54 protein-coding genes, 1 pseudogene and 1 riboswitch (2 of these 56 cut by a window edge) are annotated in these 57,671 nt (G+C 34.5%); of the genes and pseudogenes, 15 read left to right on the top strand and 40 right to left on the bottom strand.

The genetic code is table 11. The features are described 5' to 3' along the window. The 15 genes from CVU84_14165 to CVU84_14235 form a co-directional block, all read right to left on the bottom strand. Nucleotides 1–1,631, bottom strand: the 5' portion of a protein-coding gene (locus CVU84_14165; GenBank protein PKM93723.1) for a hypothetical protein. The gene continues 1,063 nt to the left of window position 1, outside the view; the window shows 1,631 of its 2,694 coding nt (coding positions 1–1,631); the start codon lies at nucleotides 1,629–1,631; its stop codon lies off the left edge, out of view. Nucleotides 1,632–1,743: 112 nt separating this feature from the next. Next, the gene (locus CVU84_14170; protein PKM93724.1) at nucleotides 1,744–2,751 is read right to left on the bottom strand and encodes a hypothetical protein; all 1,008 of its coding nucleotides are present in this window, start codon (nucleotides 2,749–2,751) and stop codon (nucleotides 1,744–1,746) included. A 47-nt stretch (nucleotides 2,752–2,798) separates the two neighbouring features. Beyond that, complete coding sequence (locus CVU84_14175) at nucleotides 2,799–4,064, bottom strand: glycosyl transferase family 1 (GenBank protein ID PKM93725.1); 1,266 nt, start codon at nucleotides 4,062–4,064, stop codon at nucleotides 2,799–2,801. Nucleotides 4,065–4,111: 47 nt separating this feature from the next. Beyond that, nucleotides 4,112–5,179, bottom strand: a complete 1,068-nt coding sequence (locus tag CVU84_14180) for a hypothetical protein (protein PKM93726.1) — start codon at nucleotides 5,177–5,179, stop codon at nucleotides 4,112–4,114. Nucleotides 5,180–5,201: 22 nt separating this feature from the next. Further along, the gene (locus CVU84_14185) at nucleotides 5,202–6,422 is read right to left on the bottom strand and encodes a hypothetical protein (GenBank protein PKM93727.1); all 1,221 of its coding nucleotides are present in this window, start codon (nucleotides 6,420–6,422) and stop codon (nucleotides 5,202–5,204) included. 17 nt (nucleotides 6,423–6,439) lie between these two features. Further along, nucleotides 6,440–7,366 (bottom strand): GDP-fucose synthetase, encoded by a 927-nt coding sequence (locus CVU84_14190; protein ID PKM93728.1) that lies wholly within the window; start codon nucleotides 7,364–7,366, stop codon nucleotides 6,440–6,442. 31 nt (nucleotides 7,367–7,397) lie between these two features. Further along, a complete protein-coding gene (gmd, locus tag CVU84_14195) occupies nucleotides 7,398–8,474 on the bottom strand; it encodes a GDP-mannose 4,6-dehydratase (protein ID PKM93729.1) in 1,077 nt (358 codons plus the stop codon). A gap of 36 nt (nucleotides 8,475–8,510) precedes the next feature. Beyond that, nucleotides 8,511–9,203 (bottom strand): capsular biosynthesis protein, encoded by a 693-nt coding sequence (locus CVU84_14200; GenBank protein ID PKM93730.1) that lies wholly within the window; start codon nucleotides 9,201–9,203, stop codon nucleotides 8,511–8,513. After that, nucleotides 9,200–9,895, bottom strand: a complete 696-nt coding sequence (locus CVU84_14205) for a hypothetical protein (protein ID PKM93731.1) — start codon at nucleotides 9,893–9,895, stop codon at nucleotides 9,200–9,202. The genes CVU84_14200 and CVU84_14205 overlap by 4 nt, the downstream gene beginning before the upstream one ends. Nucleotides 9,896–9,944: 49 nt before the next feature. Further along, nucleotides 9,945–10,997: a mannose-1-phosphate guanyltransferase gene (locus CVU84_14210; protein PKM93732.1), complete on the bottom strand. Its 1,053-nt coding sequence runs from the start codon at nucleotides 10,995–10,997 to the stop codon at nucleotides 9,945–9,947. A gap of 435 nt (nucleotides 10,998–11,432) precedes the next feature. Further along, nucleotides 11,433–12,806, bottom strand: a complete 1,374-nt coding sequence (locus tag CVU84_14215) for a stage V sporulation protein R (protein ID PKM93733.1) — start codon at nucleotides 12,804–12,806, stop codon at nucleotides 11,433–11,435. A 15-nt stretch (nucleotides 12,807–12,821) separates the two neighbouring features. Continuing rightward, nucleotides 12,822–13,991, bottom strand: a complete 1,170-nt coding sequence (locus CVU84_14220) for a sporulation protein YhbH (protein PKM93734.1) — start codon at nucleotides 13,989–13,991, stop codon at nucleotides 12,822–12,824. A 4-nt stretch (nucleotides 13,992–13,995) separates the two neighbouring features. Further along, nucleotides 13,996–15,918, bottom strand: a complete 1,923-nt coding sequence (locus CVU84_14225; GenBank protein PKM93735.1) for a serine protein kinase — start codon at nucleotides 15,916–15,918, stop codon at nucleotides 13,996–13,998. Nucleotides 15,919–16,000: 82 nt separating this feature from the next. Next, on the bottom strand, nucleotides 16,001–17,101 hold the full coding sequence (locus CVU84_14230; protein PKM93736.1) for a hypothetical protein: 1,101 nt from the start codon (nucleotides 17,099–17,101) through the stop codon (nucleotides 16,001–16,003). A 15-nt stretch (nucleotides 17,102–17,116) separates the two neighbouring features. Beyond that, nucleotides 17,117–17,338 (bottom strand): hypothetical protein, encoded by a 222-nt coding sequence (locus CVU84_14235; protein ID PKM93737.1) that lies wholly within the window; start codon nucleotides 17,336–17,338, stop codon nucleotides 17,117–17,119. Between the two features lie 382 nt (nucleotides 17,339–17,720). Between CVU84_14235 and CVU84_14240 the strand changes: the two genes are divergently transcribed. Beyond that, nucleotides 17,721–19,295, top strand: a complete 1,575-nt coding sequence (locus tag CVU84_14240) for a spore germination protein (protein PKM93738.1) — start codon at nucleotides 17,721–17,723, stop codon at nucleotides 19,293–19,295. Between the two features lie 43 nt (nucleotides 19,296–19,338). Further along, entirely contained in the window at nucleotides 19,339–20,511 is a 1,173-nt protein-coding gene (locus CVU84_14245) for a hypothetical protein (GenBank protein ID PKM93739.1), read from the top strand. A 74-nt stretch (nucleotides 20,512–20,585) separates the two neighbouring features. On the opposite strand, the gene CVU84_14250 is transcribed toward CVU84_14245, so the two are convergent. Beyond that, the gene (locus CVU84_14250) at nucleotides 20,586–22,046 is read right to left on the bottom strand and encodes a hypothetical protein (GenBank protein ID PKM93740.1); all 1,461 of its coding nucleotides are present in this window, start codon (nucleotides 22,044–22,046) and stop codon (nucleotides 20,586–20,588) included. A 162-nt stretch (nucleotides 22,047–22,208) separates the two neighbouring features. Here CVU84_14250 and CVU84_14255 point away from each other — a divergent pair, with 162 nt between their 5' ends. The 3 genes from CVU84_14255 to CVU84_14265 all read left to right on the top strand — a co-directional run bounded on the left by CVU84_14255 (nucleotide 22,209) and on the right by CVU84_14265 (nucleotide 24,888). After that, nucleotides 22,209–23,228 carry a hypothetical protein gene (locus CVU84_14255; protein PKM93741.1) on the top strand — a complete coding sequence of 340 codons (1,020 nt, stop codon included), beginning with the start codon at nucleotides 22,209–22,211 and terminating at the stop codon, nucleotides 23,226–23,228. Nucleotides 23,229–23,339: 111 nt separating this feature from the next. Then, the gene (locus tag CVU84_14260) at nucleotides 23,340–24,116 is read left to right on the top strand and encodes a spermidine/putrescine ABC transporter ATP-binding protein (protein PKM93787.1); all 777 of its coding nucleotides are present in this window, start codon (nucleotides 23,340–23,342) and stop codon (nucleotides 24,114–24,116) included. Beyond that, nucleotides 24,094–24,888 carry a sulfonate ABC transporter permease gene (locus CVU84_14265; GenBank protein ID PKM93742.1) on the top strand — a complete coding sequence of 265 codons (795 nt, stop codon included), beginning with the start codon at nucleotides 24,094–24,096 and terminating at the stop codon, nucleotides 24,886–24,888. The genes CVU84_14260 and CVU84_14265 overlap by 23 nt, the downstream gene beginning before the upstream one ends. 355 nt (nucleotides 24,889–25,243) lie before the next feature. On the opposite strand, the gene CVU84_14270 is transcribed toward CVU84_14265, so the two are convergent. From CVU84_14270 to CVU84_14305, 8 genes are all read right to left on the bottom strand, one after another. Then, nucleotides 25,244–26,161 carry an aldo/keto reductase gene (locus CVU84_14270; protein ID PKM93743.1) on the bottom strand — a complete coding sequence of 306 codons (918 nt, stop codon included), beginning with the start codon at nucleotides 26,159–26,161 and terminating at the stop codon, nucleotides 25,244–25,246. Between the two features lie 37 nt (nucleotides 26,162–26,198). Further along, a complete protein-coding gene (locus CVU84_14275; protein ID PKM93744.1) occupies nucleotides 26,199–27,146 on the bottom strand; it encodes an aldo/keto reductase in 948 nt (315 codons plus the stop codon). 227 nt (nucleotides 27,147–27,373) lie between these two features. After that, nucleotides 27,374–28,126 carry an exodeoxyribonuclease III gene (gene xth / locus CVU84_14280; GenBank protein ID PKM93745.1) on the bottom strand — a complete coding sequence of 251 codons (753 nt, stop codon included), beginning with the start codon at nucleotides 28,124–28,126 and terminating at the stop codon, nucleotides 27,374–27,376. A 116-nt stretch (nucleotides 28,127–28,242) separates the two neighbouring features. Next, a complete protein-coding gene (locus tag CVU84_14285; protein PKM93746.1) occupies nucleotides 28,243–31,158 on the bottom strand; it encodes a histidine kinase in 2,916 nt (971 codons plus the stop codon). 5 nt (nucleotides 31,159–31,163) lie between these two features. Continuing rightward, on the bottom strand, nucleotides 31,164–32,252 hold the full coding sequence (locus tag CVU84_14290) for a two-component system response regulator (GenBank protein PKM93747.1): 1,089 nt from the start codon (nucleotides 32,250–32,252) through the stop codon (nucleotides 31,164–31,166). A gap of 13 nt (nucleotides 32,253–32,265) precedes the next feature. Further along, a complete protein-coding gene (locus tag CVU84_14295) occupies nucleotides 32,266–33,597 on the bottom strand; it encodes a sugar ABC transporter substrate-binding protein (GenBank protein PKM93748.1) in 1,332 nt (443 codons plus the stop codon). 162 nt (nucleotides 33,598–33,759) lie between these two features. Continuing rightward, the gene (locus CVU84_14300; protein PKM93749.1) at nucleotides 33,760–34,941 is read right to left on the bottom strand and encodes an MFS transporter; all 1,182 of its coding nucleotides are present in this window, start codon (nucleotides 34,939–34,941) and stop codon (nucleotides 33,760–33,762) included. Between the two features lie 27 nt (nucleotides 34,942–34,968). After that, a complete protein-coding gene (locus CVU84_14305; protein ID PKM93750.1) occupies nucleotides 34,969–35,991 on the bottom strand; it encodes a transcriptional regulator in 1,023 nt (340 codons plus the stop codon). Between the two features lie 251 nt (nucleotides 35,992–36,242). Between CVU84_14305 and CVU84_14310 the strand changes: the two genes are divergently transcribed. Further along, nucleotides 36,243–36,686, top strand: a complete 444-nt coding sequence (locus CVU84_14310) for a glyoxalase (protein PKM93751.1) — start codon at nucleotides 36,243–36,245, stop codon at nucleotides 36,684–36,686. A 79-nt stretch (nucleotides 36,687–36,765) separates the two neighbouring features. On the opposite strand, the gene CVU84_14315 is transcribed toward CVU84_14310, so the two are convergent. Then, nucleotides 36,766–37,476 (bottom strand): hypothetical protein, encoded by a 711-nt coding sequence (locus tag CVU84_14315; GenBank protein PKM93752.1) that lies wholly within the window; start codon nucleotides 37,474–37,476, stop codon nucleotides 36,766–36,768. 138 nt (nucleotides 37,477–37,614) lie between these two features. Here CVU84_14315 and CVU84_14320 point away from each other — a divergent pair, with 138 nt between their 5' ends. The 4 genes from CVU84_14320 to CVU84_14335 all read left to right on the top strand — a co-directional run bounded on the left by CVU84_14320 (nucleotide 37,615) and on the right by CVU84_14335 (nucleotide 41,796). After that, nucleotides 37,615–37,902, top strand: a complete 288-nt coding sequence (locus CVU84_14320; protein ID PKM93753.1) for a hypothetical protein — start codon at nucleotides 37,615–37,617, stop codon at nucleotides 37,900–37,902. Between the two features lie 188 nt (nucleotides 37,903–38,090). Continuing rightward, the gene (locus CVU84_14325; protein ID PKM93754.1) at nucleotides 38,091–39,791 is read left to right on the top strand and encodes a molecular chaperone HscC; all 1,701 of its coding nucleotides are present in this window, start codon (nucleotides 38,091–38,093) and stop codon (nucleotides 39,789–39,791) included. Continuing rightward, complete coding sequence (locus CVU84_14330) at nucleotides 39,791–40,957, top strand: hypothetical protein (protein PKM93755.1); 1,167 nt, start codon at nucleotides 39,791–39,793, stop codon at nucleotides 40,955–40,957. Before CVU84_14325 ends, CVU84_14330 begins: the two co-directional genes overlap by 1 nt. A 119-nt stretch (nucleotides 40,958–41,076) precedes the next feature. After that, nucleotides 41,077–41,796, top strand: coding sequence for a prevent-host-death protein (locus CVU84_14335; protein PKM93756.1), 720 nt, complete (start codon nucleotides 41,077–41,079; stop codon nucleotides 41,794–41,796). Between the two features lie 634 nt (nucleotides 41,797–42,430). Here the strand turns inward: CVU84_14335 and CVU84_14340 are convergent. The 4 genes from CVU84_14340 to CVU84_14355 all read right to left on the bottom strand — a co-directional run bounded on the left by CVU84_14340 (nucleotide 42,431) and on the right by CVU84_14355 (nucleotide 45,958). Then, nucleotides 42,431–42,964 (bottom strand): hypothetical protein, encoded by a 534-nt coding sequence (locus CVU84_14340; GenBank protein ID PKM93757.1) that lies wholly within the window; start codon nucleotides 42,962–42,964, stop codon nucleotides 42,431–42,433. Then, nucleotides 42,955–43,554: a molecular chaperone DnaJ gene (locus CVU84_14345; GenBank protein PKM93758.1), complete on the bottom strand. Its 600-nt coding sequence runs from the start codon at nucleotides 43,552–43,554 to the stop codon at nucleotides 42,955–42,957. Before CVU84_14345 ends, CVU84_14340 begins: the two co-directional genes overlap by 10 nt. Next, nucleotides 43,551–44,393 carry a hypothetical protein gene (locus tag CVU84_14350; protein PKM93759.1) on the bottom strand — a complete coding sequence of 281 codons (843 nt, stop codon included), beginning with the start codon at nucleotides 44,391–44,393 and terminating at the stop codon, nucleotides 43,551–43,553. Before CVU84_14350 ends, CVU84_14345 begins: the two co-directional genes overlap by 4 nt. Before the next feature lie 134 nt (nucleotides 44,394–44,527). Continuing rightward, nucleotides 44,528–45,958, bottom strand: coding sequence for a hypothetical protein (locus CVU84_14355; protein PKM93760.1), 1,431 nt, complete (start codon nucleotides 45,956–45,958; stop codon nucleotides 44,528–44,530). A gap of 352 nt (nucleotides 45,959–46,310) precedes the next feature. Between CVU84_14355 and CVU84_14360 the strand changes: the two genes are divergently transcribed. The 3 genes from CVU84_14360 (at nucleotide 46,311) to CVU84_14370 (ending at nucleotide 48,152) form a co-directional block, all read left to right on the top strand. After that, nucleotides 46,311–46,967, top strand: a complete 657-nt coding sequence (locus CVU84_14360; protein PKM93761.1) for a hypothetical protein — start codon at nucleotides 46,311–46,313, stop codon at nucleotides 46,965–46,967. A gap of 11 nt (nucleotides 46,968–46,978) precedes the next feature. Then, nucleotides 46,979–47,380 carry a rhodanese-like domain-containing protein gene (locus CVU84_14365; protein PKM93762.1) on the top strand — a complete coding sequence of 134 codons (402 nt, stop codon included), beginning with the start codon at nucleotides 46,979–46,981 and terminating at the stop codon, nucleotides 47,378–47,380. A gap of 97 nt (nucleotides 47,381–47,477) precedes the next feature. Continuing rightward, nucleotides 47,478–48,152: a Crp/Fnr family transcriptional regulator gene (locus CVU84_14370; GenBank protein PKM93763.1), complete on the top strand. Its 675-nt coding sequence runs from the start codon at nucleotides 47,478–47,480 to the stop codon at nucleotides 48,150–48,152. A gap of 151 nt (nucleotides 48,153–48,303) precedes the next feature. On the opposite strand, the gene trxA is transcribed toward CVU84_14370, so the two are convergent. From trxA to CVU84_14395, 5 genes are all read right to left on the bottom strand, one after another. Further along, nucleotides 48,304–48,615, bottom strand: coding sequence for a thioredoxin (trxA, locus tag CVU84_14375; GenBank protein PKM93764.1), 312 nt, complete (start codon nucleotides 48,613–48,615; stop codon nucleotides 48,304–48,306). A 179-nt stretch (nucleotides 48,616–48,794) separates the two neighbouring features. After that, complete coding sequence (locus CVU84_14380; GenBank protein ID PKM93765.1) at nucleotides 48,795–49,109, bottom strand: nucleotide pyrophosphohydrolase; 315 nt, start codon at nucleotides 49,107–49,109, stop codon at nucleotides 48,795–48,797. Nucleotides 49,110–49,176: 67 nt separating this feature from the next. Beyond that, the gene (locus CVU84_14385) at nucleotides 49,177–49,884 is read right to left on the bottom strand and encodes a prevent-host-death protein (GenBank protein PKM93766.1); all 708 of its coding nucleotides are present in this window, start codon (nucleotides 49,882–49,884) and stop codon (nucleotides 49,177–49,179) included. A gap of 188 nt (nucleotides 49,885–50,072) precedes the next feature. Continuing rightward, entirely contained in the window at nucleotides 50,073–50,564 is a 492-nt protein-coding gene (locus CVU84_14390) for a hypothetical protein (protein PKM93767.1), read from the bottom strand. A 72-nt stretch (nucleotides 50,565–50,636) separates the two neighbouring features. Further along, nucleotides 50,637–51,410, bottom strand: a complete 774-nt coding sequence (locus CVU84_14395) for a flagellin (protein PKM93768.1) — start codon at nucleotides 51,408–51,410, stop codon at nucleotides 50,637–50,639. 129 nt (nucleotides 51,411–51,539) lie between these two features. Continuing rightward, nucleotides 51,540–51,621: riboswitch (cyclic di-GMP riboswitch) on the bottom strand. Nucleotides 51,622–51,889: 268 nt separating this feature from the next. Between CVU84_14395 and CVU84_14400 the strand changes: the two genes are divergently transcribed. Further along, complete coding sequence (locus tag CVU84_14400) at nucleotides 51,890–52,222, top strand: hypothetical protein (protein ID PKM93788.1); 333 nt, start codon at nucleotides 51,890–51,892, stop codon at nucleotides 52,220–52,222. 222 nt (nucleotides 52,223–52,444) lie between these two features. On the opposite strand, the gene CVU84_14405 is transcribed toward CVU84_14400, so the two are convergent. Both CVU84_14405 and CVU84_14410 read right to left on the bottom strand, forming a co-directional pair. Continuing rightward, a complete protein-coding gene (locus CVU84_14405) occupies nucleotides 52,445–53,170 on the bottom strand; it encodes a permease (protein ID PKM93769.1) in 726 nt (241 codons plus the stop codon). Beyond that, nucleotides 53,167–53,649: a permease gene (locus CVU84_14410; protein PKM93770.1), complete on the bottom strand. Its 483-nt coding sequence runs from the start codon at nucleotides 53,647–53,649 to the stop codon at nucleotides 53,167–53,169. The genes CVU84_14405 and CVU84_14410 overlap by 4 nt, the downstream gene beginning before the upstream one ends. Nucleotides 53,650–53,738: 89 nt before the next feature. Between CVU84_14410 and CVU84_14415 the strand changes: the two genes are divergently transcribed. Then, a complete protein-coding gene (locus CVU84_14415) occupies nucleotides 53,739–54,401 on the top strand; it encodes a Crp/Fnr family transcriptional regulator (protein ID PKM93771.1) in 663 nt (220 codons plus the stop codon). A gap of 56 nt (nucleotides 54,402–54,457) precedes the next feature. On the opposite strand, the gene CVU84_14420 is transcribed toward CVU84_14415, so the two are convergent. From CVU84_14420 to CVU84_14435, 4 genes and pseudogenes are all read right to left on the bottom strand, one after another. After that, nucleotides 54,458–55,195 carry a prevent-host-death protein gene (locus CVU84_14420; GenBank protein PKM93772.1) on the bottom strand — a complete coding sequence of 246 codons (738 nt, stop codon included), beginning with the start codon at nucleotides 55,193–55,195 and terminating at the stop codon, nucleotides 54,458–54,460. 176 nt (nucleotides 55,196–55,371) lie between these two features. Then, on the bottom strand, nucleotides 55,372–56,856 hold the full coding sequence (locus CVU84_14425; protein PKM93773.1) for an NAD(P)/FAD-dependent oxidoreductase: 1,485 nt from the start codon (nucleotides 56,854–56,856) through the stop codon (nucleotides 55,372–55,374). Nucleotides 56,857–56,858: 2 nt separating this feature from the next. Then, nucleotides 56,859–57,434, bottom strand: coding sequence for a TetR/AcrR family transcriptional regulator (locus CVU84_14430; protein ID PKM93774.1), 576 nt, complete (start codon nucleotides 57,432–57,434; stop codon nucleotides 56,859–56,861). 195 nt (nucleotides 57,435–57,629) lie between these two features. Next, a pseudogene (locus tag CVU84_14435) lies at nucleotides 57,630–57,671 on the bottom strand (hypothetical protein); it runs 174 nt beyond the window's last position.

Raw genomic sequence — 57,671 nt, forward strand, 5'->3', positions numbered from 1 at the left:
AAACTTAACGTTCGTATAGCACCTATGTCATAAATTTCATTACTATCTATAATACATTCCTTGAAAGATATTAATGAGAGTTGAAAGAATTCAATCGCAAAGCTTCCAGTATGATGTATTTTATTTCCTTGTATCGTAATTCTATTAAATTCAGATGTGCCACTTCCTCCCATCCATATTGCTGCCGGTCCATGGATATTGTACATTTCATTTCTTTTGATTCTAAGGTCAGATATTGTTTTACTTGTTATTTCAATTTTAATTGCACAACCATAGGTTGTATATGATGTCACATACTTGATGTCGCTAAACTTATTATCATAAATGTCTATATCACTACAGCTAGTATTCATGGTAATAAAGCCCGTAACATCTTTTGTCAGATTATAAAAAGTACACCCAATAATTTTAACATCCGAAGAGTTGTTAATTTCTAAGTAGAAAGCCTCTGTGTTAATTCCACTCATTTTGATATGGGAAGTGTTACTAATAAGGATTTTACCATTCTTCAATTTACCACCGCCAATAATTGTCATAGGTTTATTAATTATAAGTGTGCTTCCATTCAAATTGAAAGTACCATATGGTACATGTAAGGTAGCAAAAGGTGGCATTGCAGTAATTACAGAAGCTACCAATGCTGCTTCATTTGTATCATTTCCTAAACAACCAAATGCTTTTAAATCATAGGTGAGCCATTTTAATTGATTTTGTATAATGGTTAAATCCTGTGCCCCAGATGACAATGCTCCATACTCAAAACCGTCTTCAGTCCCATTTACAATAAGCGCTTTACCTGCATTCCCAGTCTTATTGGGTAGTATCTCCCCACCATCTAATCCACTATATTCATAGCCATCTTCTGTATGATTTACGATTAATGCAAGTCCTGCATGTGTAGCTTTATCTGGTAATGCATCTTGTTTTTGTGACCATACTGATTTCTCTATATCTGTGACAAATCTATTGTTAGAATCCTGTAGGATAATATCAGCTGTATGCTTCGTAGGATGTGTATAAGGCGTGGCAACGTTCATGACTCCACTACCATCTATGATGACGTTATTCCCTTGCTTTACTCCACCTAAAACAGCGCTTGTTGCCACTGGCAAAGTGTAATTTCCACTTGTACTTGCTACATTTGCTTCGACTTTACCTTCTGAAACCTTAATTACAGTTATTCCACCTCCAGTAAAATTAATCTCTGAAGCATTGTTTTCAACAGAAATACCGTCCTTTTTTATCGACATATTTATATCTTCATCATCTGCTAATTCTCTAGCAATTTTTTCTTGTGCTTTTTCCCATACATAGCCATTTACTGACAAGCTCCCTCCAGTAACTGCACCAATTCTGCATCTAAATTTTGCAAAGCCTGTTAAATCAACTTGCCATACTTCATTTTTACCTATTGTTTGACTAGCTGAGTTTCGTGTTGTAAGATTAACAGCACTTAACGGAACCCAATTACTTGAAACTTGTCCTTCAAAAATAACCAACGAGTACGTTGCAGTTCCACTTATTTCAATATTGATCATATTCGAAGTACCATCAATACTAAACTCAATACCATTTCCAATAGTTGTTGCTTCTGAATGAAAAGAAATATAATACATACCAGTATCATCCATTTTTATCATCTCCTAAAATCAATATATGAAAAAAGAGATACCCTTGTGTAGTGGATCTCACTTAAATTTTTCAATTAACGATTAAGAGTGAAGAACAATAGCATATGTGACTTTAATCATGTACTTCTCTTCGTTTCTTTGAGTGTTGATTTATAACCTCTTTGATTCTATTCATGAGTAAGTAAGATTGAAATGCTAGCTTAGACACTTTCAATTCTAACCAATTACTATTCAAATATTGCTTATAATAATGATATTGTGAATCGAACATCATCTTCATTTTGTTTGTATTATTGTGGCTCTTATTTGTACTTCCTCCTTCTTCATGAATGACCTTCATATTTTTATAAAATAGTGTTTTCTTATTTGCTTTAATTAGTTTTTCAGCTATGATTAATTCTTCACCATATAAAAATGTATACTCATCAAAGCAGTTAATATGATAGAAAGTACTTGTTTTAAAAATCATAAATGCCCCGATAACCCGATAACAATATTCTCCATTGAAATTCTTCATTAGATCATTCGTCATATTAAAATCAAAATACTTCATGAGTAAATGATTCAATGGATAGAATCCATAATAAAAAATAATTCTCTGCCAAATTGATAGTTTTTTATTAGGTGATTGTGTTTTTCCATCTAGTCCAACAACACTAGGCCCGATAAGACCGATATTAGGATCCTTCGCAAATTGACTGAGTACAATATCCAAATCTACTTTTTCTTCAAACAAGATATCATTGTTTGAAAAAATTAAGTATTCATCCTTAAACAACTCTTTAGAAATATCAGCACCGAGATTACAACCTTTTGCAAAACCTGAATTGTTCTTAGCCTCACAAAGGATGATTTTCATCGATGGTAACGTGTATAAATAACAATTCTCTATTTTTCTTAATCCATTAGTGATTCTAGATGCCTCAATGGCTTCAACTTTAGTAGCCAAATTGATTGCCTCAATCTCAGTATACATTTTATTAAAATTTTGATTATCTTTAGAATGATCCACTACAATTAAATTTATTGGCTTACTACAACAGATCATTTGCATTACATCCTGAATAAATTTTATAGTCCTTTCCGCTGAATAATAATCAATAACTATTAACGATACCATTTACTTTACCTCTCTTCTATCATTAGATAAATCCTTCTACATCAAATCTATCCATTACTTATAACTTTATACAATTCAATATATTTTTTTGCTATAACATCATAAGAATATTCTCGAATTACCTTTTTACGCGCATTCATTCCCAGTACATTGTTATTATTATTCGTTAAACACCAATAAATACCATTTGCTAAGTCATCAGAATCTAAAAACTTGGCCAAATACCCATTTTCTTTATGGTCAATAATATCGACAGGACCTTTTTGATTAAAGGCTACTGCACAGGTTCCGCAAGCCATACTTTCACTAAAGGTTTGGCCAAAGGACTCTTCCAGTGATGGACCAACAAAGACGTTTGCAGCATTGTAAACAATTGCTAAGGTATAATTGTCATGTAGTCTTCCCATAAACCTTATCACACCCTTTAAATCACTTGAATAATTACCATTGCTAGCTCCAAACACCAAAATTTCCAGCTTATTTCTTAGTTCCGGATAACTATTCACCAATATACTGATTGCTTCCTCCAAGTATTTGAAACCTTTGTATTTTGCATCGGTTCCATTAACCGCACCAAAACAAATGATGTATTTTTCAGGATCAATATTTAAAATTTCTCTACATAGGAGTTTGTCAATCGGTTTAAAAATATCTACATCTAATGTATTTGGTATTACTTCTATGTCCATGTTTGAAAGTAGAGAACTATTTTTGGCACACCCTGCCAACCATATACTAGGTGCAACCCATGATATATCTGATATTTTGAATATCTTTTGTTTTTTTGACCATATACGTCTTGAAAGGTCAGTATTTTTATTCGATTTAAGTGTCGGGCAATTACCACACTTATCAATATACTTATCACACTCATATCTAACATGACATCCTCCCGTAAAAGGCCAGCTATCATGTAAGGTCCATATTATTTTTTTATTTAGTTTTGATAGTTTTCTCAACGTTTTTAAAGAAACAAATCCCATGTTAATCCAATGTAAATTGATGATGTCCGCTTCTTTTATTAAAGGATGTTTTGAAATATCAAGACCGAAACCACCTGTTGAATACGGGATATTTTCTCTTTTTTTATATTTACTTCTTTGTAGTTGTTCACGTGCCGTTCTCAATTTAGAAAAGAAGAATCTATCCAATTTATTTTCAACTGCTCTTGTAACATTTGCATGATCACCTATTTTGTCTTGTACTAACATATATGATTCCACATTATTTCTCATTAACGCATCATGAAGCCGCAAGGCAGCTATTGACGCACCCCCCTGAGCATCAAATGTATTCACATGAACTACTTTCATCTTAAGTTTTTCTCCTCTCCACAACTCAATATATGCCCAATATTTACCTACTCCCCAGCAGACTTTACTCTTGACCCTAAAAATAATCTATTGGTAATTCTCGTTTTTTGTAATATCTTTATAGCAATTAAACTGATAATAATAATAACGATCGATATCACAGGAGTGAACACCATGTTATAAATAATCTGATTATCAGCAATAAAATCTGGTAGGACGTACAGTCTATAGGTAAGATAATATTGGATAATATAGATTCCTAAAGTATATTTCCCAATATAAGTTACCCCCTTAATAGTAAGATACTTAAGTGACGTTTTAACAACTTCCATAACAAAAACAACACCTACAAAGCCAGTTAAGTATCTATATAGGATAATGAATACTCTGTACCTAAAAACGCCTACATATAAACTCATTCCTGTAGTATATACATAGAAATCTTTTTTCCAAAAAAACAATAGAATTGGAAATGCAAGCATTGCTAATGGCTTGATATCTTTTATACAGCTTAGCTCCTTACCTTTGTTTTTATGGAATAAGTAGCCCGCAACAAAATAAGGATACATAAACTTGAGCAATAGCAAAATATAATTGTCTGGCAAAATCAATAAAATTGCAAAAATCGCAAAATACGCAATGAGTTTATCTTTAAAATACCTTTGAATAATGGATACAATGATCGTACAATAAAAAACTACCCATAGGTACCAGAATTCCTCAGGTAAATCCTTTAGATATCCAATCAGATACTCCATCACCTGTTGATATAAACTTATCCCGTTGCTTCTATAATAATTCACAACAAAATATAAGGTTTTATATACAAAACTCCAAGTTATAATCGGTATAATCAATTGAAAAAACTTGCTTTTAATAAGCGTTTTTATATCCCTGTTTTTTATCGAATACATAAATAAGTATCCACTTACAAACATAAACAAGGGCATGTGAAAAGAATAAATTACAATGAACACCGGATTCAAGAAAAAATCGATGCTACTATCTAGCGCAAATTGTATAGTATGCCCCCAAACAACTAAAAAAATCGCTAAGCCCTTAAGATAATCTATAAAAATATCTCTATTCTCAAGTTTTTTCACTATTTGTTCCATAACCTCACCCTCCAACTATTGATCAATTAGAAGACTTCAATGATAACCATTTAAGTAATTCTAGCCGAATAGACGGGCTCGTTGTATTTTTAATAAGAATACTCATTTTCTCTTGAAGCTTCATATCTTTTCTAAAAAAGAGATTATAAGCCATTCGATGAATCCATGCTATAGGTAATAAAAATGAATGCTGTGTTGCATACCAATATTTGTCCTTTAATTCATTTTTACTTGGGAAAAATATACTAAGTGCTTGTGCTTTGTTAGAATGATTTAATAATATATGCTGAGCAACTTGTTCACCATTCTTTTTACCAAATAGACCATCTTTGAATATCTCTTGTATAAAACAATCTAAATAGCATTCATATTCTTGCTCATCAACCATTAGATTTTCAGGTAATTGAAAATTCAATAGTTTATGTACTACATATAGTACCATTTTTGTAAAGCACTCTAGTTCATACACCTTAATCTCATTGATCAGTATATTAACATCTAATTCATTTTTTTCAATAATTAGAACCAAATCTGCTAATTGTCTTAACCCAAAACCTGTGTAAATAAAATGTTTTGCCATATGTAAGAGCATATAAACAGCATGATTTATTGGTTTAGGCAATTGTAAATCTGTTCCCTCAAAATTCATAGTCATACAATTGTTCCATAGTTTCTCTTCAAAACCTTCCGTATGAAATAATTGCTGATTTGAAAATAGTTGATGATGAATTTCAAGGGTAATATACTTATTATGCTTATAAACTTGTACACAAGAGGATGCCGAAGTGGGCTTCATATAGTACCCCACCGATCTAAGTAGTTGATCTATTTTTTCTTGGTCGCAGGGATTTATCAATAAATCGATATCACTCATGGTTCTCATTTGCGGTACTGGATAAAGATACTGCAAATACAAACCCTTTAATCCAATGAACTGGATTTTTTCCTTTGCAAACGCTTCAAAGAGCTTACCTAGGAATTTCCTATTAGACACTTGATATATGCAGGTTGCATGTATGATGCCCTTCCAAGAATCTAGCGGATTCGTTAAAAACCATTCCTCTGGTATCTGCCTTTGAATGAAAGGATAAATGATCGTGTGTACTCCCTGCTCTTTTGCTTCACTAAATACTTTGCACCAATAATCCTGCGTATATTTCTTATCATCAACAGACATGCTTAAGAACTGTCCTCTTATTGATAAGGCCAACAGTTTTGTTAGTTCCGCTTGTATGAAATCCATAAGAAAAGCCCCCTCTACTACTCTCTTCCTAAATACCACTCATATACAGTTTTAATACCCTCTTCTAGTTCTACTTGGTGCCTCCATCCAATCTTATGCAATAAATCTACATTTAATAGCTTTCTAGGTGTACCATCAGGTTTTGATAGATCGTTCACAATTACACCTTGATACCCAACCACTTTTTTAATGATCTGAGCCAGTTCTCCTATTTCGATATCTTCTCCAGTCCCGATATTAACATGCCCTTCTTCACTATAATGGTTCATCAGATGTAGCAACGCAGCTGCAAGATCTTCTACATAGAGAAATTCTCTTTTAGGTCTTCCTGTCCCCCACATTTCAACCTCCTTCGCTCCACTCAACTTAGCCTCATGAAACTTGCGTATAAGTGCAGGCATCACATGGGACGTTTCTAGATTGAAATTGTCGTTGATGCCATAAAGGTTTGTTGGCATTGCAGATATATAATTGCATCCATATTGTCTTCTATAGAATTTACAAAGCTCAATTCCACTAATTTTAGCAATAGCATACGCTTCATTCGTAGGTTCTAGACGTCCTGTGAGAAGATATTCTTCTTTTATAGGTTGTTCTGCTAATTTAGGATAAATACAGGAGCTACCTAAAAATAGCAACTTCTTAACTTTATTTAAATACGCACTATGGATGATATTGCATTCAATCATTAAATTCTCATAGATAAATTGGGCTGGATAGATATTATTAGCATGGATACCCCCTACCTTTGCTGCTGCAAGGAAAACATATTGCGGCCTCTCTTTCTCAAAGAATTTTTCTACTTCCCCTTGCCTAGTCAAATCTAATTCTTCGATTGTTCTATAGACGATATTGTAATATCCTTGTTGTTCTAAGGCTCTCATAATTGCTGATCCTACTAAGCCAGTATGACCTGCAACATAGATCTTTGCTTCTTTTTCCATGATTTACTCCTTATCTATATGTGCGTATGTATTAATCAAATTCCTTCCGTATATACTCTTCTTTTGCAACAACCTTCATGTCTGACCTAACCATGCGCTTAACCAATTCTTCAAAAGAAGTTTGCGTCGGATTCCAGCCTAAGAGTGTTTTGGCTTTGGTTGGATCTCCTAAAAGCTGTTCCACTTCAGCTGGTCTGAAGTACTTCGAATCAACTTCAACCAATACTTTTCCTGTTGTCGCATCAATCCCTTTTTCATTTATACCAGACCCTTGCCAGGTAATATGAATTCCTACTTCTTTGAATGCCAATGTACAAAACTCTCTTACTGTATGCATCTCACCTGTTGCAATCACAAAATCTTCTGGTGTATGATGCTGAAGAATCATCCACATACATTCCACATAATCCTTGGCATATCCCCAGTCTCTTAGGGCATCTAGATTCCCAAGATAGAGTTTTTCTTGTTTAAGTTGCACGATTCTTGACACTGCAAGTGTAATTTTCCTAGTTACAAAGGTTTCCCCTCGTCGTTCTGATTCGTGGTTAAATAAAATACCATTCACAGCAAACATATTGTAGGATTCCCTATAGTTCTTTACGATCCAGAATGCAAATTGCTTTGCAACCGCATATGGACTTCTAGGATAAAAAGGAGTTGTTTCTTTTTGAGGCACCTCTTGTACCTTTCCAAATAATTCGGATGTAGAAGCTTGATAGACCTTCGTATCAAAACCTAAGAACCGAATCGCTTCTAACAATCTAAGTGTACCTATACCGTCAGTATCTGCAGTATATTCGGGCACTTCAAATGAAACCTTAACATGAGATTGCGCAGCTAAATTATAAATCTCCGTTGGTCTAATTTCACGAATTAAACGAATGAGATTGGTAGAATCTGTCATATCTCCATAATGCAGTTGTACTTTTCTATGCATATGCATATCCAGTATCAATTCATCAATATACAAATGTTCAATTCTTCCTGTATTAAAGGAGGAACTCCTTCGGATAATCCCATGTACCTCATACTCTTTTCCCAGTAAGAATTCCGCTAGATAAGATCCATCTTGTCCTGTAATTCCTGTTATCAATGCTACCTTTGACATATTTCCCCTCATTTCCTTCCTTTTTCTTTTTTTTATTTAACTAGTTTTATTCTTCTTTTTATCAGGTTGATAATAATCATATGCTTTGTTCATCTTTCGTTCAGACTTTGTCATCAAGACACCTAATATATTGGCTTCAACCTTTTCTAAAACCTTCTTAGCTTGCTTAACGGCTTCTTTCTTCGTTTCTTTCATAGCAATGATCAATACCACCCCATCCGTTACTCTGCTAATAATGACTGTATCTGTTACACTTAATACAGGTGGAGCATCAATCAGTATAATGTCAAATTCTTGTTTCACCTGATCAATAAAGCTATCAAACGCATAGGAAGATAATATTTCTGTTGGATCAGCTATGAAATTGCCCGAAGTTAATATATGTAGATTTTTAATATCTTCTACGGTTTTCACAACTTCAGGTAATCGTTTTTTTCCTAACAATAAGTCGGATAACCCAGGTGCTACATTTAAGCCAAAGACTTCATGTATTCTTGCTTTGCGTAGGTCTCCTTCTATTAACAATACTTTCTTGCCAGCTTTCGCATAGGAAATCGCTGTATTTGCAACTGAGATTGTTTTTCCTTCCTCAGTAGTCGTACTGGTAAATAAAATAACATTATTCTCCTTCTTGCGATTCGTGTAATTTAAATTTGTACTAAACATCTTATAACTTTCAGAAACCATGGAATATGGCTCATTGAGTGCAACTAAATTTTGACTCATCATATGTGCTCTCCCCCCTTAAACTTTGGTATCATACCCAATACTGGTAGGCCAATTGTTTTTTCTATATCTTCTTCCTTTTGAACAGTACCAATCAACATAAACTTCAATACAACAATTAGTATCGCCCCAATAAATCCAAATACACCAGTAAGAATCATATTCAATATTAAATTAGGGCTGATTGGTATCTTGGGAAGCTTGGCGTAATCAACAACCTGGATATTTTTTACCCCTACGATTTTAATGGCTTTCTCAGTTAACGTTTCCGAGAGTTTGTTGACAATTTCGGCTGCCTCATCAGGATATGAGCTTTTATACTTAATGTGTATAAATCTTGATCCTTCAATGCTTTCAATACTTAAGACTTCTCTTAAATCATCCGGTGTTACTTGTAATTCTAATTCATAAATAACTTGTTCAGTAACAAGATCTGTGATGAGTAGCTGACTATAATCTAAAACTAGTTGATTATCTAGCTGTAAATCATCTAAACTAATATTTGTTATAATCCCATTACTCTCCTTTCCAATAAACAAAGTAGTTGAAGCTTCGTAAATTGGATCAATTTTTCCTGTTGTAACATAGTAGCAAATACCAACTGATATCATCGTTATCAGAAGTATCAACCAAAAACTTTTTAATAGATATCTAGTCAACTCTAGCATTTCTATTTTTTTATTTACTTCTTCCATTCTCTTTATCCCTCCTTAGTAGGATTGCTGTCTTATGCTTGTCCCTTACTTAACTAGATAATAATTTTTTAATATCATGAAGTTGATCTTTTTTACATATTAAAAGAACGTTTTCAGTTTGAATGATAACAACCCCTTCAATACCAATTGTTGCAATATATGTATTTGCTCCAATGATGATATTATTTTTCGAGTTAAGCTCATTAATTGTGGCGGTCTTAAATACCGTTCCATTTTCATTTGGTTCGAATACATCTTCAAGTGCTGTAAAACTACCAATATCATTCCAGCCAAAATCTGAAGGTATGACTTTAATTCGATTCGAATGTTCCATTATTCCATAATCGATGGAAACCTTTTCAAATACTTCAAAATTGAAAGCTACTTCCTTAGAAAGCTCTTCCCCCCATAAACCTGTTTCAATGATTGTTTTCAGCCTCATTAGATTTGAATAATGCTTTGGCAAATAGGCTTTAAACTCTTCAAATATGGTTTTTATACTAAAAACAAACATACCACTATTCCAAAAATAATTACCCGATTCAACATAACATCTAGCTAAATCATAGTTGGGTTTTTCACAAAAACGTTTTACTTGTGACACTTCTTCAAGTTTCGTATCTGGTTCTGTTTCAATGTATCCATATCCAATTTCTGTCTTACTTGGTTTGATCCCTAGCGTTACAATTGTACGATTTTCATGAGCTTCATTTACTGCTATTTTTAGTACATTTCTAAAATTAATTTCATCCTTGATCAGATGATCCGAGGCAAGTACTATTACTTCAGAGTCAGGATAACTCTGATTAATATATAGACTTCCATACCCAATTGCTGCAGCAGTGTCTTTAAATGCAGGTTCAATAATTATATTGTCAACTGGAATAAATGGTAACTCCTTTTGAATTGCCTTGTACTGCATAATATTCGTTGCTATAAATATTTTATCTGGTGGTACTAATGGAAGTACTCGATTGATCGTTTCCCTTATCATAGACTGATCTGAAAACAAGCTTAATAATTGCTTTGGTTTTTCAGGTGTCGATAAGGGCCAAAAGCGCTGACCACTACCTCCAGCTAATACAAGAACCGTAATATTCATTTAGTCTCTCCTCTCCATTACATATGCAGAACTGTATTCGTACACACTGACAAGCGCTTTGTTCTCCAGTAGGAAAGTTCTACTTTCCACGAAGCATAGAACAAAGCGTTAGATATCATAAATTATTATGTAACGCGCTGACAAGCGCTTTGTTCTATTATAGTTTACCTATTCAAACACATTTTGTCAATTATCAATTAATTATTTTTATATATTATGTTTATGAATATTATTTTTTAGTTATTTTTGTATTTATTTCCTATATTCATCAATGTTCGACAATATATTTTTACAAATACCAACTCAAATGTTACTATTCCCACATATGTTCCTAGGAAGTTCGCTTAAAACCGCAGTGCTAATCGACATAATATAACAAAGAAAACAACCAAGAAACTAATTCCCTGATTGTTCTCTTAAAATACCTCCTGCGTATTACATCCCAGTAATTGATATTTTTTTATTTTCATCACAAATCATTAATTTTTCAACTTTATCAAAAACAGTCTTAAGCATCACCTTACCTCCCCAGAGAGTTGTCAAATACTTTAAAGTCTCATTTGCATAACCTTGTTCTAACTCCCTACCATCATATACGTGTGACAATAAAAGAATATGATCACGTGATGAGATTTCTGATACTTTAATACAAGGAATATTGGCTACCCCAACAGATGCTACAAGCGTATTACGTATTTTTTCCCAACCCTCTTCATCCGCTACCTCTTCTATAATATAAGTATTATGCTTTTTACCATACTGAAACAAATTCATCTCATAGCACAACTCTTCTGTCAAATACTTAAGGATAAAAGATGCATCTCGCTCCAGCTTCCTTACTTCAAAAAGCTTATCTCTCCCTAATCTTTTTTCAATATCCTCTAATAGTTTAAAGCCCATGTAATAAGGATTAATACTTCCTAAAAAAGGTTTGATCACTTGATTATGCCGATTTAAAAATTCTATATGAAGGCTCTGTGACAGCTTAAGCTCCTTTAGTATTTGATAATGCCAAAAGCTCGCCCATCCTTCATTCATAATTTTTGTTTCCATTTGAGGCAAAAAGTACTGTGTTTCCTCCGAAACAATATGCAGAATATCCTTTTCCCAGTCATCTAATATCCCGTATTGAATTAATATGTCTATTAGATTCTCCGTAGGTTCTAACGGGTTTTTGCTTAAATTAGGATAAGGAATATCTTTTTTCTCATCTAAAACGCTTGTTCTTTTGATGCTATCATAATATTGATCTAAAATTCTTTTCTTGCTTTGTTCATTTGTACTTTTCTTTTCTCCAATTACTTTTGAGGTTTGATATCTTATGGCATGAGCTGCGTCTATGATTCGTTCAACTCTGTTGTATCCAATTGTTGGATCTTGAATATAGCTTCTAATACGATTTGCATGATTTTTAAACATCTCTACTGTCGTATCAGCGTTAGTACCCTCAACAAACAATCGATTATTCTTAAAAAAATCATTATGTCCGTACACATGCGCCATGGTTAGTATCTGCAACAATTGGGAATTGTCTCTCATTAAATAGGCAATACACGGATTAGAGTTGATAACCATTTCATATGGCAATCCTGCTAAATTGTACTTATACAAGGTTTTTTGTTTGTCATAGGTTTTTCCAAAACTCCAATGAGGATAATGGGATGGCATACCTACATACGCTTCATAACATAACATATCTTCATAACTACAAATTTCAAATTCTTGGGGATAGCATTCTAAACCCGCTTGCTTCACCAAGAACTCTATTTTATCATTCCATTCTTCTAATTCTCTTAATGAATACTCCATCTCTCATTACTATTCTCAATACTTCTCTTCCTTTTCAAGAAGCTTTCGAAGTGCTGGAATAACATCCTCCTTTTTTGACATCGTTACTACGGAAAAATTCGGATTTTTAAGTTGTGCTGTATAGAGTTGCCATATATTACTCAATCGTGGAAAACTAGGATGAAAAATTTCACCGTATCCAAAAAGATTACAGGTGTCACATAATTTCTTAGCTAGTGCCAACGCTTTTTCATTGTCCTCAGACCAATTATCCCCATCACTACAGTGAAAGGCATATACATTCCATATTGACGGATTATATCTCGCCTCAATAATTTCCAATGCCTTCTCATAACCACTACTAATGTAAGTTCCTCCCGACTCTCCTTTGTGAAAAAAATCATCTTCATTTACTTCTTTACCGATAGTGGTGTGGGCTACAAAAGCGATCTCAACATTCACGTACTTGAGACGAATAAATTGATATAGAAGAAAATAAAAACTCCGAGCGAGGTACTTCTTCGTAACATCCATTGAACCAGATGTATCCATAATACAAATAATTACAGCATTGGATTCCTTCCGAATGTCTTCCCTTAATCTATAATATCTAAGATCATCCTCCTTAAAAGGAAATCGTGGTTTTTCTTCGGTTTTATCAACTTCATCCTTCTTTCCTCTTTGATATGCTTTTTGTCTCTTGATTTTTTCAATTACTGAACGTTTTTTTGCTAATTTTGGTGGGATACCTTTTCGTTTGATACCCAGCTTCCTATAGTTTTTTTCAGTTTCTAGCTGGTTGAATTTTTTTCTTTCTAAAAAAGGCAGATTCAAATCTTCAAATAAATACTGAATGAGTTCTTCAATCGTTACTTCTGTTTCATAAATATCTTCACCTTCATTATTTCCTGCTTCACCATGCCCTTCTTTCATGTCATCGGCATTCCCTATTTTATCTCCTCGTTTTTCTTCACCATTACCAGAACCTGTTCCATATTGATTTTTACCAAATACAAATTGGTATTCTTTGATGCCTTTTATAGGAATTTTAATTTTTTTATTGGTACTTTGACCTATAATACTTTCTTCTGCTATGATGTTTCCAATGTTTTTTTTGATTGCATCGTCAACTAATTCCCGATGTCTTCTTCTATCTTCTGCAGATCGATCTCTTCCCCTACTGTCAAATTCTCGAAAAATAGCCATAATTTTAATCCTTCCACAAATTATTAGCTGCATATTTCAAAACAACGTTACAGCAGTGGTCACAATAACCATTCCTTTTCATCTCTTCAACCATCAAATCATATTTTTCATTTTGTTCTTTATCACGTACCTTGCTTCGTGTAATGACTCTACTTAGTTCTCTTACGGATGTTGTTAACTTGTTTTCTATTGCCTCTTTTAAAGGCTCATAACAGGAATAATCCATTTTTCCGCCATTTCTAATAACATAAAACATGTAGGCTGTGACATCCTGTCTAAATCCCCCTGCGGCAGACGCGGAAATACCTATTTGTTCTTCAATGGAGCGCAAAAACTTTTCATCTGGCTCCAATTCCTCACCAGTATTTCTATCCTTGAGCTTTTTCTTATTGACTGCTGCTTCTGCATGGTCTAAATAATTGTTAAATAAATCTTCAGCTTGCTCCTTATAACCATGGATAAAAGCCTTTGTTACTTCTTTTTCAAGAATCTTATGGTATTCTTTTTTAATAGTATCTTGGATAAAGTTTAAATATCTCTTTTTTTCATCTTCGCTAATTGGTACATCTTTTACTGCTTTTACTAGCGTTTCCATTACCATGATAGGGTTAATACAATCATGCTCAGACTCACTCATGGTGTTATCTAAAACCTTCATAATAAATCTTGTAGAGATACCTGTCATACCCTCTCTATTGGCTTCCTCACGAATTTCAATAATATCTACTTTTTTAGTCGTTCCTTTTTCAACGATTTCCTCACCATTATAAATTTTAAGTTTTGTAAGTGGATCCACTTTTGTAGAAGGTGCCAGCCTTGATAATATAGCAAACATGGAAACAATTTCAATCGTATGAGGTGCTATATGTGTTTTGAACTTGCTGATTTTTTTTATTTTATTATAGATTTTAATTTCCTCATCAAGCTGTAAACAATAGGGTACTTCTATCTTAACAATTCTATCTAGAATTGCTTCATTCGTATGGTCGGATTTAAATTTATTCCATTCAGCTTCATTGGAGTGGGCTAAAATAATACCGTCAAAATAAATCATTGACCCCTTACCAGGAGATGGTATACTTTTTTCTTGGGTTGCAGTGATCATAGTATGCAAATATTCAACTTCATTTTTAAAGACCTCAATAAACTCTACAATGCCTCTGTTGCCTACATTAAAGGCACCATTTAGAGACAAGACTCTTGGATCATCTTCTGGATACAGGTCAATTTTAGAAATATCCACTGAACCAATTAGCACCGAAGTATCTTGATTATTAGGATCTACTGGTGGCACAACACCAATACCTTTACGAGATCGTATGCTAAAATCAACTGTTTCAACTTTAAATTCTTCAAATTTTCCTTCGTATTCATTCTTTAGTCGATACCTACAAACTGGGCATAAATCTCCTTCAATTTGTATACCATAATTCTCTTCAAATTGTTTGCGCAAATGTTTAGGGACTAAGTGTAGAGGTTCCTCACGAATTGGACATCCTTTAAGTGCATAAATGGGGGGGTTCGTTTCTAATGCTTTTTTTAATACTTCCATTATTGAAGATTTCCCAGCTCCAACTGGCCCAACAAGATAAATGACTTGCCTGGATTCCTCTCCCTTCATAGAAGCAGCATGAAAATATCTTACAATTTGCATCAGCACTTTATCGATGCCAAAAAAATCCTCCTTAAAAAAGTTATAGGTTTTGATGACATCATTGCCGTATATCCTTCGGAGTCTTGGATGCTCCTCTGTTTTTACTACTTCAACTCCCTTATTTATAATCAATTCATACATTCGCTGATGTGCTAATATTGATAATGACGGATTCTCCTTAAGCAGTTCAAGATAATCCAAAAAATTGCCATCAAAATCATGTTTGATTCTTGTCTTTCTATCACTCTGAATTATCTCTAAAAAATCTTTCATAATCTTTTAAAGACCTCCTTTTGGCACAATTAAAAATAGGTACTCAAAATATAATATGATAATGACAAGAGAATTACCACTTTTAATCAGAGCTATTATTCCTAATCCCTTTTTTTAATATAAATGCCATAGCGAATAAAAACATCTCCAATCCCGTTTGTACAAACACAGCAATCATTGGATAAACATAAAAGAGATAGTTTAACATCTCTATACTGCTATCAAAAGATATAACACTAAGAACAGTTGCAATCAAAGTGGCTGGAAATACAAGTGGCTTAAAACTACTTAAGCCAAAAATTTGAGAAACCCCCACACTAAAAGCCCAAATAAGGTTAACGGAAGTCATCACTCCCGCTCCTAAAGCAACCATAAGCCAAACAAGTTCTAAACGTTCAAAAATCCCAATTTGTATTTCTCTGGTAAGAGATACTCCTGGATTAATCATACTTCCAGCTTGTTCGGCACCAAATGCCCCTATAACAAAAAAAATGAGTGTACTAATCATAGTTGCACCCATACTTACAGCAATGAATTTTGCTTTAAATCCATTTTCTGGGCGATTACAAACTGGAATATACATAGCCATCATAATACAAATACCAATGAAAGATAAAATCAAGATGGACCCTGAAAGAAATGGATAAGAACCCTCCATCAACATAGGTTGAATGCGGCCGATTTTGATATCAGGAATAGCCATTAAAAACAACGCAATTAAACTGATTAAATAGATAGGACCAAAAATCTCACAGACTCGAGCAATGACCTCTATCCCCTTTCTTGCTCCGTAAGCTACCATAAAGCAACCCATAGAATAAATGATCACCTTTGACATATCAGGCAGGAGATTTTCTATCAATGTGCTAATGGCCCTCATTAAGAGTGCTGTAACCATTAAAAAGAAAATCGGAAAAATAATTCCAACAATTTTTCCGGCAATTTTTCCTAAAATAGTCATGCTGTACTGTACAAAATTTTGACCTGGAAAACGAAGTCCCATATAAGCATATACTAAGGCGAGAAGTACATCTAAAACCCACGCAACGATTACAGATAACCAAGCATCTCTACCTGCGTGTGAAATAAGCATCCCTGGTATTTGTAAGACCGTAAAAGAGGTTATGATACCAAAAAGTAACCAGACAAACTGTTTTGTACTTATTATTTCTTTATTGGACAAAATGATGAACCTCCTTTATTTCTTGTTATCAAAAACAAATTTTCCTATGGGACCAAACATCTTTTCTAAGACATCAAAGGGTGTGGATATCCCAAAATACTTTGCTAGAGCAAATATTATAGCAATGAATAATAACAAAAAGACTACATAGAATTCCTTCCACAGCTTTTTTCGAGCTAATGGTATACCTTCTATGAGACCTATAGATATTGCAATGAGTATAAGTGCTGGAAACAATTTCCATCCTCCTTCTTATTTATTACCATAATAAATAACCATGTATACTATATAGCATTCCTGTCGATAAAAGCATTTTTTCTGATAGGTGTATACATTATTGGCAGTAAGTGTTCATTTTTCTGGCCTTACCCTTCGGCCGGTCTAGCGAAAAATGAACACTTACTGCCTTTCATATTAAAATGCTTTTATCTCTGTTTCGTAAAATAATAATTAATTGTCAACAACCTGTATACTATATAGTATTTTCCTTTTTTGTTGGTAAGTATGTATTTTATATTTTTATTTGACCTGGCTACTTGTATTAGTAGCTATTTTAGAATAAATTGCTATGCTTATCCAAATAATAAAAAACATATAATGATTAGACTACTACTTAAGGATGATTCAAATGCCCTCAATTATTTATAAATTTTTTAAACAGTGGATACCAAAAGGTAGTACTGAAGAAAAAAAAGACCCACTACCCATTACCTCAAGTATTGATATCAATGTTGATAAAATAAAAGCCCTCTTTGATAATACCTATGATCTTGTTTTTAGAAATTTTATGATTGGTGGCGAACTCAATCTAAATGCTGCTCTTTTCTTTATCAATGGCTTAACAGATAAAATTTCAGTAGAAAATCATATTTTAGATCCACTTACCCATCAAAATCGTTTTGATGTATATCACAATGATTATGATCTCTTTTTTAGAGACTTAAAAAGTTCGATCCTAACACTATTAGATATTAGTGACTGCTTTGATTTAAATGAAGCTATTGACGGAATTCTTCTTGGAAAGACCGTATTATTTATTGATAGAATGCCCTATGGAATTGTGATTGATAATCGAAAATGGAAGGACCGGGCAATTGAACAACCGTTTACAGAAGTCGTCATCAAAGGTTCTCACGAAGGCTTTAATGAAACCTTAGTAACCTCTACTTCTTTGATTCGACGTAGGTTAAAAACCCCTTTATTAACCTTCGAGCAATTTAATATAGGTTCACTAACGAAAACAGACGTTGTAATCGCTTATATTCGTGGCATTGCCAATGAAAAAGTTTTAGATGAAATCAAATCACGTCTTTCAAGAATTCAGGTTGATGGCATTTTAGATTCTGGTTATATTGAACAGTACATTGAAGATGCGCCAATATCTATTTTCCCAACAATTGGGAATACGGAAAAACCTGATGTGGTTGTTTCTAAACTTCTAGATGGCAGATTTGCAATTATTGTAGATGGCTCACCTACTGTTTTAACAGTACCGTTCTTATTTGTAGAAGCACTACGGGCGAGTGAGGATTACTATATGTCACCTGTAATCGCCTCTTTCCTACGGTTAACACGCATTCTTGCTTTATTTCTTGTTGTTTATCTTCCGGGGCTCTATATAGCGATTTCTAGTTATCATCAAGATATTATCCCGACCCACCTCATGCTCACCATGGCGGCTTCTACTGAGGGTGTACCTTTCTCTCCCTTTATTGAAGTACTTATGATGTCGACTTTATTTATTATTCTAAAAGAGGCAGGTATTAGAATGCCTAGAGCTATTGGACAAGCTGTGAGTATCGTAGGTGCTCTCATCCTCGGACAAGCTGCAGTAGAAGCAGGTTTCGTCAGTAACCCCGTTGTTATGATTACAGCACTAGCCGGTATCGGTGGTTTTGTGATTTATCCCCTTAATTCTGCTACTACTATATTATGGTTTGCTTTTTCAGTACTTGGTAGCATTGCTGGATTTTTTGGAATTCTTTATGGAACTATTTTCCTATTAATTCATTTGGTTAGCTTAAGATCCTTTGGAAGTCCATATTTCTCTCCTATTGCACCAAGAACAACTGAGGAACTTGTAAAAGATGTTTTTCTTAGAGCCCCTTTATGGACTTTAAATACTGGACCAAGAGCTATTAATTGGAAGAAGGTTGATAAAGGAAATGTAGATAAACTCAAATTCAAAAAGTAAAGCCTAGTATAACAATTGTTATAGGATGTAAAGGAGATTATTAATGAAATGTAAAATTTTTTTATTTTTTCTACTTCTATTCGCAATGCTACTTTTATCCAGTTGTACTGATGTAGTGGAATTAGATCATTTGGCTATTTTTTCAGGGGTCGGTTTTGATCAAGGAACCGATATGAAATTAGTTGCTACTGTACAACTTATTCTTCACCGACAATTAAAAGTTCAAAGTCAAGGTGGTAATAGTGGTTATGTTACAACAAATGTTATTGTAAATGGTGAAAATCTATTGGATATAAGTCGTAATTTCTCACTTCAATCTGGAAGAAAAAGCGTCTGGTCACATGCTAAGGTTTTTATTATTGGTGAAGAATTGGCAAAATCCGGAATTGGAGAAATTATAGATATCCTTGAAAGAGATAACGATATTCGTAGAAAGACGTATCTTTGTATTGCAAAAGGGAATGCTGGTGAAGTCTTGTCAGCTGAGACCACTAGATTAGAAACCATTCAAGCATATAATATAAGTGATATGATTGAACTTTATACACGTCATGGCAAGGCTGTTCTTGTTGATATTAATAGATACGCAATTACAACCTCTCCAAATAACGATAATGCTTTTATTACAGGTATCAGCCTTATACCTAAAACCGCGATAACCCCCAATGCAACAAATGAACTACAGTTAGAAGGTACCGCAATCCTAAAAAAGGATCAGTTGGTCGGATGGTTTGATGAAACAGAGACCAAAGGCTTATTATGGATATTAGGTGAAACAAAAAGTTGCATTGAAAATATAGAATATCCCAAAAAAGGAGCGCCCATTTCGATTGAAATACTAAGCGCTGGGAGTAAAATTATTCCTATTTTTGAACATCAAACAATTAAGAAAATTAAAGTTGAAGTAAAATGCACCGGTCGTATTGCACAAGCTAATCCAAATGTTCAACTAATGAAAATCGGTGAGCTTGATAAAATTGTTGAGAAGGTAGAAGAGCAAATAGAAAAAGAAATAACCCTATCTATAGAAAAAGGACAAGAATATCATGCTGATATTTTTGGATTTAATGAGGTCGTAAATAATAAGGATCCAAAATTATTTAAATCACTTAAAAATAATTGGGATGAAATTTTTGCTGCTCTTGAAGTAGAAGTAGATATCGACTTGACCCTCAGATCAGCAGGATTATTAATTGATAGAGAAGAAGAAAAATAAAAACTCCTTTCTGGTTATTCGTAATGACTACCAGTAAGGAGTTTTTTCTGTCTCATCCCATGCTTATTCTATTTTCACTTATATAACTCATAAATCCGTATAACCAATGCTATCCCTTGCTCCCTTGTTGCTTTTCCTTTTGGATTGATATTATCATTACCCACACCTCTAATTATATCTAGCTTATTTAATAATTGTATTGATCTCTTAGCCCATGATGAAATTTCTTTTTCGTCTCTAAAATATACGTAATCCATTGTGGTATTCGTCTTAATTTCTAGAACACCTAGTAAATTATAAAACATTAGTGACATTTCTTCTCTAGTAACATAGTTATTGGGTTTAAATTTGTCTTCACTAACTCCATTCACTATACCTAAATGATTTGCTTTTAATATTTCAGTGTTGCTAGTGTCCGTAAATTTATTATTCTTAGGTAATTCTGCTTTCTTACCTGATAATGCTTCATATAATTTTATAACTAGCTCACAAAATTCTTCTCTTGAAATGTTTTGTTTATAATTACTTGATAATTTTTCAGTAAGTAAATTATATTCTTTTGCTTTTTCTAATTCTGATTTTACCACAGGAATCGGTTTATCACTTCCTCCGCCTATTATATAAGGACTTTTTGATGAGCCTGAACCAGATTCTAATGCAACAGTTTTCATATTCAAAGACAAAGCGGGACGAACACCATCTTCAGAAAAAGATGCATTGTTAAAAATTACAAGACCCGTATCACTGATACTACGCCCTTTTTCGGTGAAAACAGAAGGTGTACGCAGATAATATTTCCAGTATATACCAGTAGTTATATAACTGAAATAATCATAACTCTGTATTGATTTGACTGCTTTAGGTGTAAGTTTTGCTTTATAAATCCATCCTCTGTCATATACATATTCTTTAATCTCTTTTACAGATAAGAAAAAAACTTTGTCGGTTACATTTTTGTAATATGCTTGATCATAGTTTTGTACCACATCTGATATGTCATAACTATGGCCATGTCTTTCAATTCCACCATCACGTTTTTCTTTATCAATATCTGTAAGAAGTACTTTATGGGTAATTGGTTTGATTATATTTCTTTCTTCTTCTGTAAAGTTCCCATCAGCTAAAAAACCTTTTTCTTTGTCATAGGGAAGTAATTTATTACAAACATTATCCGCTGAAGGTGGATTTTGTGTCCAATTAATAATTTCATCACTGCTATTAAGCCATTGACTAATATTAGAGTTTTCCCATTCATTACTACCTTCTTTTTTCCTTATATGATGTTGATGATAACTTCCTTTCGCATCAAATGCTTTTAAGCACAAAATAAATTCTGAAAACAGTAATGGATCACCATCTTCATCTATATTGATAATACGCCATAGTATTGGTTCATCATAGTAAGATCCAAATTGGATGTAATCACCTATTTTAATAGCTTGTGCTGCATTTGCTTCTTTTTTCATAATTGTAAAGGTACTTACCACCATTACTAGTATCATTAGAAATGATAAAATTCTTCTTTTGTTTTTCATTATTGTTTTCTCCTCCTGGAAATATATATTTCATTAAGGACTAATTATAACAATATTTGATAAATTTTTAAATACAAAATTTTTTTTATTCTTTAATGTACAAATTTCCATTAACGATTACAGCACATATACTATACTAAAAAGTTATGCTTGAGGTATTTTATGAATAAGAAGATATTCTTTTCCCTTCTACTTATACTGTTTATTATGGTTTCTCTGTTTTCAGGATGTAAGAAGGAAGAAACACTTAAGGTAGTAAAGCTTAACGAAGTTGTACATTCCATTTTTTATGCTCCTCAATATGTAGCAATAGAAAATAACTTTTTCGAAGAAGAAGGTTTAAAAATAGACTTGAGTTTAGGGAATGGTGCTGATAAATCCATGACTGCACTGCTATCAGGAAATGCAGATATTGCACTTATGGGTGCAGAAGCTTCCGTATATGTCTTTAACGAGGGTAAGGAGAATTATGCTATAAACTTTGCTCAATTGACACAACGAGCGGGAAATTTCTTAGTTGCTAGGGAACCATTTCCAGATTTTAGTTGGGATATGGTAAAAGGAAAAACGATTGTAGGTGGTAGACTTGGCGGTATGCCTGAAATGGTACTCGAGTACATTTTAAAAGAAAAAGGCATTGAACCTTTTGTAGATACGACCATTATTAATAACTTAGATTTCTCAGCAACCGCTGGTGCCTTTTCAGGTGGAATGGGTGATTTCACCGTAGAATTCGAACCCACAGCCTCTACACTTGAACAAACAGGAGATTACTATGTTGTAACTTCCCTTGGTGTAGATAGTGGCTTGCTACCTTATACAACTTATATGGTACTTGGTAGCTACATGGATGAAAATCCTGAAACAGTTCAAAAGTTTACAAATGCCATTTACAAAGGCCAGCTTTGGGTAGACCAACATACGCCTGAAGAAATCGCAAAGGTGATTGCACCTTACTTTGAAGGAACAGATTTAGAACTATTGACCACGATCGTCAAAAGATACAAAGATCAAGACACTTGGAAGGTAGAACCTCTTTTGGATGAAACTGCATTTGTACTTCTTCAGGATGTATTAGATTCTTCCGGTCAACTCGAAAAACGTGTCAACTATGATGACCTTGTTAACACTACGTTTGCTAAAAAAGCTGTTGAACAAGTTGATGCTAGTAAAGTTAAATAATAGAGCTCTATTGTATGAAAGGATCAAACTCTTGTATTGATCCTTTCTTTTATTCACCCACTGCCAACAGGTCTAATATATTATACTATACGAACTTATGGGGTGATGAATATAACGAATTTACTTAGTATCCAACAATTATCTTATGTATATCACACGATGCAAGGTGAAACATTAGCAATAGAGAATATCAGTTTCTCAGTCTCAAAAGGTCAATTTATAAGTATTGTTGGCCCAAGTGGTTGTGGTAAATCTACGTTACTTTCATTAATCTCTGGCTTACTAGCACCCTCACTTGGACAAATCGTCATCGATCAAGGCGTATTAGATAATCCAAAGCATGCAATTGGTTATATGTTACAAAAGGACCATCTCTTTGAATGGAGAACTGTATATGAAAATGTTTTACTGGGCCTTGAAATTGCACATGTAAAAACCCAAGAAAATCTTGATTATGTAAATGAATTGCTTGAAAAATATGAACTTAAGGATTTCAAAAAATATCGTCCATCCCAACTTTCAGGTGGCATGCGTCAAAGAGTTGCATTGATTAGAACCCTCGCTTTAAAGCCAGATCTTCTATTACTTGATGAACCCTTTTCAGCACTTGATTATCAAACACGTCTAAACGTAGCCGACGATATGTATGCTATCATAAAAAAAGAAGGCAAAACTGCCCTTCTTGTTACTCATGATATTGCTGAAGCTATCAGTATGGCAGATGAAGTTATGGTTTTAAGCAAACGTCCTGCTAGTATTAAGGCTCGTTTATCAGTTGCGTTCAATATTGAAGATAGATCACCGTTAAAATCACGAGCTGATCATGAATTTAGCAGTTATTTTAATCAGATTTGGAGGGAATTAAATGACATCCCAAGCACAATATGATTTTATTAAGATGCAACACCAACAAAAAATATGGATTAAAGTGTATCAGTTCTTTATATTAATTGGTTTTCTTGGATTATGGGAGTTAGCTGCAGATTTAAGGTGGATTGATCCTTTTATTTTCAGCTCACCTATGCGTGTAATAACAACGTTCCTGAACATGTTGTTAAAAGGTTCCTTACTTAAACATATCGGAATTACATTGTATGAGACTTTGGTCAGCTTCATTCTTGGTGGGACCTTTGGAATTCTCATTGCAGTCATCTTATGGTGGTGTGAAAGAGTTGCAAAAACACTCGAGCCCTATCTTATTGTTTTAAATAGTTTACCCAAAACAGCCTTAGCTCCAATTATTATTGTTTGGTTAGGTAATACAACGAAATCTATTATTTTCACTGCTATCAGTGTTTCTATCATTGTTACAATTATTAATGTTTATTATGGTTTTTTACAAGTAGATGTTGAAAAAATCAAGCTTATTCGTACCTTTGGTGGCCATAAACGAGATATTCTATCCAAGGTGGTTATTCCTGCTAATTATGCAAATATTATCAGTACCATGAAGGTCAATATTGGTCTTTCACTGATTGGTGTTATTATTGGTGAGTTTTTAGTAGCTAGAGAAGGATTGGGTTATTTGATTGTGTACGGAAGTCAAGTTTTCAAACTTGATTGGGTAATGATGAGCTTAATTATTTTAGGGATTTTGGCAACTATCCTTTATGAAGTTATTCTTATTATTGAACGGAAGGTTCAGAAAATCGGAGGTTAATCAACTTTGCACATACCTTATGCTTAATGAAAGGACATCTTTATAAATTAATTGATTTAATAATATTTTATATAAAAACCCAGTACGCAAGCTCTGCCCAGGTTGTTAACAAATTAATTCATTATCAATTAATGATACAGAGATAAAAGCATTTTTTCTTCAAGATTAATACAAAAGGCAGTAAGTATTCATTTTTCGCCAGACCGGCCGAAGGGTAAGGCCAGAAAAATGAATACTGACTGCCAATAATGCATACACCTATCAGAAAAAATACTTTTGTCGACAGTCTAACCAGTACGCAAACACCGGCTTTATTATTATTTACGTCTATCCTCATTCCTATGAATGGCTTCGGTTATGGAAGTATATTGCCAGCTGCTCTATATATTTCATACCATTCCTGTCTTGAAAGCGTAATATCTGACGCTTTACAAATATCTTTCAAGCGTGCTACATTTGTCGTTCCTACAATTGGTTGTATCTTTGCTGGGTGTCTTAATATCCAAGCTACTGCAATTGCTGTATTAGGAACTCCTTTTTGCTCTGCAATTTCATCAATCTTTTTGTTAAGTTCAGGGAACTTATCATTATTTAAGAATACCCCTTCAAAAAAACCATATTGAAAAGGTGACCATGCTTGAATAGTAATATCCTTCAATCTGCAATAATCTAAAATACTTCCGTCTCTGTCAATGGAGGGGTCAATCTCCATGTTCACATTGAGACCTGCATCAATCATACCTGTATTTGTTATACTTAGCTGTAATTGATTAATGATAATGTTTTGATCCACGTATTTTTTGAGTAGTTCAATTTGCATAGGCTTTTGATTGCTCACCCCAAAATGTCTTACTTTTCCACTACTCCAAAGTTTTGAAAAAGCTTGGGCTACTTCTTCTGGCTCTACTAGTGCATCTGGACGATGTAATAATAATACGTCTAGATAATCTGTTTTTAATTTTTTCAAACTACCGTCGACAGCTTCTAAAATGTGTTCCTGTGAAAAGTCAAAATAGCCTTTACGTATTCCACACTTTGTTTGAAGAAACATGCTTTCTCGAATACTAGAACTCAAATCTATTGCTTGGCCAAAGGCCTCTTCCGCTCTACCACCACCATAAATATCTGCATGATCAAAAAAATCTATTCCTTCTTCTAATGCAGTATGAATAAGTGTAGTTAAATCTTTATTCGACATATCTGCAATCCTAAAACACCCCAGAGATATCTCTGATGCACTTAAGGCTCCATTACCAATATTCATTTTCTTCATTTGGCACCTCTTATTGTCAATTTGTTTTGCGCTACTCCTATACTAGGATTTCCTCTATCTTTTGAATAACCTCAGTTGATAACTTTATTCCCGAAGCGCTTACATTTTCTTCTACTTGGCTTGGTCTACTCGCTCCAATAAGTGCACTAGCTACATTAGACTGTCTCAAAATCCATGCAATCGCTAATTGAGGCATCGTAATGTTTAATTCCTTTGCAACATTGTCCAAGTTCGTAACCTTTGCTAGGTTGTTTTCATTTAAAAACCTTCCAATAAAGTAATTTGAATTTGGATCAGTAGCACGGCTTCCTGCTGGTAACTGTTGTAGATCCTTGTACTTTCCAGTTAATACACCTTGTGCCAAAGGAGAAAACACAACCTGACTGATGCCATTCTTTTCACTCATTGGTATTATTTCAGATTCAATCGTCCTATTTAGCATATTATATAGTGGCTGATTTACTACGATTCTATCAAGCAAATATTTATCAGCAACTTGAAGGGCTTCCTGTATTTGCGCCGCTGTCCACTCACTAACACCCGCATATAATATTTTCCCTTGACGAATTAAATCTTCAATTGTTCGTAGTGTTTCTTCTACTGGTGTTTCAGGATCATAACGATGACAATAGTATATGTCTAAATAATCAACACCAAGGCGTTTAAGGCTTGCATGTGCTTGCTCAAATACATGTTTTCTTGAAAGACCTTTATCATTTGGTCCATCACCCATGGGCCAAAAAACCTTAGTCGCCAGTACATAAGATTCTCTCGGATGCTTTCTAAGTGCTTCTCCGACAACAATCTCTGCTTGGCCTGTTGCATAAACATTTGCTGTATCAAAAAAATTGATTCCAAGCTCATAAGCCTTGTCAATTGTATGAATTGCAGTTTCCTTTTCGGTTGAGTTGCCATATGTTAGCCAACTGCCTAGACTGATTTCACTTACCTTCATTCCAGTTTTGCCTAATCTTCTATATTGCATTGTTAGTCCTCCTGTTTATAGTCAATGTTACAAAACATCCGCATTCGCTAGGGTTTCGCAAGCGAATGCAAGCTTCTTCCATTTGGTTAAATTGTTCGTAATTGTTGTTTACTCTATCTTCAAGTCTATACCTTAGAGTATACTCTAAGTCAATGATAATTTGCATTTTTTCTCGTATTAATTTTTGCAAACCTTTTTAATTGTAATCAATCTACTATTTTGCCTCTTTAATTGATTTCAAGCCCTACTGGGCAATGGTCTGATCCTAACACCTCAGTATAGATTTTCGCATCTTTTAATCTATCCTTTAATCGCATAGAAATGCAAAAATAATCGATACGCCAACCAGCATTTGTTGATCTTGCATTCATCATGTATGACCACCAGGTGTATGCTCCAACCTTGTCGGGATAGAAATATCTATAGGTATCAATAAAACCGCTCTCAAAAACTGTGCTGATTTTTTCACGTTCCTCTTCTGTGAAACCAGCATTGTTTTTATTTGTTTTCGGGTTCTTTAAATCAATCTCTTTATGTGCTACATTTAAGTCTCCACAAAATATAACAGGCTTTTTCATATCTAGTTCTTTAAGGTACTTAAGAAATTCATCTTCCCATTCCATTCGGTAATCCAATCTAGTTAAATTTCTTTGGGTATTTGGCGTATATACCGTCACTATATAAAAATCCTTAAATTCTAAAGTAATCACTCTACCCTCTGTGTCATGTTTGGCTTGTCCAATGTCATAAAAAACCTCCATGGGTTTTTCCTTTGAAAAGATTGCTGTACCAGAATAACCTTTTTTATCCGCATAGTTCCAATATTGATGATAACCTTCAAGTGCTAAATCGATTTGACCAGCTTGAAGCTTTGTCTCCTGTAAGCAAAAAACATCTGCATTTTCTGACTGAAAGAACTCTAAAAAGCCCTTCTGAACACAAGCTCTAATACCGTTTACATTCCATGATATGAATTTCATTTGATTTGTTCCTTTCTTTATATTATGTCAATGTTGTAAAACCTCTGGCTACAAGTCAATCTTCAAATATCCATTATCCCATTCAAAAATTTACCAACCATCACGTTTGTCGTCTCTTAAATCTTTTGTTCTATTTCTCTTAAAAGTTGATTTAATACGTAAACGAAAGTTTTATGCAACCTCTCTACTTCATTTTGCTCACCATTTTCAAGGGCTCTTTGAAGTTCTGAAGCTATTTTTTGCAATTTTTTTGCTCCAATATTTCCTGAACCGCCTTTATTCTTGTGCACAATCTGAATGGCTTCACTATAATTATGGTTTTGTATCGCCTTCGTGAGTTCTTCTTCGATATCTTTATTCTCATCCAAATATTCTGCTAAAACCATCAGATATAACTCCAATTTATTCCCCATCCGGCGTAAGCCGTCTACTTCATCCAAAATATTGGCCACATTACCCTTTTCTACCACCACCCTTTTGGCTTCATGGACTTCACTTTTAACTTCATTTTGCAACCTCAAGATATTGACCAAGGTTTCCACAAACTTATCAGGATCAAAGGGCTTGCTGATATAATAATTAATGCCCACACGCTTACATTCCTCTTCAACACCTGCAATGGCATCTGCAGTCATCGCCACTATCGGAATACTTATATCAAACCTTCTAATTTGAGCTGATGCCTCGTATCCGTTCAATATAGGCATATGCAAATCCATAAGGATTAAATCAATTCCCTTTTGGTGTTCTATAAAATACGCAACACCTTCTTCTCCATGATCTGCCAATGTCACTTCAATTCCAACTTGTTCTAAAATGGATTTAGCAATAAACTGGTTCTTTTTATTATCTTCAACCACCAACACTCGATATACTCTATCTAATTTCTGATTCTTATTGAAAGGCATAAGTGCATAGACTTCTTTTGACTCTAATGCCTTGACTTTAAAGATCTCAAGAATACCATTATAGAGAACAGAGGGTATAATAGGTTTCGTAATGCCAATTTCAATATCAAAATTTTCAATTTTTTCAAATAGATCCTCTCTCATGAGAGGAATCATCATCATCACTTTAGGTTTACTCGTTATTTGAGAATTGTTTCTAATTTTTGCTATAAACTCAAGACCTCCCTCGAAAGGCGTATCATAATCCAAAATGAGCAAATCATATGGCTTTGAGTTTTCAGTTTCACATGCTTCAAGTAATTCTATAACCTGGGTCTGGGAAGTGACCATTTCTGCTTTCATACCAAATGAACCAAGATAGCCTTCTATAAGATGTAGATTTGCAACTCCTTTTTCAAGTACAATCGCCTTGACATCGTGCATATACACAGCTGCTATCTTTTGTTTATCTTCAAATTCTTTTTCTTGATCAACTTCCAAAACCAACACTATAATAAAAGTAGAACCTTCTCCTTCAACACTTGAAGCCTTAATTTCCCCACCCATCATTTCAACTAAACTTTTTACTATAGACAATCCAAGTCCTGTACCACCAAAACGTCTGTTAATACTTGAATCTCCTTGGGAAAAAGGCGTAAAAAGTTGATCTACTTGTTCACTAGACATACCAATTCCCGTATCCTTAATGCTAAATTCTAATTGTAAAAAGGGGGCTTCCCTGGTCAATATACGTATCGCCAAAGAAACTTCTCCTATACTCGTAAATTTTACCGCATTATTAATGACATTGAGTAAAATTTGCTCCAGCCTTTTTGGGTCTCCCCAAAAATTACTTGGTATCTTTGGATCCTTATTCAAGTTAAATTCAATCTTCTGCTCTTCAATCTTAAAAGCCACAATGCTCACAACCTGTTGTAAAACTTTGTCCAAGTTGAAGGAAACTCTTTCAATCTCGACCTTACCTGCCTCAATTTTAGAAAAATCTAATATGTCATTGATGATCCCTAACATATTATGTGAAGCTTGGGTGATCTTTTCTAAGTATATCTTTTGAGTTTGGTTTACGTCCGTTTTCTTAATCAAATAAGCCATACCTGTTATGGCATTAAGGGGTGTTCTTATTTCATGGGACATACGCGCTAAAAAACTAGATTTAATATTGTTGGCAATATCAGCTTCTTCTTTTGCCTGCATTAAATCTTCTTCTATTTGGATGCGCTTAGCAACCTCTTTTTTCAATTGAACTATCCAATAAACTGAAACAAATAAAACGAGTAAGAACACTAAGCCAACAACTGCAACAATGCGAATAAAAGGTCCATAATCGATCCCATTCTCAAGACCAATCCATCTATTATTGATTTCAATTTTCTCTTCTTCAGTTATGCTTACTAATCCCTTATTGATGATACTGACTAATTCGGGCCAATCATTTCTAACTGCAAAATATAGTTCTTGGTTTTCATTTGAATCTATTTCAATGAATTTTAAATGAGTAAAACCGTTTGCCTTTATGAGATAACTAGACGTTGCTAAATTACCAATAAAAGCAGTCTCTTGACCATTTGTTACCGCAGCTAACGCAGCCTCACCTGTTGAATAAAGGCTTACCTCTATACTTGGGTAATTTTTTAAAAAACTGTGATGAGAGCTATTGGACTGCACTGCCACTTTTGTTTGCAAAATATCCTCAAGGCCATTTATTGTATTGTTCGACTCATTAACAACAATAACTCTCTGAAAAGAATAGTAAGGTTCAGAAAAAAGAAAGTACTGCTCTCTCTCTGTGGTTTTAGACACACATGGTAAAACATCTATTCGCTTTTCCACGGCTAACTCATAGGCTTCTTCCCAAGTCAAATCTCTTTCAATAACCATTCCAATCCCAATTTTCTCGCTCAACAACTTAATATAATCAGATGCTATTCCTTTATAGGAACCATCAGAATCTATAAACTCAAAAGGAACAAACTGAGGGTCAATTCCTAAATGAATCAAAGGGTGTTCTTTAATAAAGGTCTTTTCGTCCTCTGTCAATTCAAGCTCGGTGGTTTTTGCAATACAATTTGTATTTACACTCAGAAGTAAAAGAAAACATACAACTAAAAGTCTAAGGCTTTTCAAGACCCTCACTCCTCTTCTGGTATATTTTGAATAAATTGATGAGATATATTGAGAATATCCCTTTCTATTTCAATAAAAGCTATTACGATTTCTGGATCGAATTTTTTCCCACTTTCACTTCTGATAAAATCTAAAGCATAATCATGATCAAAGGCAGGCTTGTATACCCTTTGACTCGTTATCGCATCATATACATCTACAATTGTCATGAGTCGGCCTGGGAGCGGAATTTCTTTTCCCTTTAATCCTGATGGATATCCAGATCCATCAAAACACTCGTGATGTGTTCCTGCAACCTCTATAGCTGTTTGAATAAATATAGGCACATCCCCACTATGTAATTCATGACTTAAGGCTTCAACCCCATATGTTGTATGTTTCTTCATAATCTCAAACTCTTCTTTATCTAGCTTTCCTGGTTTTAAGAGAATATTATCAGGAATGCCTACTTTTCCAATATCATGTAAGGGTGCTGTTTTGAAGAGTTCTGTAATATAGTCATCTGTTAAGCTCTCTATATATGGATGCTTCTTTTTTAATTGTTCACAAAGCTCTTTCATCATCCATTGTGTTCTTTTTGTATGATTACTTGACTCAATATTTCTTACTTCCAATAATCCAATCAAAGCATGGATAGTTATATCTCTAGTTATAACCAATTCTCTCGTTCTATTTGAAACGGTTTCTTCTAGAACCTGGTTTTGCTGCTCAATACTTTTTCGTGCGCTTCTTAAATTTAAATGAACTTCTATCCTTTTCCTCAAAGATTCTATATTTAAGGGTTTTCGAATATAGTCCACTGCCCCAAGATCTAAACCTCTAATTTCGTTTTCCGTTTCATCATAATTGGTCAAAATAATTGTAACCATTTTGCTGTAAATGGGGTCATGGTTTATGGCTTCTAAAACTTCAAAGCCATTCATCCTCGGCATATTTAAATCTAAAATAATAATATCTAAATCAAGATTGGCGTTAATAAGCTCCATAGCTTCCACTCCATCACAAGCACAAATCAATTCGCAGTCACTCAGTATATTACTAATAATCATCCTATCTGTCTTCGAATCATCAACAATCAGAATTTTTGCATTCATAAATTACCTCCTATTATTTTTCCCCCATTAATATCTTATCTCCTTGATCTTGTATCTCTTGCAGAAAATCATCTATAGACATTTTATTTTCCATTACGAGATGTAGGCCTGGGGCATAGTACTCATCCTTTATTAATTGCCATTGTGGAACAGGAACATCAATACTTGGCTCGCTAAATCCCGTTAAAAACATCGAAAATTCAGGATACTTCTCAAATACAATGCTATCAGTAATATCCTTTCTAACCGGTAAACGAAATGGATAATATGCGTCGTGTTCAGGGCTATACTCACCATCCATAATCATTTCTTGTGCCTTTATTGAAATGAGATACTGAATAAATTGAATGGCAGCTGTTTTCTTTTCTTCATTTAAATGTGGCTGTAAGGCTAGCATCATAGGTCCTACCTCTGCGTACAATCCTATATTTTCTAATGGAATAACGCCTGTTTCAAAAGGTCTACCATTTTTCCAGATATCCGTAATACCCCACAAGCCTTGGATCTCAAAGGCAATTTGTTGCTCCCTAAAATAATCCATGACCTCAACTCCTGAATCTATCAACCAAGTATCTTGAGCATATGCGCCCAAATCATTCTTGTAGAATTCTATCGCAGCTTTTGCATTACTAGAATTAATAGTAACCTTCATTCCCTGAGAATTAACCAGTGTACCACCAAATCCATAAATAAATTGATTTACCATCCAAGAAATATCATTGTGTTCAGCGCCAACCAAGCCTATGCCATGTGCATCTGTATTTTCTTCTACTTGTTTACAAGCAGCTACAAGCTTGTCTAGACTATTGATATTTGAAGGCTCTACTCCTGCTTTTCTGAGAAGATTTTTATTATAAATTAAGCCCATAGAGTGTCCTAACCAAGGGATTCCATATACCTTTTGTTCAACAACACCTAGTTCCCAAAGTTTTTCATAAAATAGACTTTCTTCATTTGCAAAACTACTGGTTAAATCTTGCAGCTTATTATTATATCCAAGATATTGGACATATCGATATGGCAATACATATAGATCCACAGCGTCATTGCTTTCTAAGAGGCTTTCTATGCTTTCAAGATCTTCATCCCCGTCAATTACTGAAATTTCATAATTTGTTTGATTGATGGCATTATATGAATCTACAATTTTTCTAATTGCTACACCACGTCCAGAGTAGGTTTTCCAGGTGATTCGTAAGGTTAAGCTCTCCTTTTTTTCTTGCAAGCTAGACTGCTCTTCGCTTTTTAGGGAAGTTTTGGTATTATTTTGAATTCCACAGCTTGATAACAAGGTTATGAGAACAATAAAGAGTATATACTTCCATATTGGTGTTTTATAACTCATAATGACTCTCTCCTTTTACAAATAACAATTTCTTATTCGTCTTTGGTAATGCTTTCTAATTATTATACACTACCCACTATATTTAGACAATTTCTATCGAAAAATAACAGATAATTTACTTTTTGGCTATGACCAGTCACCCAGTTGAAAACACACAAAACCTCAACCTATGACCTCCTTGTGATAGTGGGCAATCTTTTCTGAACTGAAATACATTCCAATAATATATACAATTAAAAAAAACGGGAAAATTTTGATATCTGATATCGAAGTTGCTAACCCCAACAATGGCGGCAATAATGTACTACCAATATAGGCAAATGCCATTTGCAAACCCATAATTTTTTGTGACAGTGCAGACCCAAATCGATTAGGTGTCTCGTGAAGCATACAAGGAAAAATAGGTGCACAACCCAGTCCAATTAGAATCAAACCAATCAATGATAAATCTACAGCAAAAGGCAGTAGAAGGAGCAATACACCGCTAAGTGCTATGACTTGTCCGCCTTGAATTAATCGTCTACAGCTAACTCTTAAGGTTAGAAATCCCGTAATAAGCCTTCCAACAGTTATTCCCGCATAATACATTGAAATCCAACGTGCAGCGGTTACTGGTGCCATGCCTTTAGCTAGAACCAAATAACTGCTTCCCCACAGGCCCACGGTCAGTTCCGTACCACAATAGAATAAAAATGCTATCAAGGATAACTTCACTCCCTTTATTGAAAGTACCGAAACTTTTGTATTTTGTTCAGGCGTATCTATGTATGCTGTTTTGTCTATATTCTCTCGATTTGGAATCTTGTTCCACAGTGGTAGTGTAAAAAACAATATTACAATTAGACTTAATTGGATTATAGCTATTGTAAAATATCCACCACTCCAGTTGTTCGACTTAAGTATGTTTTGGGCCATTATGATAGGTCCTAACGTTGCTCCAATTCCCCAAAAGCAATGCAACCAGCTCATATGATGGGGTTTATAATGCATCGCTACGTAATTATTGATTCCAGCATCCACAGATCCTGCTCCAAGCCCCAAAGGAATTGCACAGACAATTAACCATAGAAACGAGGGCGCAAAAGAAAAACCCAATAAAGCAAGAGCTGTTGCCGATACACTAAAAAAGGTAACCTTGCCAGTGCCAAAACGTTTGATCATTCTTTCACTCATTAAACTTGATAAAATGGTACCTCCACTAATTGTCATGGAAATGATACCCGCCCAACCCAAAGGTACATTTAAATCTAATCTCATCACTGACCACGCTGATCCCAACAACGAGTCTGGTAATCCAAGACTGATAAATACCAAGTAAATAATCAACAGAAAAAATGTTGCCATATGTTCAATCTCCTATCTTTTTATATGTTATAACTTAGCTTTAAAAGAACCTGATAGATTATTCATTGATATCGTCATTAGGCCTTTTAAATAGAATTTGTGAATACTCTCCTTAAAAATAATATGTGGCATATGTTCTTTAGCAATTACTTCCTCAACCTGCCTTTGTATTTCATCTAGCATATTCTCAGTTATAAGTGTCCCTGTGAGAATGATTGTTTCGGGATTTATTATGGCTATCATAGAAGAAATCGATTTAACGATTAAAGGGAGCGTGGTGCTGCTTTCACTAAGCATTTCTTCCATCTGTTGACGTGTCCTATCGTAGGGGAGAAAAGCAATTTCACCAGCGAAATTGGTATATCCGCGGAGAATATGACCATTCACTATGATACCTGATCCAGGAAAGTTGTCTTTTATAAAAGTCATTACAGCAATTGATGCCTCTTCTTCATAATCCTGTTCTTGGTAAATACCAATAGCTGTAGCATTCATATCATTTTCTAATAAGGTCTTGATACCAAAACGTTTTTCTAAATGATTAGCCATAGGACAATCACTCAGCGACTGTACATCACAGGTATGAATGAATCGTTGCTTCAAAATAACACCAGGTATTCCTATACCAATCGCTTTTATTACAGGATGCTTTTGTAACACCTGCGCTATGACATCATCAATTGATTGATAGTCCATATGCTCTTTGTAAAATGCTTCTTCTTCTAAAATTTCACCTATAAGATTGAAAACGGCATATCGAAGGGCTGTCTTTTTGCTGTCATTATCGATATATAGGCTTAAAATATTAAAAAAATTACTATTGTACTCATACCGTTGAGATGGTCGTCCACCACTCTTATTTTCCTTATCCAGTTCTAAGACTTCTCCAGCTACAACCATCTCATTTAACAAATTATTGCAAGTGGCATGACTCAGCCCTGTCACAGCAGCAATACCTGCTTTTGTATTACCGGGCATTGTCTTGATCACTACTCGTATAAGTTCCATATTCATTTTTTTGACATTTGAAGTATTGTATGTGATTTGCATGGGATCATCTCCTTTATATATTATACCACTTATTATAAGTGTTATAATAACAGCTGTCAAGTATGGGTCCGATGAATTTAGTAAATGTTTACGCTATATATAAACCATAGATTAGTAATAGATTCTATGATAGAATATATAAATACCATCTTTACCTACCTAGAAATAGCAAGAAGCAAATATCCATGCCTCAAAGAATAGGTCTTCTTTAATCGTTAAACTAAAATAAATTCATATAGGAGGATTAAATTATGGAATTAAATTGTATTCGTTTATTAGTGAATGATTTTGATGGCTGTTTTAAGTTTTATAAAGAAAATTTAAAACTCACATCAACTTGGGGTGAAATAGGTGGTGACTATGCGAGTTTTGACATTGGTTTATCATCTGGTTTATCCCTGTTTAAATCAGATTTAATGGCATCTGCTATTGGTGATACCGATAAAGAGTATCCCGTTGGTTATAGAGATAAAATTGCCATCATTATTAAAGTTGATGATGTTGATAGAATTTATAATGAGTTAAAATCTAATGGAGTTCATTTTGTTAACGAGCCAAGTGATATGACCGGCTGGGGAATGAGGGCCGTACATCTAAGAGACCCTGAGAACAATTTGTTAGAACTTTTTTCAGAACTAGATAAATCTAAATGGGACCATGAGTTAGTTGAAGACGATACAAAATATAATAACTAATATATAAAACGAATTTTAAAAAATAAATATCAGTTCATAAATCAAGCCCCTGCAATTATTTTGCAAGGGCTTTGTTATCCTATTTGCTGAAAATATCCGATAGATTTAGACTTAAACCTTCAAAGATGTTTGAAATAAACACCTCTTCCTGAGTGAGTGTGTTCATTTGTTCAATTTCAAAATGTTCAAAACCCCAGTGGTGTAGCTTTTTGTTTTTCGGGTCTATTACTACATATTCCTTCACTCCAGAGGTCAAATATAAATTCAATTTCCTGACCAAATCATTGTTTCTGGTAGAAGATGAAAGGATTTCAACAATGAAAGCAGGCACTCCATAATAGCGTTCCTCACGTACATTTTCCTCATCACACATAACAAACAAATCAGGTTGGATGACATCCTTTGTTTTAGACTTCTCAAAGAAGATATCATATGGTGCAACATAAGGTTTGCATTTTTTATCCTTGAAATATGTGTATAGCACACCAAATATGTTCATCAATATGTGTTGGTGTGTATGGTTAGGAGAGGACAACGCATAAACAATACCATCCAAATATTCAAACCGTGCATCTGAATGCTCATATAAATCCATATATTCCTCAAAGGTCATTTCCTTATTATGGTAAGTATAATCGGGTGCACCCTCTCTAATGACATCTTCATAACGATAATAACGCATCAACTTGGCTACAGGCTTTCCGTTCCTGGTTACAATAATATCCTCCTCCTGTACCAAATCCAAATACTTCCCGAAATTTGTTTTTAGTTCTGTTGAATTTATATCCATAAAAATACCTCCGAATCAACTAATTGATAACATTATAGCACGCAAATGATTAATATGCGAAACTATATTAATCATTTTATACCGTTTATTAATTATTTAATTTGAATAGTCGATCATTTAAAGGAGTATTGATAACTAATGCTTTCTCGGCTGTCCTGGATTCGATTCTCTACAGACTTTGATTTAAGTCAGACCGTTGAAATCATTTTGCTGACTATGGAAGTGATAGCCTATAAAAAAAATCTTCAGCTAGACTATATTGTCGAACCAGGCTTGAGAATCAATGGTAATAAAGAACAAATCGCTCAGGGCCTTGATTTATCAATTGCAAAAGAAATCGTGGAACAACATGGTGGAAATATATCAGTGGCAGGTAGTATTGGTCAAAGTACGACGTTTAAGGTCAAGCTTACCTGTATTTCTTAGCTAATCACGGCAAATTAAATTTTAGTAACACGCATTTGCTTCAAGCTCCAAAACTTCCTAAGCGATAAATTCTCAGCAATAATTCAATTCTTTAATGCAATTTTGTTTCGTATTATTTCCAATTATGCTAAAATAATAATATGAACTTCGGTATTTAAGTTATAAAACTTTTGTGGGGTAAAAAAAACATGGTAACTATAGGCATTGATCTAGGCACAACAAATAGCCTTGTATCTTATTGGAGTGAAAAGGGTCCAGTAATTATTCCAAATGTACTAGGCTCAAATCTGACACCTTCAGTGGTCAGCATCAATGACCAGAACGAAATACTGGTAGGTGAAGTTGCACAGCAACGGCTCATTACGCATCCTAATTTGACTGCTTCAACTTTCAAAAGATATATGGGAACAAAAAAGAGATACCAATTAGGTAAATATACCTTTTCACCTGAAGAACTCACCTCATTTTTGTTAAGCGTCCTAAAAGCAGATGCAGAAGCTTATTTAAGTCAAGAGGTACATAACGCTGTCATTAGTATTCCTGCTTATTTTAATGATTCGCAAAGAAGGGCTACCAAGCAAGCCGCTGAACTCGCTGGGTTAAAGGTTGAACGATTAATCAGTGAGCCCACAGCTGCTGCAATTTGTTATGGTCTTCACCAGCAAGCCTCGGAGACTAAATTTATGATATTTGACTTAGGTGGTGGAACTTTTGATGTTTCAATTTTAGAATTGTTTGAAGGAGTTATGGAAGTAAGGTCCATTTCAGGTGATAGTTTTCTTGGAGGAGAGGATTTTACCAATTTACTTATTTCAGATTTTGCGGAAGTCAATCAAATTAATCTGCAGACCCTTGATTCGAAAACAAAGGCTGCTCTTTACAAACAAGCTGAACTTTGCAAACGTCAACTTAGCGAAAAGATCTGCGCGATAATAAATCTAACAATAAAAGAAAAACACTTTGAATATGTTATAAACCGCTCTGACTTTGATAAGCTTGCAACTAATCTTATGTTACGAATGCGTCAACCTATGAATCGTGCTCTTAATGATTCGAGTCTTGTACCAGAAGAATTAAATGCTGTTATCCTAATTGGCGGCGCTACTCGTATGCCAATTATTAAATCTATCATAACCAAAATGTTTCATAGATTGCCTTATTCTAATATCAACCCTGATGAGGCTGTAGCTTTAGGTGCAGCCATTCAGATAGCACTAAAAGAAAGAAATGAAGCTTTAAATGAGATTATTCTAACAGATGTTTGCCCATTTACACTCGGTACTTCGGTTGCAAAACAGGTAGGTAACGGAAAAATGATAGGAGGTTGTTTTTTCCCGATCATTGAAAGAAATACAATCATACCTGTTAGTCGTGTTGAGCGACTTACTACTTGTCATGATTATCAAGATATTATCGTAATTGATATATTTCAGGGTGAGAACCATAACGTTGATGAAAATGTTAAACTTGGGAAATTACAAATCTCTGTGCCTGCAGCACCAGCTGGAATGGAATCTGTAGATGTGCGTTACACTTACGATATTAACGGCATTTTAGAAGTTGAATTGACGACAATCAGTACAGGAGAAGTGAAAAGGATAGTTATTGAAAACAGCCCCGGAAACATGTCAAAAAAAGAAATAGATGCAATACTACGAAACTTAAAAGGCTTAAAGATTAACCCTAGAGATAAAACAGAAAATCGATTACTCATTGCAAAGGGTGAAAGATTATTCGAAGAAACTTTAGGAGATAGACGCCGTTATATTGGAGAACTATTAGCAAAGTTTGAGTATACTCTTTCTCTCCAGGATGAAAGAACTATTCAAAAAACTGCAAAGGAACTGAGAGAAGTTTTCGGACAAATTGAAGGGAGCGGTGATTACTAATGGATTGTTGGGATATTCTAGAAATCAAGCCTACTGTTGATCTCTCCTTGATAAAGAAAGCTTATGCCATAAAATTAAAATATCATCATCCCGAAGAAGATCCAAAAGGCTTCCAAGCCGTCAGGGAAGCTTATGTACTTGCTCAAAAGCTTGCAAAAACGTTATCTCTTGAAAACGAAGAAAATACTGCTTCAATTAATGTCCTTGATAAAAATTTATCGCATTTTCCTGACAATTCCCAGCTCCTTAATCAACGCCTTGAAGCTTTCAATCAAAAACTGCAGTCAATATATGATAACTTTTTCATTCGCATTGATGTGAAAAGTTGGGAAAAACTCTTAAATGATGATTTGATGTGGGACATCCATACCCGTACACTAATGAATCAACAAATAATTAATTTTTTAATGGATCATTATCACATTCCAAAATCTGTTTGGTATTTATTAAATTCTACCTTTAATTGGCATAATAATAAAGAACACCTCTATTCCACTTTTCCACAGCATTTTATAAATTATATTTTCTGGCAGCTCAAGCATGTTGAAAAGCTTAGATATTGTTATTTTCAAAATGATCAACAAATAGATTTTGATAAATATTTAGAACATAGAGAAAATGCCTATATTTCCTTACAAGAAAAAGATTTTAAAAACGCAATTTATTACATTGAATGTGCTACTAGAATATACCCAACTGATCCAGATTTACTCTGTATCAAAGCTGAGTACTATTTTCTTAAAAAGAAGAAATTCAAGTCAACTTCCATGTTCAAAACCGCAACAAATATCTATCCTGATGATATTTATATTTATTCCTATCAAGTGCATATGTTACTCAAACATGATAAAACATCTAAAGTTATTAGGATTTTCAGAACTGCCTTTCCCTTAATTATGAAAACCCCTCTTAACCCTAAGGCAAATGATGCACTTCAACAAATCGCAAGCGAATTGAATATTGCTTTAAAAAATGATTCGAATAATTTAAGGTTAAGAAATACCTTAAAGAAAATATACGAGATAGTGGGTGATACTCAAGGCAAAGATGAACTTAAGGTGTCATTTTTTATTTTTATATCCATTTGTTTTCGTTTACTTATGCCAATTTTATTTATTGCACTCACTGCTTTAATCCCGGCAATAATTTTTCTAGTTATACTATAATTAAGCTATAAGCATTCCACCATAATGGTCAATATTTTGATTATTTTTTTAATCAATTTATTGACCACTTTTATTTTCTATGCTATGCTATAGCTATCATTTAAAAGGAGGCTATTAGGATGATTGTGCATTCAACTGATTTAAAAACCAATCTTGGCAAGTATTTAAATCTTGTCGCGACAGAGGATATTGTTATTCTAAAGAGTGGTAAACCCGTTGCCAAAATGATTCCTTGCGATGACTGGAGCAGAGCCTATGTCCTGAGAGAAGGTACTCCTGATTACAATTACGATGGGCAATATATGAGCTATGATGCTTTTATGAAAATGAACGAAAAAAGCGAAGCCCGTTACGAATACATTGATGGCCAAGTCTATTATTTAGCTTCTCCTAATTTCACACATCAACGTATTCTTGGTAATCTATACATTGTTATGTACACATTTTTCAAAGGAAAACCCTGTCAACCTTTCTTATCACCTTTTGATGTCACGCTAAAAAGAAGTGTTAGTTTATTTAATGTTGTTCAACCAGATCTTCTTGTTGTATGCGATCAAGACAATCGCAATGAAAAAGATTATTATTTAGGCACCCCTGCCTTAGTGGTTGAGATTATTTCTCCCGAGACAAGCAAAAAAGATCTAATCAAAAAATTAGACCTTTATATGTCAACTGGCGTTGAAGAGTATTGGGTAATTAATCCTGAAGAAAAGCTCGTCATTATTTATACCTTTTTATATAAAGAAATTACAAGTTTAAGGACTTTCAATCCAGGTATGATGGCATCTTCTGTAAAATTTCCAGACTTAAACTTCGAAATTAATCAACTTTTTGATTAACTTACAACCCATACAAATCTATACAAAGGGGTTCAACCCCATGAACATACTGAATCATTCATAGAGTTGAACCCTTGAATTCTAAACAAGAGATTCATCTTCTGAAGGATTGAGTTCCACCGAACTCAATTCTTTTTAAAACCTTATTCTAACTGACAACTCCCGGTGACAGCGCGGACATTCCACCTTGTGTGTACCAATTATTCGCTTTAATCGAAGGCCAGTCTTACAGTTTGGGCATCTGCGAAAACGATAAGTTTTCATTTCCACTATGCGTCTTTTATTCAATTGCAAAAGTCCTTTCATCCGGTTTAAATATTTTATAAAATGGTCGTTTTCCATTCGCCTTTTGGTTGTGTTTTTTGACATCAACCTAAATAATATATAGACGATAATCAGTACCATAACAAAGTTCATCAGTTCAGACCGTATAAATATATTAATTAAAACAAGTGCACCATAAACTATGAAAAGTACATATGATAGCTTATCAAAACCGTATCGATTATACATCCATCTTGAAATCTTATCTCTTAAGTTCATCTTTACCTTTCCTTTTCATTCAATAGTAACCTACTTTTCAGTACTTTTACTCTATATTCCTTTTCAATAAGTTCATCATACGAATGGGAGCTTAAATGTGTAAATATCCTCGCAATTTTCCCCATATCGTTTTTTGAAAATATCGATAAGCTTGATCATAAATAATGAGTACTAACTGTCCACCGAGCAATAAAACTGCTAAAAATCCTTTACTCATTTTTCCTGGAATAATGAACTCAGGAAAAAACAGAATAATGGGTATATATATGCAATTAAATATGATCAACTTAAGGACCCAAAATATCCTGTTCCTTTTTTTACACCATGTAATCATAGCTAACTTTTCCCAAGTAAATTCAACCACCACCAAATACAAACCCATACCTGAAAATGTAATGCAATAAAACTTATTAGGTGCAAGTATAAAGCTGAGCAACGCACTCCCAATCAAAAAACCAACACCAAGCCGAAGACCACACTCGCGTATGGCAATTCCTACGCAAAAGGAAGCCCCAGCTAAGAGGAACAATGTATTGAATTCCAATATGCCACTCAATACAACCAGCAAAACAGCCCATGCAAGTAAAAGACCTAAAAACGCCATTTTTTTCGCGCCTAGCAACATGAACACAAATCTCCTCCCATACATTCACATAAAGAATCAGCACACCACAAATCACAACATAAGTTACCTGATCCGACACCAGCTCTCCCATTGTTATAGCCTGTATTTTGATATCTCTGACTTCGAAATTGCATTTGATTTAACAAGTTAGTATATTCTCTATTTCCGGGTTCCATAGCAACTGCCTGCTGCGCATGATTATACGCCAAAATATTGTTACCAATCCCATTATTTGCAAGAGCACTACAATAATACCATCTAGCTGTTCTATTAGAAATGCCTAAAAGGACGTTGAGTGCTTCCTGATAACGTCTAGCATTTAAAAAGCTGTATACTGTATTCATTTCTGAGGATTCCTCCCCGGTGCTTCCTGAATAGGAGCCCTGCGTATAACCGCCTTCTGTTTCCTTTATAATCTGCTCATAAGCAGCTTGAACTTCTTTAAATTTTTCTTCTGCTAATTCAGAAAGAGGGTTGTTTACATAGGAATCGGGATGATACTTCTTACTTAATTCTCGATATGCTTTTTTAATTTCATCATTCGTAGCACTTCGCGTCACGCCAAGCACCTTATATGGATCTGCTATCATTCTTTTGTCCCTACCTTTAAGTTGTTTTGTTTTTGTATTAAATCGTACTTTTCCCAAACCCCTACATATAAAATGTTTCGAAGAATTTCTATGTCTATAACGCACGGTAGTTTCTCAAATTCACTTGTACATTCTGCCATCATCATAGTAAGCATTTCCTTACAATCTCTTTCATAAGATGCCCTTTCAAATATTTGAATTAGAGGGTTATAGTTCCCCTTCTTTATATCCATTTGAAGATCTTCATAAGCATCAATAATATAAATAAATTTCCCTAGAAAAAATCCAACTTTTCTTAAAGTCTCTGCCCACATATCCTCACGATATACGAGTAACTCGCCCATAAGCTCGCCAAAACATCCTGCTACATGATCAATATTCGTTTCCCCGTTTTTTTCATATACCTGAAGCTGCCTTAGGCATTTCCCAATAACTTGCTGCTGTCTAGGATATTTCCTGCAAATTTTCTTATAATCTTTTTTTAAAAATTTTGCACCTGCTAATCCTTTTACACTTCTATCATCCTGCCAATCATCCAAAAAATGATGATAAGTCATGGCAATATTCATATCCGCTGCATATTCGGTAATTTCATTACACAACTGATCTTGCTTCTTTATGGGATGCACTGCACACCTACGTTGCTTTTTTACTATATTACTTTCATATAAGGACGTTAACAATACAACAAAGAATGTCATGTCATAGGTCAGTGTCATTTGTCCGATCCGACCGTGTTTATCCTGCAAGGTTCTACATAATCCACAGTAATAAGCTTTATATTTATAGTAATCCTTCATTTTAAGTTCTGGTTTATAAACATTAACATATCCAAACATATTGGCCTCTTTCTTATGTCATTTTATGCTACTAAATATAGCATATACCCCTTGTAACTACAAGGATGAAGTATAATGAAGAAATATTCCCTGGATATTATCGCCTGCATGACACTTACCATGGCACCTCGCAATTATTCTTTTACATCATAAAACCAAAAAATCCGTTCATGTCCTTTGGTCACATGTTTAATCTTTGAAAGCTTACCAAATGGCACTACCCATAAATATCCATTACGATCTAAATAGGGCTCTCCACTTTCTGCTTTTTTCACCTTTGTTGTTTCCCCCCAAACATTTGAATAATAATAAGTATCATAACTGGTAATATCAAGTTCAATATTATATAAATCTCTTAAAATAAAATCTCCATATGTTCGAATATAAACTAAATTATCCTGAACCCCAACAAATTCAACATTGACCTCATCTAATTCTTTGTTATAATCCGTTACCTGGGATCCTTCAACCTTAAACAAAGCAGCATTTGTGTAATATCCTTTATTACTTTGCATATCATGGTTTGACCTTTGATAAATCCAAGTGGCATTTTCTACGACATAGGTTTCTACATAAGGTTCAATATTTTCATACCTTGATGTAACAAGACCGTCTTGTAGGATAAACATTTCGTAAGCTCTAGGCGTATAGGGTGCCGCCACTTCAAGCCCATAATAAATTTCAAAAAACATAAAGGTTATATGCTCATTAATGACCAATTGTCTAAGCTTATATATATATTCATTCCCGTAGATCTTCCTTTCCTCTAGCTCTTTTTTTATATTGGTAAGATCATATATTTGATAATCTTTCCAATGGATTTCGTTACCTCTTTCAGTTAGTTGATCCTGAGGTATCTCTCTAATACCTTCATAGCGATTGGTGTTTTGTTTTTCATAAATAACCTCAAGCATTTCTTGTTGCGCATCGGTTAAAGGTATTAAAGGGCCATCTAAACTTCTCTTGGTATAATAAGTATTCCCACCCGAATTTAAATAAAAATATTCTTTGTCGTCGTAAACGATTTGATCGAATAGCTTTGGCATATATGAAATAATCTCAAGCCCTTTCTTTTGGTCAAAAAACAGGGTGAGTTTAAACTGATTATGTACATAGTCCCAACTCATAGGAAAGTATGTAATATCTCTGAAATTGAGCATTGGATAAGGCTGCTTCGATTGATCAATTTTTACATCATTCACATAAATATCATAGGTTGGTAAACTGGCTTTATAGGTGCTCGTTAAGCTGTTATTGCTGCCAGTGGTTTGTTTAACTTCTTCTTCTGCATGAACGCTATTAATCCTAAGTTCCTTTCCCCACTTCAAGTCTACGCCTAAAGCTCTCGCATAATCGCTTGTTAACGGGAAATAAGTAACGTCTTTGTAAACAATCAATGGGTATTTTGCATTGGTATTGTCAATGATTACATTGTTGAGCTTCACATCAAAGGACGGAATCTTCACGTTAACCTTTTGGTTGGCGCCATTGCTGACGTTCACACCCTGAAACGATAATACAAACACAAGAATTGTTACCAATAAATATTTCATTCTCTTTTTCATTCTACTCTCCTCCATTTTAGGGTGCCTGACACCACACAATTCACGTACAATTCATTTCGCTTTCTCAATTCAAATTAGATTATCATTATTTCTAAGAATTTCTTAATTTCTCCAGCGAATTTGATGTGATTAAAAGCACGTCATGCTGATTTAATCATATTGCAAGCTTGAACTTTAATCAAGTGAATTTTAATTAGGCGGATAATTATATAATCAATATGTTTGGGCACATAAGGCCGCAATATGATTGTAGTTCTTTCCAAATAGCTGCTAATGTGACTTTGTCACAGAATATCTCTTCTACTTTTGTTACACTACCTATAAACCAAAACTGATAGAGAGGAATTCACATATGTCAAAAGCATTCATTATTGGTAACGGTCTTGGCGCAAACCTGCGTAATCATAAATATCTCTTTCTAATATCACTGCTTTACTTTATACTAGGTTTTATCAACATTCATTTTGCTTTATTAGGTTTTTTTTGTATGATCATACCTTTCATTTTATTATTTAAAACCAAGAAGAAAACTTGGTGCCAAGGTTACTGCCCTAGGGCAAGCTTGTATACGGCTTGTGGTCGTGTCAATGTTACAAAACCTCCGCATTCGCTACGGTTTCGTAACCGAATGCAAGCTTCAAAGTATTCATCACGTAAAACCCCTCAATCCTTTATTCATGGTAACGTGAAGTGGCTAATTTTATCCTATTTTGGAATCAATTTATTTTTTCTTACAATGACTACCTTAAGAGTTGGTAATGGGATAATGCCACCAATGGCATATATAAGATTTTTGTTGTTTTTTCAGATTCCAGTTGAGATGCCTCAACTTATTGAATTGAATCATTTAGCACCCTGGATTACACATTTAGCATATCGATTTTATTCCATGATGATGACTACCACGGTGATTGGACTGATTCTGGCATTTATTTACAAACCTAGAACTTGGTGCACCATTTGTCCCATTGCTACCGTTTCAGATGTTATAATAAAAAAGCAACTATAAAGGAGATTACGATGAATAAAAAAAACATACTTATTCTATTAATGGTAATTGCTATAACCTCATTTACTGGATGTACTTCAAAAGATGATTCGACTATTTCTGAGTACAAAAAAATCACAGCAGCAGAAGCAAAAGAAATGATGGATCAAAACGAAAATATTCTGATCTTAGATGTAAGAACTGAGGAAGAATTCAATTCAGGACATATTGAAGGAGCTATACTCCTTCCTGATTATGAAATAGCTGATCAGGCTGAAGTTGTTCTAAACGACAAAGCTGCCACTATCTTAGTATATTGTCGTAGTGGCCAAAGAAGTGCTGGCGCTGTTAAGACTCTAAATAAACTTGGATATACGAATATAATTGATTTCGGCGGCATCAATGATTGGACTTATGAGATCGTTTCCGAGTAACTATATATTTAAACCTCATCATAAAGTAATACTTTCGGGTATTGCTTTATTTTTATTTTTATTTTGATATAATAAAATAAGAATAGGAGGTTTTCGTATGCTAGAAAATAAAGAATTAACATTCATCAAATCCCATTTCAACTTTTGGGAGAATCTAAATACGACTGAGCAAAATATAATTGTGAACAATACGATGAAAATAAAATACAGAAAAGGTCATAACCTTCACAGTGCTGTGAGCGAATGCCTTGGCGTACTTCTTCTTTTAAGTGGTGGATTACGTGTCTACATATTATCAGAAGACGGTCGAGAAGTGACTTTATACCGCTTAGATTCTGGCGATACTTGTGTACTTTCGGCCTCCTGTATTCTCAATAACATTACTTTCGATGTACACATCGATGCAGAAACAGATACTGAGGTTTACCTTTTAAACATTGGTGCTTTTAGCAAACTAGCTCAAAATAATGTTTATGTGGAGAATTTCGCACTTAAAAATACTGTAGAGAGATTTTCGGATGTGATGTGGGCATTAGAACAAATTCTATTTATGAGCTTTGATAAAAGACTCGCCATTTTCCTTTTAGATGAAATGTCCAAATCCAACGGGAATGAAATTAACCTTACACAAGAACAAATTGCAAAATATATAGGAAGTGCTCGAGAGGTTGTTTCTCGTATGCTTAAAGTCTTTCAAGCCCAGGGAATTCTTGAACAATCAAGAGGCTTCATACACGTTATTGATAAAGAAAAATTGAAAAAGCTTCTATAACACCAGAAAATCGGCAACGCCGAGTTAAAATCCTCGATATACTTCTGCCGCTTTCCAATTGCATATACAGAACTTTCCTAGTAAATCAAAAAGACCTTGCACGATACATAAATTGTAACTTGCAAGGTCTCTGGTATGTGTAGATTTTCATTTATTGAATCATAGATAAAATCTGTTGTTTTTGTTTAGCACCTACTACGCTTTGTACGACTTTCCCACCCTTAACCACTACGAGTGTTGGTATACTCATTACCTTAAAGGCTTGCGCAAGTTCTTGTTCTTCATCAACGTTAATTTTACCTACTTTGAATTTGTCTTTTGTTTCTCCTGCAATTTCATCAATAATTGGTCCAACCATTCTACAGGGACCACACCAAGTTGCCCAAAAATCTAATAATACTGGTTTATCTGATTTCATTACTTCCGATTCAAAATTTTCCTTAGTGATTTTTAATGTGCTCATAATTCATATCTCCTTTTATATATTGGTTAATAGGTATTCACTCACTGTTACTATACTTACATTATATCAATATATAAATTATTATCTGTGATTACGTCACATATAAAACCCACCAAATTCAATTTCTAAACTCGGAGGGTTATTCATTACAATCTAAATAAAGTGCTATTTTCTTCTAGTTATAGCTGTGTATATTTCATACTTGTCCCCTTGGCTTTGTCCACTGGGTATTTTTCTCTATTCTTTTCAATCTTTTTAAGGGTCGCTTCCCTTAAGTCAATTCCTACACAATCAGCCATTAACAAGCAATATAAAAACACATCGGCTAATTCATCTCCTACATTATCAAGGTCATAGTCATTATTCCATTGAAAATTCTCTAAGAGCTCGGCTGCTTCTAGATTTATGCTGATTGCCAACTTTTCAGGCGTATGAAATTGTTTCCAATTTCTTTCATCTCTGAATTTAAGTATGCTTTGTAGTATTTCGTCCATACTATTCTCCTTTATACATTTTTACATATCCTTTAATTTTAAAATGTTATGGTGAATCACTTCATGTCTACCAAGTGACTTTTAGATCTGGGAAAAGATAGGACTCAATGCCTTCCTCTTTTTTCATACTCCTATGAAAAATAATCTCGTAATCCTTAAAACCATATACCATTGCAGATGCTTTCATCGGATTGACGACCCAATATTCTTTTACTCCTGCTAGCATATAAACCTGTAACTTGCCAACCATATCCTTTGTAACGGAACTTTGTGATAAAACCTCTACTACAAGACTCGGAATACCCATATAGCTGTCTTTTTCGTCGGTGCCTGTCTCCATATCACATATAATCCCCAAATCTGGTTGTACGACATTTTTCTTCTTATCGACTACGAGTGTAATATCAAAAGGGGATACGAAAGGCTGACATTTCTTTCCAACAAAATGGTTAAATAATTGGCCGTACAACTGTCCCGTTATCATCTGATGTGTAACTTTGGGCGACGCCAACAGATATACATGCCCATCGATAAGCTCATAACGCTGCTCACTAGCCGCCGTCAATTTCAAAAATTCTTCATAACTGACCTTTCTGTCTTTAGGCTCATAATGGACTGCTTGTTCCTTAATTAAATCATCTGGGTCAAGGGGTTCTTCAAATTTGGTCACCTTTGCAATGATTCTACCATTTTTTTTAATCATGATATCTTCGTAATCTAAGAGCTTAAGCATCTTACCAAAACTATTTTTTATTTCAGTTGCGTTTAAAATCATATCCTCCACTCCTTTTTAAATAGCTATTATTTATATCGACTATTTTAGTTTACGCCTATTAGCTATTATTGTCAATAAATATGAATTCCTTTTCCTAAATTAATCAATAAAAAAAAGGACTAAATTAGTCCTATTTATCTTGCTACCAAACACTAACATACTTTTTCTTAAGTCTAATCAGATAGTTTCTATTCTTCAGTCTCTTCTTCATCTTCACAATCGCTACAGCCGTCACAGCCACATGAACAAGGGTCCAAAAGGTCTTTTGCTGTGATTAGTATACAAAATTCACGATTTAAAGTATCATCTTCCTCAAATTCTTCTAATACTTCTTTAGCTTCTTCCATTATTTCTGCTAAAAGTTCTGTTTCTGTAGTTTCCATTAACTTTTTATATTGTTCACTTACCATCATTTCAAATTCTTCGTATACGGACTCAAATGAATCTAATACCTCAATTTCTATGTCCAACTCATCCTCAGATGAGCTCAATAATAAAGATATCTCATTTGTTACAAATTCAGACATAGATACTTTTTCTACTATATCATCACACACTGCTAAAAAATCACATAACAGTTCGTTGAATTCCCTTACAAACTCTAATCTTGTTTCATTACCATCTTTTCCAAAACCTGTAAACCCTTCTAAGCTATTATCATTCTTTAAATTATCTGTCATTTTTTCCTCCACACATTTCTTTGTTTTAAATCATAGTAACATATTTTGACAAGCTTTGATACCTTGTTTATATTAAATTATTAAATCTGTATACATTCCTAACTTATTTGCATTGATTCTAGAGGACTCTCGCTGCATTGCAATTGAATATTGTTCAAGCACTTTATTTTTCTTGTAACTAGAAACCTCAGCTGCAATATCTGCGTCTTTTATTTGACTCATTGCACGTGTTTCGTTAATGATTTTGTTTTTTGTATTGTTTAAGGCATGTTCAAAAGTATTGCTCACTGAACCAATTTTCGATCTCGATTCTGTAACCTTGCCAATGGCATTATCAATATCAGCAATATCAAAGCTCTTGGTAACATCAAATTCTTTGATTCCCAAAGTCTCTAAACTACTGTTTTCAATAGATATCCTTGAACCAGATCCACTAGTATTCATAGCTACGTTTTTATTTGTAAATGAACCATCTAAAACCTTCATTGTATTAAATTCTGTATTGTTGACTGTGCTTGAAATTCCTTTTTTTAGACCTTCAATCTCATTTTGAATGATCTGCTTGTCATCGTTAGTCAAAATCCCATTACTCGCTTGCACTGACAATTCTCTGATTCTTGAAAGAGAGTCATTGATGCTTTCTAAGGAGCCTTCTGCTGTATTCAACAGGTTACCCATATCAGAAATATTGTTTACATTTTGGTTCGAGCCACTAATTTGGGCATTCATTTTTTCACTGATTGCTAGCCCTGCAGCATCGTCAGCAGCTCTATTAATTCTTTGTCCAGCAGAAAGTTTCATCATGGATTTTGCCATTTCACTATTTGCCATACTTTGAATCGTCATATTTCCACCACCTTATCTATTCACAAACAATTATCTATGATTCCTACAACGTAATCGTAGGATGTGCTGTTCTCTAGCAACGACAAAGCACGTACATACTAAAAAATGAGAACAAAAAAATTCCTTCATTCGGGGGACTGGCTGCCATCCTTGTAGGTAAGGCCCTCTAGTTTTGCGTCCCAATTTTTCAACTGGTTTGCCATTATCGTGTCAGAATTATTACTTTATAGGTATATACTACCATATTTTTTATAAAAACTCAACCTAATAATTACTTGAATTACTGCTAATACCTTATAACCCTAATAATAGTTACACGCAAACGTCTCCTTTGGTTCATGTACATTGTCATTTATCTGATAGTACTAGCTCCCTTGTTGAATACCCCCAGTTATTGATAACAATCTGGCTATTTCGCTTGAGTACCCTTTTACAAGACTTATCATATACTGATTAGTGACAAGTCTTTGGGAGGTGAAATCATGTCAAGAAAAGAGGAACAATTCCATAATCACGAATTTGTTGGCAGTACAAGATTAGCTGCACTGGAAGTTAATCCCCATAACCACCGATTTGCAGGAGTTTCAAGTGAAGCGATCCGTGTTAAGGGTGGACATGTTCATGAAGTAATAGCCGCAACAGACTTCTACGAAGGCCATTTACACGAATTTAAAGAAATATCTAGTCTTCAGATTCCCGTTGGTGATGGAAGACATGTCCATTTTGTAGAAGCTAGAACAACTGTAGATGCTGCTCATAAGCACGAACTAATTTTTGCTACCCTAATCGAAGACCCTATTGGTGAAGATTAAGCATCAAATATTAGTACAAGCCCATACAAAAGAATGAAACTTTATTTCGTACACAAAGTTTATGTAGATTTCTACCCCAGCTACGACGCTGGGGTAGACTCTCAAGAGATGCCTTGCGATTATATCAGGTAATACTCAATAATATCTCCATCTAATCCAAATCCATTTAATTAAGCCTTAATAACAATGAGCTCTAATAGGTCTTGTTGCAAATTCTTCACATTATATTTCATGGAAAACAATCGCATTAGTGGGACATTTTTCAACAGTATCAAGAACAATTTCCTTAATACTTAGATTAATGCCTTGCGTTTTTACCTGTGCCTTTTGTTCATTGATTTCATAAACTTCTGGAAGCATTTTTACACAAATGCCACATCCAATACAATATTCCTTCTTAATTTCAATCAGAACATCTGAAGTGTTTGCTGATTCTATTGCAAGCTCCTTTCTATCCACTAGTTTCCCTGTAATCCAAGCCATTGAAAGAATTGCGATCACCGTTAAAATCCATCGAACTCCCATGAAAGAGAAACCTAAAAATTTTACTTCATTGGCTAGCATCGGTACTTTTATAACTGCCCATGAACTTAGTATAATTACAATATTGGCAACACTTGCTCCTTTTGAAAGCAGCATTTTGCTAATCGGGAAAGCCGCATAGATCGGTCCAGCTGAAATACTTCCTAATACAAGTGAAAGTATATTCCCAAGGAATCCAGATTTTTCTCCAAAATGCTTGATGATTACCTCTTTGGGAATCAGTGCTTCAATCACGACTGTCAACAAGAAAATGACTGGTAGAATTTGAAACATTTCAATCAGATAATAAACACTGTTACTCATTGCTTTTGATGCCTTATCTGGCATCAGAATAAATAAGATTAGATAGATCATGCCTACTATCAATAATAACTTGTTTTTCTTTATTACTTGAGTCAATGTCATAGCACCACCCCCATTACTGCTGCAATGAATAATGCCGCAACAAAGCTGAGTAGATTTCTTGTAAGCGTAAATTTAAAACCAAATTCTTTTTTCTCAAGTGGAAACGTTACGACACCAACCATAGTTAAAGTTGTTAAAAACGCCACCGCTGGAACGATACTAGCACCTACATCAATGAAAGAACCCACTAAAGGAAATGCAACAAATGCAGGTACGAGAGTTATACTTCCTGCAATAGCAGCAATTACTGTTGCCATCACTGTGTTTTCTGACCCAAGCACACTTTTTATTGATTCTGGTGGTACAAACGTTAGTATCAATCCAATGATAAAGATGATTGCTATAATTTCTCCAAGCATATTTCCCATCATACCTTTCGATTTTTTCATCGCTTCGAATGTCTTCTTCTTACTTTTAATCAAAGATACAATTATTAATACAATTGATATACCCCAAAATGCGAGCGTAAAAACGTCCATTAAAATTCCCCTTTCTTATTGTTTAAAATAATTATATAATAAGAACAACAAAAATAGCGTTACCAAGGTAACACCAAAGGGAGAGAATTATGGATTTATTATCAATATCAAATACTTATTCGTTATTAAAACCAATCCCAATAGCATTATTAGAAGAAGCCTTTAACTCTAAAGCGCTGAAAATTAAGACCTACAGTAAGGATGAAATCATCCATTTTGATGGGGATATTTGTAGAATTGTAGAAATTTTATTATTGGGAAAAGTTGTAGTTGAACGTATTGATGAGTCTGGAAATTTGCTCATAATTACCGAATTCTATCCAGATGATATATTAGGTGGAAATCTCATTTTCTCTAAGAATCCTCATTATCCTATGACTGTTACCGCTAAATCAGATACTACAATACTAGAAATTCAGAAGGAATTACTCTTTGAATTATGTTCCACTAATAAAGATTTCTTGAAACTATTTTTAGAGTACATTTCAGATCATGCGCTTCTATTAGGTGATAAAATCAAGCATTATGTGAATCGCTCTATACGAGAAAGTCTGGTGGCTTATTTAAAAAATGCATATATGTTACAAAATTCGAATAAAATCATGCTCAATATGACAAAAAAGGAGATTGCTGATCGCATGGGTGTGCAACGAACATCTCTTTCAAGAGAACTTCAAAAGATGAAAAACGAAGGTCTAATCTTATTTGATACTGAATCTATAACTATTTTGGATACAAATATGATTAAGTAATGGTAATCTATAAAACCTCTTAATAGGTTAAATAAATGTAACTGTACATGCAAGTATTAAATTCCCGCAAAGATTCCTTCCACTTCTACGACAAGCCCTTCGAAGAAAAAGGAACGGCATAAACCAGATTCAAAAATGTTAAACCGGCCTATCCCGGCATTCTTAAATTCATACATCATTATCTTATTATACATCATATCTACGATCCAATATTCGTTAATTCCAGACAACATGTAACTGTTGAGCTTATCCACCATGTCCCTTGAACGGGTTGACTCTGAAAGAATTTCAACCACTAAGGCCGGTGTTCCCATATAGCGGCCTTTTTCATTAACTCCTTGGTTCAAATCACAAGCAACCAACAGATCAGGCTGAACAACATCCGGCTCTGTCAACCCCTTTTTCTTTAGGTGTAAATCAAAGGGCGCTGTAAAAGATTGGCATGGCTTACCTTGAAACCATGTCTGAAAGGTAAAACTAATCCGATTCACAATCATCTGGTGCATTACATTTGGAGAACTCATCAGGATTACTTCACCATTCATGTACTCAGACCGCTGACTACTCATTTCATTCATCACTAGATATTCTTCGTAGGAGATTTTCTTGCCACCATATACATAATCAATGGCATTTTCCTTAATTGTAAAATAGCGCTCCACATCTATAACATAGGGCGTTAATCTCGCTACCTTCTTGCCATTGCGAGTGATAACCACATCTGTATCTCTTTCCATAACTTCTTCCAAATACTGTCCAAAATTATTCTTCATTTCCGTAGCTGTTGCTTCCATATTCAATCTCTCCTTTCTCCTATAATTATTATAGCCAACGGATTAGCTAATGTCAAGTTTGTATAGCTAATCTATTGGCTACATAATATTGTAAATCATTTGTTTGCTGGTAATTCGTTATAAAAGCATTAGAATTCCCACTGACATCGAAAACAAAGCACTCCGCAACATCAACCTTATATATTCCCCTGAAACACTGTATCTGTATCCCTACATAAGTATTGAACGGCCTTTCGTCCCGTTTCTGCAGCTACAGGAAGTCCTCCGGGAATCATTATTCGCTGACCCGCAAAATAAACATTTTTTATGCTTTCGGGTTTGGAAGGATAACTTTCCATTTTGCTCCCTTTGCCCATTATTGACATCCATGAGCCTTTATATGAATGTAAATACCGTTCATAGGTCAAGGGTGTTGCTACATCGCAAACCGCTATTTTCCCGGCAGTCTGCGGAAATTTTTTCGCTAATATATGTGTAAATGCCTCTGCCAGCTTTTGTTTTTCGGCTTTATATGTGCCGTTTTCTTTACAGGCTTTCCAGAAATTATAGCTGTCTCCCACGATTATGGAGGTCACGGCGGTGCATCCTTCTGGTGCATATCCTTTGTAACCTGCATAATTATTGATACCAATGGTGTATTCCGGCACACCACCGCACAGAAGTGGCTCCTCTATCATAAATGTTAAACTTTCTGGCATATCAGACAAATCTGCCTCCACGCCCACACTAACAAAGGTATTGAGTACAGGTTTTATGCTTTCACGCATCTTTTGTGCCCAAGTCTCCCGAATAGGAGGGTCAAACAGTGTGTCGATAGCAACAAGTGTATCCTGTGTCACGATCACTGCATCTGACTTAATGTGTTCACCGTTGATGATTACTCCGCAAGCAACTCCATTTTGAACCGATACTTTACATACCTCTTTGCTGTATTGTATCGTGCCTCCTAAGGCTTCAAAACGCTTTGCCATTCGATCAGCCATACGAAGTGAGCCGCCTTCGGGATAGCCTCCATCTCCGGAAGATAACGTTGCGATAGTAAAAGCCATTGCAGTGGCATTGTAATCAGCGCCAGCTATGTTTTCAAACAGATTCTGTAAAAGTGGGCTCTTAAACCGTTCTGCAAATTCCTTTGATGTTTGATTTGCATAAAAGGATATTCGGGGAAGAGCGGGCAGCATACTAAAAAGCGACGATAACCCAAAAGAAGATTTATTCTTAACTTTTACGTTCTTGATATCCATAATAGGCATAGCTATTTTTGTGAATTTTTTTATGTCCTTGCAGAATTTAATAATTTCCTTTTCATCATCCTGTGAAATCTCTAAAAAGTGCTGCTGCATCTTATCTATATCTCGATAGAGATATGCAGTCTGTCCGTTATATTCAAATGCAACAAAAGGATCTCGGTTATAAATATTAACAGTATCATCCAAAGCACCCACTTCACGCCACAGCTTGTTAAGTTGGGTTTTTGATGACGAACCTGTCAACCAGTGCATTCCGCCCTCGAATAAATACCCCTTTCTTCGCCAGCTTGTGGAGGCGCCTCCTGGAATGGTATGACTTTCGTAAATTGTAACATCAAATCCGCTTTGAAGTGCGTAAACACCTGCTGTAAGCCCGGCAATTCCTGCACCGACAATAATTACTTTCTTCATTGTTATTTCCTCCTTATAATATCAATAATCCAATCACTTTCAGGGCAGGGTGTATCGGGATTCAGTGCTATTTGTTCTGCTATGCCTTGAATCGCACACCAATAAGCGACTGCCAATGCATTAGGATCCCCCTCCCGAATTGTACCATTTGCCTGACCTTTTTGAATTAACAGAGTTGTCGGCGTATAAATATCAAAATTCAGTAGCTTGTCTTTAATACCTCGCGGTGCTGCTTCGTTATAAAACGCCTGACTCATCAGGACAAACATTTTAGCGGTAAATGATTCCGTCTGCACATAGTGAAAAATCTGTTTAGCGGTACTCTCGAAAAACTTGATTGGCTCCATCTCTGTGAGAGCCATGACGCTCATTGGACCCGAAATACCAATCGTTATCAGTTCTTCATACAGCTTTTCCTTTGATTCAAAATAATGAAACAAAAGCCCTGCACTCATACCGACCTGCTTTGCAATATCGCTGATTTTTGTCGAAGCATATCCCTTTCGAATAAATATATCTAGCCCCGCCATAAGAATTTCATTCCGGCGTTTTTCTTTTTGATCTTCACGAACTCCCATAATATTGAATCTCCATTCATTGAATATATATTCAATATTACTCGCTAGTATACCCTTTGTCAAGAAAAAACAAAAGATTAACTATTTTGGTTACAAATATCCTCTTAATAGAAGTTTTATAACAAAAAAATCCTTGCATATCATAACAAGAATTTTCGTTAGTTACGTAGTTATATAGTTATTGTCCTATAGTGGCTATAATGGTTTTACTGGTAGGTAAATATCAATAATATGTTT

The organism is Firmicutes bacterium HGW-Firmicutes-1, from assembly GCA_002841625.1.
Classification (GTDB): Bacteria; Bacillota; Clostridia; order Lachnospirales; family Vallitaleaceae; genus HGW-1.

What these genes read in the sequence shown, in the direction of transcription:
- gmd (PKM93729.1), bottom strand. Translation starts at nt 8,474, where the DNA reads ATGTCAAAGGTAGCATTGATAACAGGAATTACAGGACAAGATGGATCT.
- CVU84_14410 (PKM93770.1), bottom strand. Translation starts at nt 53,649, where the DNA reads ATGGACGTTTTTACGCTCGCATTTTGGGGTATATCAATTGTATTAATA.
- CVU84_14320 (PKM93753.1), top strand. Translation starts at nt 37,615, where the DNA reads ATGCTTTCTCGGCTGTCCTGGATTCGATTCTCTACAGACTTTGATTTA.
- CVU84_14180 (PKM93726.1), bottom strand. Translation starts at nt 5,179, where the DNA reads ATGGAACAAATAGTGAAAAAACTTGAGAATAGAGATATTTTTATAGAT.
- CVU84_14340 (PKM93757.1), bottom strand. Translation starts at nt 42,964, where the DNA reads ATGTTGCTAGGCGCGAAAAAAATGGCGTTTTTAGGTCTTTTACTTGCA.
- CVU84_14175 (PKM93725.1), bottom strand. Translation starts at nt 4,064, where the DNA reads ATGAAAGTAGTTCATGTGAATACATTTGATGCTCAGGGGGGTGCGTCA.
- CVU84_14420 (PKM93772.1), bottom strand. Translation starts at nt 55,195, where the DNA reads ATGGAAGCAACAGCTACGGAAATGAAGAATAATTTTGGACAGTATTTG.
- CVU84_14225 (PKM93735.1), bottom strand. Translation starts at nt 15,918, where the DNA reads ATGAAAGATTTTTTAGAGATAATTCAGAGTGATAGAAAGACAAGAATC.
- CVU84_14425 (PKM93773.1), bottom strand. Translation starts at nt 56,856, where the DNA reads ATGAAGAAAGTAATTATTGTCGGTGCAGGAATTGCCGGGCTTACAGCA.
- CVU84_14380 (PKM93765.1), bottom strand. Translation starts at nt 49,109, where the DNA reads ATGGACGAAATACTACAAAGCATACTTAAATTCAGAGATGAAAGAAAT.
- CVU84_14240 (PKM93738.1), top strand. Translation starts at nt 17,721, where the DNA reads ATGATTCAAATGCCCTCAATTATTTATAAATTTTTTAAACAGTGGATA.
- CVU84_14205 (PKM93731.1), bottom strand. Translation starts at nt 9,895, where the DNA reads ATGGAAGAAGTAAATAAAAAAATAGAAATGCTAGAGTTGACTAGATAT.
- CVU84_14330 (PKM93755.1), top strand. Translation starts at nt 39,791, where the DNA reads ATGGATTGTTGGGATATTCTAGAAATCAAGCCTACTGTTGATCTCTCC.
- CVU84_14370 (PKM93763.1), top strand. Translation starts at nt 47,478, where the DNA reads ATGCTAGAAAATAAAGAATTAACATTCATCAAATCCCATTTCAACTTT.
- CVU84_14215 (PKM93733.1), bottom strand. Translation starts at nt 12,806, where the DNA reads ATGGAGTATTCATTAAGAGAATTAGAAGAATGGAATGATAAAATAGAG.
- CVU84_14325 (PKM93754.1), top strand. Translation starts at nt 38,091, where the DNA reads ATGGTAACTATAGGCATTGATCTAGGCACAACAAATAGCCTTGTATCT.
- CVU84_14185 (PKM93727.1), bottom strand. Translation starts at nt 6,422, where the DNA reads ATGGATTTCATACAAGCGGAACTAACAAAACTGTTGGCCTTATCAATA.
- CVU84_14200 (PKM93730.1), bottom strand. Translation starts at nt 9,203, where the DNA reads ATGATGAGTCAAAATTTAGTTGCACTCAATGAGCCATATTCCATGGTT.
- CVU84_14270 (PKM93743.1), bottom strand. Translation starts at nt 26,161, where the DNA reads ATGAAGAAAATGAATATTGGTAATGGAGCCTTAAGTGCATCAGAGATA.
- CVU84_14365 (PKM93762.1), top strand. Translation starts at nt 46,979, where the DNA reads ATGAATAAAAAAAACATACTTATTCTATTAATGGTAATTGCTATAACC.
- CVU84_14170 (PKM93724.1), bottom strand. Translation starts at nt 2,751, where the DNA reads ATGGTATCGTTAATAGTTATTGATTATTATTCAGCGGAAAGGACTATA.
- CVU84_14300 (PKM93749.1), bottom strand. Translation starts at nt 34,941, where the DNA reads ATGGCAACATTTTTTCTGTTGATTATTTACTTGGTATTTATCAGTCTT.
- trxA (PKM93764.1), bottom strand. Translation starts at nt 48,615, where the DNA reads ATGAGCACATTAAAAATCACTAAGGAAAATTTTGAATCGGAAGTAATG.
- CVU84_14190 (PKM93728.1), bottom strand. Translation starts at nt 7,366, where the DNA reads ATGGAAAAAGAAGCAAAGATCTATGTTGCAGGTCATACTGGCTTAGTA.
- CVU84_14210 (PKM93732.1), bottom strand. Translation starts at nt 10,997, where the DNA reads ATGAATATTACGGTTCTTGTATTAGCTGGAGGTAGTGGTCAGCGCTTT.
- CVU84_14290 (PKM93747.1), bottom strand. Translation starts at nt 32,252, where the DNA reads ATGAATGCAAAAATTCTGATTGTTGATGATTCGAAGACAGATAGGATG.
- CVU84_14220 (PKM93734.1), bottom strand. Translation starts at nt 13,991, where the DNA reads ATGGCTATTTTTCGAGAATTTGACAGTAGGGGAAGAGATCGATCTGCA.
- CVU84_14345 (PKM93758.1), bottom strand. Translation starts at nt 43,554, where the DNA reads ATGATAGCAGATCCATATAAGGTGCTTGGCGTGACGCGAAGTGCTACG.
- CVU84_14360 (PKM93761.1), top strand. Translation starts at nt 46,311, where the DNA reads ATGTCAAAAGCATTCATTATTGGTAACGGTCTTGGCGCAAACCTGCGT.
- CVU84_14295 (PKM93748.1), bottom strand. Translation starts at nt 33,597, where the DNA reads ATGAGTTATAAAACACCAATATGGAAGTATATACTCTTTATTGTTCTC.
- CVU84_14395 (PKM93768.1), bottom strand. Translation starts at nt 51,410, where the DNA reads ATGACGATTCAAAGTATGGCAAATAGTGAAATGGCAAAATCCATGATG.
- CVU84_14310 (PKM93751.1), top strand. Translation starts at nt 36,243, where the DNA reads ATGGAATTAAATTGTATTCGTTTATTAGTGAATGATTTTGATGGCTGT.
- CVU84_14430 (PKM93774.1), bottom strand. Translation starts at nt 57,434, where the DNA reads ATGGGAGTTCGTGAAGATCAAAAAGAAAAACGCCGGAATGAAATTCTT.
- xth (PKM93745.1), bottom strand. Translation starts at nt 28,126, where the DNA reads ATGAAATTCATATCATGGAATGTAAACGGTATTAGAGCTTGTGTTCAG.
- CVU84_14355 (PKM93760.1), bottom strand. Translation starts at nt 45,958, where the DNA reads ATGAAAAAGAGAATGAAATATTTATTGGTAACAATTCTTGTGTTTGTA.
- CVU84_14390 (PKM93767.1), bottom strand. Translation starts at nt 50,564, where the DNA reads ATGACAGATAATTTAAAGAATGATAATAGCTTAGAAGGGTTTACAGGT.
- CVU84_14305 (PKM93750.1), bottom strand. Translation starts at nt 35,991, where the DNA reads ATGCAAATCACATACAATACTTCAAATGTCAAAAAAATGAATATGGAA.
- CVU84_14335 (PKM93756.1), top strand. Translation starts at nt 41,077, where the DNA reads ATGATTGTGCATTCAACTGATTTAAAAACCAATCTTGGCAAGTATTTA.
- CVU84_14385 (PKM93766.1), bottom strand. Translation starts at nt 49,884, where the DNA reads ATGATTTTAAACGCAACTGAAATAAAAAATAGTTTTGGTAAGATGCTT.
- CVU84_14350 (PKM93759.1), bottom strand. Translation starts at nt 44,393, where the DNA reads ATGTTTGGATATGTTAATGTTTATAAACCAGAACTTAAAATGAAGGAT.
- CVU84_14245 (PKM93739.1), top strand. Translation starts at nt 19,339, where the DNA reads ATGAAATGTAAAATTTTTTTATTTTTTCTACTTCTATTCGCAATGCTA.
- CVU84_14315 (PKM93752.1), bottom strand. Translation starts at nt 37,476, where the DNA reads ATGGATATAAATTCAACAGAACTAAAAACAAATTTCGGGAAGTATTTG.
- CVU84_14415 (PKM93771.1), top strand. Translation starts at nt 53,739, where the DNA reads ATGGATTTATTATCAATATCAAATACTTATTCGTTATTAAAACCAATC.
- CVU84_14405 (PKM93769.1), bottom strand. Translation starts at nt 53,170, where the DNA reads ATGACATTGACTCAAGTAATAAAGAAAAACAAGTTATTATTGATAGTA.
- CVU84_14255 (PKM93741.1), top strand. Translation starts at nt 22,209, where the DNA reads ATGAATAAGAAGATATTCTTTTCCCTTCTACTTATACTGTTTATTATG.
- CVU84_14250 (PKM93740.1), bottom strand. Translation starts at nt 22,046, where the DNA reads ATGAAAAACAAAAGAAGAATTTTATCATTTCTAATGATACTAGTAATG.
- CVU84_14275 (PKM93744.1), bottom strand. Translation starts at nt 27,146, where the DNA reads ATGCAATATAGAAGATTAGGCAAAACTGGAATGAAGGTAAGTGAAATC.
- CVU84_14265 (PKM93742.1), top strand. Translation starts at nt 24,094, where the DNA reads ATGACATCCCAAGCACAATATGATTTTATTAAGATGCAACACCAACAA.